This window comes from Streptomyces sp. NPDC051940, from assembly GCF_040680895.1.
In the GTDB taxonomy this organism is placed as follows: domain Bacteria; phylum Actinomycetota; class Actinomycetes; order Streptomycetales; family Streptomycetaceae; genus Streptomyces.
In genome coordinates this window covers 1-42240 of record NZ_JBFAXR010000079.1, presented here as the reverse complement: position 1 = coordinate 42240, position 42240 = coordinate 1, and the positions used below count along the sequence as shown (strand labels likewise).

The 42240-nt window shown below is 73.4% G+C and carries 37 protein-coding genes, 1 tRNA gene and 1 pseudogene; 25 read left to right on the top strand and 14 right to left on the bottom strand.

The genetic code is table 11. The features are described from left to right. The 9 genes and pseudogenes from AB0M28_RS26480 to AB0M28_RS26440 all read left to right on the top strand — a co-directional run. Positions 1-1324, top strand: a 1324-nt coding sequence (locus tag AB0M28_RS26480; RefSeq protein ID WP_365409896.1) for a sodium/proton-translocating pyrophosphatase, incomplete at its 5' end; no start/stop codon positions are given. A gap of 213 nt (positions 1325-1537) precedes the next feature. Then, positions 1538-2107 carry a small secreted protein gene (locus tag AB0M28_RS26475; RefSeq protein WP_365409893.1) on the top strand — a complete coding sequence of 190 codons (570 nt, stop codon included), beginning with the start codon at positions 1538-1540 and terminating at the stop codon, positions 2105-2107. Positions 2108-2255: 148 nt separating this feature from the next. Next, on the top strand, positions 2256-3797 hold the full coding sequence (locus AB0M28_RS26470) for a methyltransferase (protein WP_365409891.1): 1542 nt from the start codon (positions 2256-2258) through the stop codon (positions 3795-3797). A 146-nt stretch (positions 3798-3943) separates the two neighbouring features. After that, positions 3944-4303 (top strand): annotated as a pseudogene (locus AB0M28_RS26465) (DUF805 domain-containing protein); the annotation flags it as partial. A gap of 544 nt (positions 4304-4847) precedes the next feature. Continuing rightward, a complete protein-coding gene (gene topA / locus AB0M28_RS26460) occupies positions 4848-7694 on the top strand; it encodes a type I DNA topoisomerase (protein ID WP_365409888.1) in 2847 nt (948 codons plus the stop codon). Positions 7695-7840: 146 nt separating this feature from the next. Continuing rightward, on the top strand, positions 7841-10954 hold the full coding sequence (gene tmk, locus AB0M28_RS26455) for a dTMP kinase (protein ID WP_365409885.1): 3114 nt from the start codon (positions 7841-7843) through the stop codon (positions 10952-10954). A gap of 966 nt (positions 10955-11920) precedes the next feature. Continuing rightward, positions 11921-13126 (top strand): DNA polymerase III subunit delta', encoded by a 1206-nt coding sequence (locus AB0M28_RS26450; RefSeq protein WP_365409882.1) that lies wholly within the window; start codon positions 11921-11923, stop codon positions 13124-13126. Between the two features lie 106 nt (positions 13127-13232). Next, the gene (locus tag AB0M28_RS26445) at positions 13233-14810 is read left to right on the top strand and encodes an alpha/beta hydrolase (protein WP_365409905.1); all 1578 of its coding nucleotides are present in this window, start codon (positions 13233-13235) and stop codon (positions 14808-14810) included. Positions 14811-14912: 102 nt separating this feature from the next. Continuing rightward, a tRNA-Thr gene (locus tag AB0M28_RS26440) sits at positions 14913-14989 on the top strand. Positions 14990-15058: 69 nt separating this feature from the next. Here AB0M28_RS26440 and AB0M28_RS26435 read toward each other — a convergent pair. Next, positions 15059-15448 carry a RidA family protein gene (locus AB0M28_RS26435; protein WP_365409879.1) on the bottom strand — a complete coding sequence of 130 codons (390 nt, stop codon included), beginning with the start codon at positions 15446-15448 and terminating at the stop codon, positions 15059-15061. Between the two features lie 68 nt (positions 15449-15516). Here AB0M28_RS26435 and AB0M28_RS26430 point away from each other — a divergent pair, with 68 nt between their 5' ends. Continuing rightward, entirely contained in the window at positions 15517-16125 is a 609-nt protein-coding gene (locus AB0M28_RS26430; RefSeq protein ID WP_365409876.1) for a CGNR zinc finger domain-containing protein, read from the top strand. Between the two features lie 66 nt (positions 16126-16191). Here AB0M28_RS26430 and AB0M28_RS26425 read toward each other — a convergent pair whose 3' ends face one another. From AB0M28_RS26425 to AB0M28_RS26405, 5 genes are read right to left on the bottom strand one after another with little or no spacing between them, the layout of a single operon-like run. Then, a complete protein-coding gene (locus AB0M28_RS26425) occupies positions 16192-16860 on the bottom strand; it encodes a potassium-transporting ATPase subunit C (protein WP_365409873.1) in 669 nt (222 codons plus the stop codon). 5 nt (positions 16861-16865) lie between these two features. Continuing rightward, complete coding sequence (gene kdpB, locus AB0M28_RS26420; protein WP_365409870.1) at positions 16866-19004, bottom strand: potassium-transporting ATPase subunit KdpB; 2139 nt, start codon at positions 19002-19004, stop codon at positions 16866-16868. Continuing rightward, entirely contained in the window at positions 19005-20666 is a 1662-nt protein-coding gene (gene kdpA / locus AB0M28_RS26415; protein ID WP_365409867.1) for a potassium-transporting ATPase subunit KdpA, read from the bottom strand. Positions 20667-20674: 8 nt separating this feature from the next. Further along, positions 20675-20764, bottom strand: a complete 90-nt coding sequence (gene kdpF, locus AB0M28_RS26410) for a K(+)-transporting ATPase subunit F (RefSeq protein WP_365409864.1) — start codon at positions 20762-20764, stop codon at positions 20675-20677. Then, positions 20761-20883, bottom strand: coding sequence for a hypothetical protein (locus tag AB0M28_RS26405; RefSeq protein ID WP_365409861.1), 123 nt, complete (start codon positions 20881-20883; stop codon positions 20761-20763). The genes kdpF and AB0M28_RS26405 overlap by 4 nt, the downstream gene beginning before the upstream one ends. Positions 20884-21120: 237 nt before the next feature. Here AB0M28_RS26405 and AB0M28_RS26400 point away from each other — a divergent pair, with 237 nt between their 5' ends. After that, entirely contained in the window at positions 21121-23664 is a 2544-nt protein-coding gene (locus tag AB0M28_RS26400) for a sensor histidine kinase KdpD (protein WP_365409858.1), read from the top strand. Here AB0M28_RS26400 and AB0M28_RS26395 read toward each other — a convergent pair. Both AB0M28_RS26395 and AB0M28_RS26390 read right to left on the bottom strand, forming a co-directional pair. Further along, entirely contained in the window at positions 23654-24208 is a 555-nt protein-coding gene (locus AB0M28_RS26395; protein WP_365409855.1) for a DUF1062 domain-containing protein, read from the bottom strand. The genes AB0M28_RS26400 and AB0M28_RS26395 overlap by 11 nt on opposite strands. 208 nt (positions 24209-24416) lie before the next feature. Beyond that, positions 24417-25688: a glycosyltransferase family 4 protein gene (locus AB0M28_RS26390; RefSeq protein WP_365409852.1), complete on the bottom strand. Its 1272-nt coding sequence runs from the start codon at positions 25686-25688 to the stop codon at positions 24417-24419. Between the two features lie 346 nt (positions 25689-26034). Here AB0M28_RS26390 and AB0M28_RS26385 point away from each other — a divergent pair, with 346 nt between their 5' ends. After that, positions 26035-26649, top strand: a complete 615-nt coding sequence (locus AB0M28_RS26385) for a 1,4-alpha-glucan branching protein (protein WP_365409849.1) — start codon at positions 26035-26037, stop codon at positions 26647-26649. Positions 26650-26685: 36 nt separating this feature from the next. Here AB0M28_RS26385 and AB0M28_RS26380 read toward each other — a convergent pair whose 3' ends face one another. Then, positions 26686-27504 (bottom strand): alpha/beta hydrolase, encoded by an 819-nt coding sequence (locus tag AB0M28_RS26380; protein WP_365409846.1) that lies wholly within the window; start codon positions 27502-27504, stop codon positions 26686-26688. A gap of 90 nt (positions 27505-27594) precedes the next feature. Here AB0M28_RS26380 and AB0M28_RS26375 point away from each other — a divergent pair, with 90 nt between their 5' ends. Both AB0M28_RS26375 and AB0M28_RS26370 read left to right on the top strand, forming a co-directional pair. Continuing rightward, entirely contained in the window at positions 27595-28422 is an 828-nt protein-coding gene (locus AB0M28_RS26375) for an inositol monophosphatase (protein ID WP_365409843.1), read from the top strand. 10 nt (positions 28423-28432) lie between these two features. Further along, positions 28433-29215: an alpha/beta fold hydrolase gene (locus tag AB0M28_RS26370; protein ID WP_365409841.1), complete on the top strand. Its 783-nt coding sequence runs from the start codon at positions 28433-28435 to the stop codon at positions 29213-29215. 22 nt (positions 29216-29237) lie between these two features. Here AB0M28_RS26370 and AB0M28_RS26365 read toward each other — a convergent pair whose 3' ends face one another. Beyond that, positions 29238-30122, bottom strand: a complete 885-nt coding sequence (locus tag AB0M28_RS26365) for an MOSC N-terminal beta barrel domain-containing protein (protein WP_365409838.1) — start codon at positions 30120-30122, stop codon at positions 29238-29240. A 43-nt stretch (positions 30123-30165) separates the two neighbouring features. On the opposite strand from AB0M28_RS26365, the gene AB0M28_RS26360 reads away from it, so the two are divergent. The 5 genes from AB0M28_RS26360 to AB0M28_RS26340 all read left to right on the top strand — a co-directional run bounded on the left by AB0M28_RS26360 (position 30166) and on the right by AB0M28_RS26340 (position 34198). Continuing rightward, the gene (locus tag AB0M28_RS26360; RefSeq protein ID WP_365409902.1) at positions 30166-30897 is read left to right on the top strand and encodes a uracil-DNA glycosylase; all 732 of its coding nucleotides are present in this window, start codon (positions 30166-30168) and stop codon (positions 30895-30897) included. A 69-nt stretch (positions 30898-30966) separates the two neighbouring features. Then, complete coding sequence (locus tag AB0M28_RS26355) at positions 30967-31155, top strand: hypothetical protein (protein ID WP_365409835.1); 189 nt, start codon at positions 30967-30969, stop codon at positions 31153-31155. Positions 31156-31242: 87 nt separating this feature from the next. Then, entirely contained in the window at positions 31243-32130 is an 888-nt protein-coding gene (locus tag AB0M28_RS26350) for a BadF/BadG/BcrA/BcrD ATPase family protein (RefSeq protein ID WP_365409832.1), read from the top strand. Next, on the top strand, positions 32130-32837 hold the full coding sequence (locus AB0M28_RS26345; RefSeq protein ID WP_365409829.1) for a putative N-acetylmannosamine-6-phosphate 2-epimerase: 708 nt from the start codon (positions 32130-32132) through the stop codon (positions 32835-32837). Before AB0M28_RS26350 ends, AB0M28_RS26345 begins: the two co-directional genes overlap by 1 nt. Further along, entirely contained in the window at positions 32834-34198 is a 1365-nt protein-coding gene (locus AB0M28_RS26340) for a hypothetical protein (RefSeq protein ID WP_365409826.1), read from the top strand. Before AB0M28_RS26345 ends, AB0M28_RS26340 begins: the two co-directional genes overlap by 4 nt. On the opposite strand, the gene AB0M28_RS26335 is transcribed toward AB0M28_RS26340, so the two are convergent. Further along, on the bottom strand, positions 34173-34814 hold the full coding sequence (locus AB0M28_RS26335; protein ID WP_365409824.1) for an HAD-IA family hydrolase: 642 nt from the start codon (positions 34812-34814) through the stop codon (positions 34173-34175). The two genes, AB0M28_RS26340 and AB0M28_RS26335, sit on opposite strands and share 26 nt — an antisense overlap. 56 nt (positions 34815-34870) lie before the next feature. Between AB0M28_RS26335 and AB0M28_RS26330 the strand changes: the two genes are divergently transcribed. The 4 genes from AB0M28_RS26330 (at position 34871) to AB0M28_RS26315 (ending at position 37687) form a co-directional block, all read left to right on the top strand. Then, positions 34871-35347 (top strand): GNAT family N-acetyltransferase, encoded by a 477-nt coding sequence (locus AB0M28_RS26330; protein WP_365409899.1) that lies wholly within the window; start codon positions 34871-34873, stop codon positions 35345-35347. Positions 35348-35420: 73 nt separating this feature from the next. Continuing rightward, positions 35421-35630: a DUF2277 domain-containing protein gene (locus AB0M28_RS26325; protein ID WP_365409822.1), complete on the top strand. Its 210-nt coding sequence runs from the start codon at positions 35421-35423 to the stop codon at positions 35628-35630. A 138-nt stretch (positions 35631-35768) separates the two neighbouring features. Then, positions 35769-36278 (top strand): SigE family RNA polymerase sigma factor, encoded by a 510-nt coding sequence (locus AB0M28_RS26320; protein WP_365409819.1) that lies wholly within the window; start codon positions 35769-35771, stop codon positions 36276-36278. A 74-nt stretch (positions 36279-36352) separates the two neighbouring features. Next, complete coding sequence (locus AB0M28_RS26315) at positions 36353-37687, top strand: hypothetical protein (protein ID WP_365409816.1); 1335 nt, start codon at positions 36353-36355, stop codon at positions 37685-37687. A gap of 31 nt (positions 37688-37718) precedes the next feature. Here the strand turns inward: AB0M28_RS26315 and AB0M28_RS26310 are convergent, their stop codons facing one another. Continuing rightward, entirely contained in the window at positions 37719-39104 is a 1386-nt protein-coding gene (locus AB0M28_RS26310; RefSeq protein ID WP_365409813.1) for a hypothetical protein, read from the bottom strand. Positions 39105-39218: 114 nt separating this feature from the next. Between AB0M28_RS26310 and AB0M28_RS26305 the strand changes: the two genes are divergently transcribed. Both AB0M28_RS26305 and AB0M28_RS26300 read left to right on the top strand, forming a co-directional pair. After that, positions 39219-40529: a molybdopterin-dependent oxidoreductase gene (locus AB0M28_RS26305; protein ID WP_365409810.1), complete on the top strand. Its 1311-nt coding sequence runs from the start codon at positions 39219-39221 to the stop codon at positions 40527-40529. After that, a complete protein-coding gene (locus AB0M28_RS26300; RefSeq protein ID WP_365409807.1) occupies positions 40493-41017 on the top strand; it encodes a hypothetical protein in 525 nt (174 codons plus the stop codon). Before AB0M28_RS26305 ends, AB0M28_RS26300 begins: the two co-directional genes overlap by 37 nt. Here AB0M28_RS26300 and AB0M28_RS26295 read toward each other — a convergent pair. Both AB0M28_RS26295 and AB0M28_RS26290 read right to left on the bottom strand, forming a co-directional pair. Beyond that, complete coding sequence (locus AB0M28_RS26295) at positions 40947-41627, bottom strand: class I SAM-dependent methyltransferase (protein ID WP_365409804.1); 681 nt, start codon at positions 41625-41627, stop codon at positions 40947-40949. The two genes, AB0M28_RS26300 and AB0M28_RS26295, sit on opposite strands and share 71 nt — an antisense overlap. Beyond that, the coding region (locus AB0M28_RS26290; RefSeq protein ID WP_365409801.1) for a DUF2064 domain-containing protein at positions 41624-42240 on the bottom strand (617 nt) is incomplete at its 5' end. The genes AB0M28_RS26290 and AB0M28_RS26295, both read right to left, overlap by 4 nt.

Here is a 42240-nt window from a genome sequence, read left to right as displayed (position 1 = left end):
CGACGGCGACCCGCGCATCCTCGCGCTGGTGGCCGTGGTCATCGGCATCGTGCTGGCCGCGCTCATCCAGCAGCTGACGGGCTACTTCACCGAGACCACCCGGCGCCCGGTCCGCGACATCGGCAAGACGTCGCTGACCGGCCCCGCCACGGTGGTCCTCGCCGGTATCTCCATCGGCCTGGAGTCCGCCGTCTACACCGCGCTGCTCATCGGGCTCGGCGTGTACGGCGCGTTCCTGCTGGGCGGTACGTCGATCACCCTCGCGCTGTTCGCGGTGGCGCTGGCCGGTACGGGCCTGCTCACCACGGTCGGCGTCATCGTCGCGATGGACACCTTCGGTCCGGTCTCCGACAACGCGCAGGGCATCGCCGAGATGTCCGGCGACGTCGAGGGCGCGGGCGCCCAGGTCCTCACCGACCTGGACGCGGTGGGCAACACCACCAAGGCCATCACCAAGGGCATCGCCATCGCCACGGCGGTGCTCGCGGCGTCCGCGCTGTTCGGCTCGTACCAGGACGCGATCTACGACGCGGTCCGCGACGCGGGCACCACGGTGGACGCGCACCTCGGGCTGAACCTGGACATCGGCCAGCCGAACAACCTGGTCGGCCTGATGCTGGGCGCCGCGGTGGTGTTCCTCTTCTCCGGTCTCGCGATCAACGCGGTGTCCCGTTCGGCGGGCGCGGTGGTCTTCGAGGTGCGCCGGCAGTTCCGGGAGAAGCCCGGGATCATGGACTACACGGAGAAGCCGGAGTACGGCAAGGTCGTCGACATCTGTACCCAGGACGCCCTGCGCGAGCTGCGTACGCCCGGTCTGCTGGCCGTGATGGCCCCGATCGCCGTCGGCTTCAGCCTCGGCGTCGGTGCGCTGGCCTCGTTCCTGGCGGGCGCCATCGGCTGCGGCACGCTGATGGCCGTGTTCCTGGCGAACTCGGGCGGCGCCTGGGACAACGCCAAGAAGCTGGTCGAGGACGGCCACCACGGCGGCAAGGGCTCCGAGGCCCACGCCGCCACGGTGATCGGCGACACGGTCGGCGACCCGTTCAAGGACACGGCCGGGCCGGCGATCAACCCGCTGCTGAAGGTGATGAACCTGGTGGCGCTGCTGATCGCTCCCGCGGTCGTGCAGTTCTCCTACGGCGACGACGCCAGCGCGGGTGTCCGCGCCGGTATCGCCGGCCTGGCGATGGCCGTGATCATCGGCGCCGTGTACACGTCGAAGCGGCGCGGTATCGCGGTCGGCGACGAGGGCGAGGAGAGCGCGGAGGAGAACCCCGGGAAAGTGACCAAGCAGGCCGCGGACCCGGCGGTCGTCAACTCCTGACGGCCGGGGGACATCCCCTGACCGTCGGTGCGTGAGAGCGGGGCGGGGCCTTGTCGAGGCTCCGCCCCGTTCGCGTGTCCGGTGTCACCCGTGCGGACCCCGCCCGGTTCGTACAGACGGGCTTCCCACCGGCGTGCGAACAGCGAGATTCGTCCCCGGGGCGGGGTGGACGTGTATCTTCCGGGGCCGAGGAGCCATCGAAAGGACCCCCCGGTGATCAAGAAGATCAGCGCCGTGCTGATCGGCGCCACTGCCGTGGTGCTGGTCGCGAGCGGCTGCAGCAATGCGGACGGCGAGCGCGAGAAGAAGGTCGACGCCTGGGCCGCCGGCGTCTGCGACACGCTGCGCGAGCAGCTGAAGAACCGCGACGCGGCCACGATGGAGATGGCCAAGGCGACGGACGAGACCGAGCCGGCCAAGGCGAAGGCGGCGTACGTCGCGGCCTTCGACAAGTCCGCCAAGGCGTACGAGGCGATGGCCACGTCGTTCCGGGAGCTCGGTGTGCCGCCCGTCGACGACGGCAAGAACGTCCAGTCCAAGACCGTGGCGTACCTCACGGACAAGGCCGACGCGTACGCCGCGCTCAAGGCGTCCGCGGAGAAGCTGGAGATCAAGGACCAGGGCGATTACGCCAAGGGCCTCCAGGAACTCGCGGACCAGGTGCACAAGATCAGCCCCGAGGACGACGACCTGAAGGCGATGTCCGAGGGCGAGCTGGAGAAGGCGATGTCGGAGCAGGACGGCTGCCAGCGCACGGAGACGAAGCCCGACACGGAGGCGTAACCGCTGCGCGGTCCCGCCCGCCCGGGGCCCCGGGAGCCCCGGGCGGGGCCGTTCGCGCCGGGCTTGGTGGGCGGGCCCCGCGCCCGGCGCCCCGATCCCCCCTGCGCGGGAGCGCGTGGGGGAGGGGGCGGGCGCGTAGGGTGCTGGGGTGATCAGTCTTCCCACGGGCGAGGGCGCCGGCGCACTGCGTGCCGCCGCGCTGCGGGCCGGATTCACCGTCGACGGGCTGCTGGAGCTGCTGGGCGCGCCCGCGTACGCCGCGCTGGCGCGGGGGGAGATCGTGCCCGCCGAGCGGGCCACCCGGGGCGTGGCCGAGCCCGTCGCCCTGCTCACCCGGCTCTTCCTGCTGCAGCAGGCCGTGCCCGCCGACGCCGCGGCCGGCGTACTGCCCCTGGACGGCGGCTGGGTCCGTACGACCGAGGACGGGCGCGTCGAGGCGACCGTCGACGTGCGGCCGTACGCCGGGCCCGACGGTCAGGACTGGTACGTCGTCTCCGACCTGGGCTGCGCCGTCGGCGGCGCGGCCGGCGCCAAGGGCCGGCGCGAGGACCTCGTCCTCGGCGTCGGCGGGGCGTCCACCACACTCGCCGGCATCACCGTCCGCACACCCGTCGGCTCCGCGCTGGACCTGGGCACCGGTTCCGGGATCCAGGCGCTGCACGCCTCGGCCCACGCCGGACGGGTGACCGCCACGGACCTCAACCCCCGCGCGCTCGCCTTCACCCGGCTCACCCTCGCGCTCAGCGGCGCGGGCGAGGCGGACCTGCGGGAAGGGTCGCTGTACGAACCCGTGAAGGGCGAGACGTACGACCTGATCGTCTCCAATCCCCCGTTCGTCATCTCCCCCGGCCACCGCCTCACCTACCGGGACGGCGGAATGGACGGCGACCGGCTCTGCCGTGACCTGGTCGGCGGCGCCGCCGACCACCTCAACGACGGCGGCTACTGCCAGCTGCTCGCCAACTGGGAGCACCTGGACGGCCAGGACTGGCGCGAGCGCCTCGCCTCCTGGGTGCCGCGCGGCTGCGACGCGTGGATCGTGCAGCGCGAGGTGCAGGACCCCACCGAGTACGCCGAGTTGTGGCTGCGCGACGCGGGCGACCACCGCGACGTACCGGGGGAGTACGAGCGCCGTTACGACGAGTGGCTGGCCGAATTCGAGCGGCGCGGCGTGCGCGGCGTCGGGTTCGGCTGGATCACGGTCCGCAAGACGGGCGCCGCGGCCCCGTCCCTGACGGTCGAGGAGTGGCCGCACGCCGTCGAGCAGCCCCTCGGGCCCGCGGTGGACGCCCACTTCGCCCGCGCCGGGCGGCTGCGCGGCCTGACCGACGACTCGCTCCTCGCCGGTCACTACGTACTCGCCGACGAGGTCGTGCAGGAGCAGCTCGGGCGCCCCGGCGCGGAGGACCCGGAGTACGTCGTCCTGCGCAGCAACCGCGGTATGCGCCGGGCGACGCGGATGGACACCGTGGGCGCGGGCCTGGTCGGCGCCTGCGACGGCACGCTCAGCGCGGGCCGGATCCTCGACGCGATCGCTCAGCTGATCGGCGCGGACCCCGCGGGTCTGCGGGAGTCGTTCCCGCCCCGGCTGCGGGAGCTGGTCGCCGAGGGCTTCCTGGAGCCGGTATCCGCGGGCGGCGACGTCCGCGGTCCGGCGGCGATGCGGGCGGGGCACCGGCCGCAGGGGTGAAACGCGCGGGTTCGCACCTTGTTCGCGAGGCGGATCCAAATCGTGACCGGACAGGTATTGGCCCGATATGGACAAGGCGATAACTTCTCCCCCTGTTGCATGAGGCGTCCCTCCGCTCGGGGCGTCCGGGGAGGATAGAGACGACCATGAGCTGGTACCTCGCAGTACTGAAGAACTATGCGGGCTTCAGCGGCCGTGCGCGCCGCAAGGAATACTGGATGTTCGCGCTGTTCAACTTCCTAGCCGTCCTGGTTCTGGCTGCGGTCTTCGGGGGCCTCGCGGTCGCCTCGGAGACGCCGGCCCTGTTCGCTCTGATCGGCCTCTACGTGCTGGCCGTCTTCATCCCCGGCCTGGCCGTGACGGTGCGCCGGCTGCACGACGTCGGCAAGTCCGGTGGCTGGATCTTCATCCAGCTCATCCCGTTCGGCATCGGCGCCATCTGGATGCTGGTGCTCACCTGCACGGACAGCCAGCCCGGTCCGAACCAGTACGGCCCGAACCCCAAGTACCCGGACGCCGGCTACGGCCAGGGCGGCTACCCGCAGCAGCCCGGTTACGCGCAGCCCGGTTACCCGCAGCAGGGCGGCTACGCCCAGCCCGGTTACCCGCAGCAGCAGGCGTACGGCCAGCAGCCGGGCTACCCGCAGCAGCAGCCCGGCTACCCCCAGCAGGGCGGCTACCCGCAGCAGGGCGGCTACGGCCAGGGCCAGAACCCGTACGGCGGCTGAGCGTTTTTCGGCCACAGGGGCCGTTCCGCATCCGTGCGGGACGGCCTCCCGCGTTTCCGGACTGTGACGATGGGCATAGCGCGGGGGCCGGCGGCGGCCTCCCGGCCCCCGGCCACCTGCCCCGCGACCTGCGGCGACATTGCCCGGTTTCCCCCCTGTGCGGCGGGAATGGCAAGACTCGGGTTACCGTTCGAGTGACGCCCGGGGCTTTTGCCGCTTGACACGGGGGCGGTATGTACCGTCACACTCCGCAGCAATGCACCGGACGCGAGAGCAGATGCCAGTACCGAACTGAGCCTGACCGGAGAAGAGAGCGAAGAAGTTGTCCTCGACCAGCCAGACCCGCCGACTCGTCATCGTCGAGTCGCCCGCCAAGGCGAAGACGATCAAGGGCTATCTCGGCCCCGGCTACGAGGTCGAGTCGAGCGTCGGACACATCCGTGATCTCCCCAACGGCGCGGCCGAGGTCCCGGCGAAGTACAAGGGCGAGCCCTGGGCTCGGCTCGGCGTGAACGTGGACGCGGACTTCCAGCCGCTCTACGTCGTCAATGCCGATAAGAAGCAGCAGGTCAGCAAGCTCAAGCAGCTGCTCGCGGACTCCGACGAGCTCTTCCTCGCGACCGATGAGGACCGCGAGGGCGAGGCCATCGCCTGGCATCTCCTCGAGGTGCTCAAGCCCAAGGTGCCCGTCCACCGGATGGTCTTCCACGAGATCACCAAGGACGCCATCCAGCAGGCGGTGAACAACCCCCGCACGCTGAACCAGAAGCTGGTCGACGCCCAGGAGACCCGCCGTATCCTCGACCGGCTCTACGGCTACGAGGTCTCCCCCGTGCTGTGGAAGAAGGTCATGCCGCGGCTGTCCGCCGGCCGCGTGCAGTCCGTCGCGACCCGGCTGGTCGTGGAGCGGGAGCGGGAGCGGATCGCGTTCCGTTCGGCGGAGTACTGGGACCTCACCGGCACCTTCTCCACCGGCCGCGCGGGTGACGCCTCCGACCCGTCGTCCTTCGCCGCCCGGCTGAACACGGTCGACGGCAAGCGCGTCGCGCAGGGCCGCGACTTCGGCGCCGACGGCCGGCTGAAGTCCGACACGCTGCACCTGGACGAGGCGAACGCCCGGGCCCTCGCGGCCGCGCTGGAGCAGACGTCCTTCGCGGTGCGCGGTGTCGAGTCCAAGCCGTACCGCCGCTCCCCGTACGCCCCGTTCCGTACGACCACCCTCCAGCAGGAGGCGTCGCGCAAGCTCGGGTTCGGTGCGAAGGCGACCATGCAGGTGGCGCAGAAGCTGTACGAGAACGGCTTCATCACCTATATGCGTACGGACTCCACCACCCTCTCCGAGACGGCGATCGCCGCCGCCCGGGCCCAGGTCACCCAGCTGTACGGCGCCGACTACCTGCCGGACAAGCCGCGGACCTACGCCTCCAAGGTCAAGAACGCCCAGGAGGCGCACGAGGCGATCCGCCCCTCCGGCGACCGCTTCCGCACCCCGGCGGAGACGGGCCTGACCGGCGACCAGTTCCGGCTGTACGAGCTGATCTGGAAGCGCACCGTCGCCTCCCAGATGAAGGACGCCGCGGGCCAGTCCGTGACGGTCCGCGTCGGCGGCCGGGCCGCCGACGGCCGGGACTGCGAGTTCACGGCCTCCGGCAAGATCATCACGTTCCACGGCTTCATGAAGGCGTACGTCGAGGGCGCCGACGACCCGAACGCCGAGCTGGACTCCGCCGAGCGCCGGCTGCCGCAGGTGGCCGAGGGCGATGCCCTCACCGCCACCGAGATGACGGTGGACGGCCACGCCACCAAGCCGCCGGCCCGCTACACCGAGGCCACGCTGGTCAAGGAGCTGGAGGAGCGGGAGATCGGCCGCCCCTCGACGTACGCCTCGATCATCGGCACCATCCTGGACCGCGGCTACGTCTTCAAGAAGGGCACGGCGCTCGTCCCGTCGTTCCTCTCCTTCGCCGTCATCCGGCTGCTGGAGCAGCACTTCGGGCGGCTCGTCGACTACTCCTTCACCGCCAAGATGGAGGACGACCTCGACCGCATCGCGCGTGGTGAGGCGCAGGCCGTGCCGTGGCTGCGGCGGTTCTACTTCGGTGAGGACGGCGTGGAGACGCCGGCCGAGGTGCGGGACGGCGCGGACCACCTCGCGGGGCTCAAGGAGCTCGTGACCGACCTGAGCGCCATCGACGCCCGCGAGGTCTCCTCCTTCCCCGTCGGCGGCGGCGTCGTGCTGCGGGTCGGCAAGTTCGGGCCGTACGTCGAGCGCCCCTCGGAGGTCGAGGGCGAGCCCGGGAAGCGGGCGGACGTGCCGGACGACCTGGCACCCGACGAGCTGACGCAGGAGTACGCCGAGGAGCTGCTGGCGAAGCCCAGCGGCGACTTCGAGCTGGGCACGGACCCGCAGTCGGGCCACGCGATCGTCGCGAAGGACGGCCGCTACGGCCCGTACGTCACCGAGGTCCTCCCCGAGGGCACCCCGAAGACCGGCAAGAACGCGGTGAAGCCGCGTACGGCCTCGCTCTTCAAGTCGATGTCCGTCGACACGGTCACGCTCGACGACGCCCTGCTCCTGATGTCGCTGCCGCGCGTCGTCGGCACGGACGCCGAGGGCGTGGAGATCACCGCGCAGAACGGCCGCTACGGGCCGTATCTGAAGAAGGGCACCGACTCGCGTTCGCTCACGTCCGAGGACCAGATCTTCACGATCACCCTCGACGAGGCGCTCGCGATCTACGCCCAGCCCAAGCAGCGCGGCCGGGCGGCCGCGAAGCCGCCGCTGAAGGAGCTGGGTGTGGACCCGGTCTCCGAGAAGCCGGTGGTCGTGAAGGACGGCCGCTTCGGCCCGTACGTCACGGACGGCGAGACGAACGCCACCCTGCGGCGGGACGACGACGTCGAGACGATCACGCCGGAGCGCGGCTACGAGCTCCTCGCGGAGAAGCGCGCGAAGGGCCCGGCGAAGAAGACCGCCAAGAAGGCGCCGGCGAAGAAGACGGCCGCGAAGAAGACGACGGCCAAGAAGACCGCCGCCAAGAAGACGGCCACCGCGAAGACGGCTGCCGCGAAGAAGACGACGGCGAAGAAGACGGCCACCGCGAAGACGTCGGCGGCGGCGAAGACGGCCGCCAAGCGCACCGCGACGGTCGAGGTGGACGAGGACTGACGGCCGGCGGGACGACCCGGCGGAGGACTGAGAGCCGCCGGTCGTCCCCCCGGGGGTCCGGACGGCGAAGCGCGTAAGCCCGGAGTAATCCGCACATACGTGCAGCCGTTCGGACCGGGCGTCCGCCGCCCGATACCCTTGACCCCATGAATCGCGCCGAGCAGACCCCCGTCGTGACCGACACCACGGACGGCCTCGCCGCAGACTCACGCGAGCGCGCCGTGAAGGCCCTCCTGCGCTATCCGCCGTTGCGCCGACTCTGGGGCGCCCAGCTGATCGACGGCATCGGCGACGCCCTGGCGCTCCTGGTGCTGACGCTGCTCACGGTGCAGGCGGCCGCGGTCCAGAACGCGTTCGGCGGCGACTACCGCGGCATCGCGCTCGCCGTCACGGCCGTCTTCGCCGTACGGATCCTCGCGACGCTCCTCTTCGGCGCCGTGCTGCTCGGTCCGCTGACGCAGCTGACCAGTGCGAGCGGCCCGCTCGACAAGCGCTGGACGATGATCGTCGCCGACTTCGTCCGCGTCGGCCTGCTGCTCGTCGCCCCGCTGTGGATCGACTGGACGCCGGACCGGGCGCTGACCTGGCTGCTGATCACCGTCTTCGTGGCGGGTGTGACCGAGCGCTTCTGGACGGTCGCCAAGGACGGCGCGGCCCCCGCGCTGCTGCCCGCCGCGCCCGTGGAAGGGGCGGCGATAAGGCCGCTGCCCGACCACCAGGACGCCCTGCGGCGCCTGTCGCTGCGCACCGCCTACCTCGCGCTGCCGGCCGCGGCGGCGGGGCTCCTCGGCATCACCCTGATCAGCAATCTGCTCGGCTCGGGGATCGCGTGGTTCGACGAGCACCAGGCGGCGCTCGGCTCGTATCTCGCGGCCGGTCTCTTCGCCGCCTCGATCACCGTCCTGTACTTCGTGGAGTTGCCGGACGGCTCGCAGCGTCCCCGCTCGCCGCTGGAGGGCCTGCGCCGCCCGAAGACGGCGGAGGGCGAGCTGGAGCGCGGTCGTACGGGCGCCGTGCCCGTGCTGGTGCTGACGGGCGCCGCCATCGCCGGCGCCGTCGCGGCGGCCGTCTCGCTCGCCGTACTGCAGGCGTTCGACCTCGGCGGGGGGCCGGTGACGTTCGCGCTGCTGGTGCTGGCGTTCACCGGCGGGCCCGCGCTCGGTATCCGCTCCGCGTCGCGGCTGCTGCCCGCGCTCTCGCGGCGGCGGCTGCTGGGCCTCGCCACCGCCGTGTGCGGGCTGGCGCTGCTGGCGACCGGTCTGATCGGCGACACCGCGACCGCGCTGGCCGTCGCGCTGCTGGCCGGTTACACGGCCGGGGTGGCCGCGGCGACCGTCCACACGCTGCTGGAGCAGGAGACGGAGGACGCGCGCCGCCCCCGCCTTGTCGCCCATCTGCACGCCGTCGTCCGGCTGGCCATCGCGCTGGCCGCCCTCGCGGGCCCGCTGCTGGCCGCCGTGATCGGCGAGCACCGGGTGGTGCGCGGCGACTTCGTCTTCGACCACGGCGGCTCCGCCTACGCGTACCTCCTCGTCGGCGCGCTGCTGCTGCCCGTCGCGGCGCTCGTCCTCGCCAAGACGGACGACCGGCAGGGCGTGCCGCTGCGGCGCGATCTGTGGAACGCGGTGCGGCGCGGCGCGGAGCCGGTGGAGGCGCCCTCGGCGACCGGGTTCTTCATCGCCGTCGAGGGCGGCGACGGGGCGGGCAAGTCCACGCAGGTGGAGGCGCTCGCCGAGTGGATCCGCGGCAAGGGGCACGACGTCGTCGTCACCCGCGAGCCGGGCGCCACCTCGATCGGCCAGCGGCTGCGGTCGATACTGCTCGACGTGTCGTCGGCCGGTATCTCGCACCGCGCGGAGGCCCTGCTGTACGCGGCGGACCGGGCGGAGCACGTCGACTCCGTCGTACGGCCGGCGCTGGAGCGGGGCGCGGTCGTCATCACCGACCGGTACATCGACTCCTCCGTCGCGTACCAGGGCGCGGGGCGCGATCTGTCCCCGACGGAGATCGCCCGTATCTCGCGCTGGGCGACGGACGGGCTCGTACCGCATCTGACCGTCCTGCTGGACATCGCGCCGGAGGCCGCCCGCGAGCGCTTCACGGAGGCGCCGGACCGGCTGGAGTCGGAGCCGGCGGAGTTCCACGCGCGCGTGCGCAGCGGCTTCCTCACCCTCGCCGCCGCGAACCCGGCGCGCTACCTCGTCGTCAACGCCGCGCAGGAGCCGGAGGCGGTCGCCACCGTCGTACGCCACCGGCTCGACCAGATGCTGCCGCTCTCCGAGGCCGAGGTCCGCGCCCAGGAGGAGGCCCGCCGCAAGGCGGAGGAGGAAGCCCGGCTGCGCGCCGAGGCGGAGGCCGCCCGCAAGGCGGAGGAGGAGCGCCTGGAGCGCGAGCGCCAGGAGCAGCTCGCCCGGCTGCGCGCCGAGGAGGAGGAGCGCCAGCGGCGCGAGATCGAGGAGGCCAAGCGGCTCGAGGCCGAACGCGAGGCGGAGTTCGCGCGCCTGCGCGCGGAGGAGGCCCGGCAGCAGGCCGAGGAGGAGCGCACGCGCCGCGAGGCGGAGGAGGCCGCGTACCAGGCGGAGCAGGAGCGTCTGCGGCGGCTGGCCGCGGAGCAGGCGCGGCTGCGCGCGGAGGCGGAGGAGAAGCGCCTCGAGAAGCAGCGGCGGGCGGAGGAGGCGCTGCTGCGCGCGGAGGAGGCGCGGCTGGCGTCGGAGAGCGAGGACGCGACGCGGCCGCTCCCGGTCCAGCCCGCGGAGCCTCCGGCCGGCCGGGCCGATCCGGACGCGGTGGTGACGCAGGAGATCCCGCAGGCGCCGGATCCCGACGCGCAGGAGACGGCGGAGCTGGACCGGCCGCGGGCGGCTCGGGAGGCGGATGAGACGGCCGTCATGCCGCCGGTCGTCGACCGGGGGGCGGATGAGACGGCGGTCATCCCGCCGGTTGTCGACCGGGGTGTGGATGAGACGGCGGTCATGCCGCGGGTCGGCGATCCGGACGCGCAGGAGACGCAGCGTATGCCGCAGCCTCCGAGCGCGGAGGAGCGTCCCGAGGACCGTGTGCCGGAGAGCTACTTCCGGTCGGGTGAGTCTGGTGGGTCCGGTGGGTCCGGTGGGTCCGGTGCCTCCGGTACGGGCTCGACGCGTTCGGGCCGCCCGCGGCCGGACTGGGCGGAGGAGACGCCGCTGGACGACCTCCCCTCCCTGGCGGACGAACTCCTGGGCCGGCAGCCGGACGACGAGGAAGGCCGCGGCCACCGCTGACCGCTGCGGCGGGCGCGGCCTCGCGCGCGGCCTCAGGGTGGCCCGGCGCCGCCCCGCGCCTTCGGCGCGGGGATTGCCCCCACCCACACACCACCCGTGACTGTCCGCCGGGGTCACCGCCGGCGCCTACGGGGGAGGGGCGGATGGTGGGCGACGCGCGCGGGGGCGCGAGCGCGGACGCGCGATGGCGAGGGGTGAGGCCGAGAGCCGCCGCCCCGGCCTGCCGGGCGCCGGAGGAAGAGAACCACAACGCCTCACACCGATGCCAGGCACAGGGAAGGGCCCAGCCCCAGCCCGTCCGGCCCGCGATCGCCCACAGCGAGGACGAGGCCCGCAACGCCAACAGCGCGATCACAGGCAGAACGACCCAAGCCCGCCCGGCGCTTGAAGACGAGGCGCGGCGCCGATACGTCGATCACCAGACGCCGGGGTGGAGGGCTCAACCCCAGCCGGTCCGGCGTTTGAGGACTCCGGCCGAAGGCCGGATGTGCGTCAGCCGGCGTAACGCGACGTGAAGCCCGTCCGGCGTTTGAGGACTCCGGCCGAAGGCCGGATGTGCGTCAGCCGGCGTAACGCGACGCGAAGCCCGTCCGGCGTTTGAGGACGAGGCGCGCAGCGCCGACCGTGCGGTCACGAGGCATTGGGGTGGTGGGGGCGATCCCAGCCGGTCCGGCGTTTGAGGACTCCGGCTGGAGGCCGGATGTGCGTCAGCTGGCGTAACGCGACGCGAAGCCCGTCCGGCGTTTGAGGACGAGGCGCGCAGCGCCGATGCGCCGGTGACCGGGTGTCAGGGCGGAGGGCCTGAGACCAGCCCGTCCGGCGTTTGAGGACGGGCGCCGTCCAGGCGCGACGCGGCCGCAGGCCGCAGCGGGGGACCGGGGGCGGAGCCCCCGCAGCGGGGCCGGGGCGGGCGGGGTGTCAGTGCGATGCCGCACAATGGAGCGCGGTCACAAGAGGGAGGCAATCGTGGCGGTCTGGGACGACCTGGTGGGCCAGGAGCGGGTCAGCGCTCAGCTGACTGCCGCCGCCCGCGCCGCCGCGGCACTCGTCGACGGCACCCCCGCCGAAGGCGGGACCGCGTCGTCCATGACGCACGCCTGGCTCTTCACCGGCCCCCCGGGCGCGGGCAGGGCAACCGCCGCCAGGGCGTTCGCGGCGGCACTGCAGTGCGTGAGCCCGGACCGCACCCTGGGCGCCGCCCCCGGCTGCGGCTTCTGCGAGGGCTGCCACACCGCCCTCGTGGGGACGCACGCGGACGTCGAGGTCGTAGCGACCGACCTGCTGACGATCGGCGTGAAGGAGACCCGCGAGCTGGTCCGCCGCGCGAACCTCTCCCCCGCCGGCGGCCGCTGGCAGGTGATCGTGCTCGAGGACGCCGACCGCCTCACGGAGGGCGCCGCCAACGTCCTGCTGAAGGCCGTCGAGGAGCCCGCCCCCCGCACCGTGTGGCTGCTGTGCGCCCCCTCCCTGGAGGACGTGCTGCCGACGATCCGCAGCCGCTGCCGCACCCTCACCCTCCGCACCCCGCCGGTCGAGGCTGTGGCGGACCTCCTGGTCCGCCGCGACGGCATCGAGCCGCAGACCGCGGCCGGCGCCGCCCGCGCCGCGTCCGGCCACATCGACCGGGCCCGCCGCCTGGCGACCGACGAGCGGGCGCGCGGCCACCGCCAGGCCGTGCTGCGGGTGCCGCTGCGCGTCGAGGACATCGGCGGCTGTCTGCGTTCCGCCCAGGAGCTCGTGGACACGGCGACGGAGGCGGCGAAGCAGCGCGCGGAGGAGACGGACGCCCAGGAGACGGAGGACATGCGCACCGCGCTGGGCGCGGCCCCGGGCGGCGCGGGCCGGATGCCGCGCGGCACGGCGGGCGCGATGAAGGACCTCGCGGACCGGCAGAAGCGCCGCGCGACGCGTACCCAGCGCGACAGCCTCGACCTGGCCCTGCACGACCTCACGGGCTTCTACCGCGACGTGCTGGCGCTCCAGCTCGGCTCCCCGGCCCAGCTGGCCAACGAGGACGTACGGGACGACCTGGACCGGGTGGCCCGCGCGTCGGCCCCCGAGGCCACCCTCCGCCGGATCGAGGCGATCCTGGCCTGCCGGGACGCCCTGGAGCGCAACGTCGCCCCGCTCCTGGCGATGGAAGCGATGACCCTGGCGCTGCGAGCCGGGTGAGCGGGGCGCCGCGCACCCCGTCGAACGGACGCGCCGCCGTCACCCGTACGGGCAGCTCGCCCACCAGGAGGTTGCACGGCCCTGCGGTTACGCTCGGCGCATGCGCATGCGCCCGCTCACCGCGGCATCGGCCGCCGCCCTGCTCTCCACGGCCCTGCTGCTGACGTCCTGCTCCGGTTCGGACTCCGCCGACTCACCCGACCGGGCCCGGGACGGCGGCTCGAGCGGCAGGGTGGTGCGCACCCTCGCCCCCCTGCCCGCGGCCGTCCCCGCGGACCTCGCGTCGTACTACGGGCAGAAGCCCGCCTGGAAGCCCTGCGCGGACGCCCCCGGCTTCGACTGCGCCACGCTCCGCGTCCCGCTGGACTACGCGCAGCCGCGCACCGGGCGCGACGTGAAGCTCGCGGTGTCGCGCATCAAGGCGACGGGCAAGCGCCAGGGCTCGCTGCAGGTGAACCCGGGCGGCCCGGGTGCCTCGGCGATCGAGTTCCTGCACGGCTGGGCGGGCATCGGCTACCCGGCCGAGGTGCGCGCCGCGTACGACATCGTGGCGATGGACCCGCGCGGCGTGGGCGGCAGCCAGCCCGTGCGCTGTCTGACGGACACCGAGATGGAGGCGCACACCCAGGTCGACCAGACGCCGGACGACAAGGCGGAGGTGGAGCGGCTGACGGCGGCCTTCGACAAGTTCGCGGCGGGCTGCAAGAAGCGGACCGGCGCCCTCCTGGGCCACGTCTCCACGACCGAGGCGGCGCGCGACATGGACGTCGTCCGCGCCGTGCTGGGCGACGAGAAGCTGACGTACGTCGGCGCCTCGTACGGCACGCTGCTGGGCGCGACGTACGCGGGCCTGTTCCCGTCCCGCGCGGGCCGGCTGGTGCTGGACGGGGCGATGGACCCGTCGCTCTCCTCCCTCAAGCTGAACCTCGACCAGAACGCGGGCTTCACGGTGGCGTTCAACGCCTTCGCCGAGGACTGCGTCAAGCGCGCGGACTGCCCGCTGGGCACGAAGTCCCCGCAGGACGCGGGCCGGCGGCTGCGCGCGCTGCTGGACTCGCTGGACGCGCGGCCGCTGCGTACCGACGACCCGAAGCGGGAGCTGAGCGAGCCGCTGGCCACGATGGGCGTGCTGCAGGCGATGTACCTGGAGGACTTCTGGCCGATGCTGCGGGACGCGCTGGACGAGGTCCAGAAGGACAAGAACGGCACGGGGCTGCTGGACCTCTCGGACCAGTACTACGAGCGCCATCCGGACGGCAGCTACGGCAACATGATGTACGCGTTCGCCGCGGTGAACTGCCTCGACCAGCCCGCGCCCTTCCGCAAGCCGCGGGACGTGCAGAAGTACGTCCCGCGCTTCGAGCGGACGTCCCCGGTCTTCGGCCGCGACTTCGCCTGGGCGGCGCTGAACTGCGGCGACTGGCCGGTGACCCCCACCGGCAACGCCAACCGGATCGAGGCGAAGGGCGCCGGCCCCATCCTGGTCGTGGGCACGACGAGGGACCCGGCGACCCCGTACCCCTGGGCCCGTGCGCTGGCGGCGCAGCTCTCCTCGGGCGTGCTGCTGACGTACGAGGGCGACGGCCACACGGCGTACGTCCGGGGCAGCGCATGCGTGGACACCGCGGTGAACCGCTACCTCCTGACGGGCGAGCCCCCGAAGGACGGCACCCGCTGCCAGTGACCCGGGGAGTGTGATCCAGACCCCTGGACGGCGGTTCGGATCACCCCCGGAAACCCTGTAGACTTACCGACGCTGCGGCCGCCACACTGGCGTACGCCGCACGCCGCCTTAGCTCAGTCGGCCAGAGCGACGCACTCGTAATGCGTAGGTCAAGGGTTCGATTCCCTTAGGCGGCTCCAGATTGAAGGGCCAGGTCGTAGCTTTCGACCTGGCCCTTTGTCGTCTTCTTGATCGCTACGTGGTGTGAATCAGACGACGGCGATGGCGTCGATCTCGACGAGGAACCCGGGGCCCAGGCCGGCGACGACGTGGACCGTGATGGCCGGGGGCGGGTCGGCCCGGTTCCACACCTTCTGGAACGCGGCCACACCCTCGTCGAACGTGTGGCCGTCCACCACGGCGATGGTCCAGTGCACGATGTTCGCCAGGCTCGCCCCCTCGCTCTCCAGGATGGTCGCGAGGTTGCGGAACGCCTGGCCGGCCTGCTCCCCGACTGTGGGGCCGACGACCTTGCCGTCGGCGTCGACGCCGTTCTGCCCGCCGATGTAGATCGTCTTCGCCGGCTGTTCGACCACGACGGCCTGGCTGAAGGCCGGACTGCGGTGGAGTCCTTCGGGGTTGATGTGCCGTGTGCTCATGTGCTGCCTCCGCTGACGATGACACCGGTAATAGCGGTGTCGTATGTGACACCGGTTATAGTGGGTTCATGCGAGTGAGCGCAACTGGACGGGTGCTGCACGACCCGAAGGGAGGGTCGTTCCGGTTCGACGCCGGTGCTGTCTGCCTGGACTTCGCCCACGCGGGCGGCGAGGGCCGATATGCGGTGTTCGAGATCCTCCATGAGCCTGCCGACCTGGGCGAATGGCTGGCCCAACCGCCGCTGGACGCGGTCATGACGGTCCCCGTAACGGCCCGTGAACTGGCAGCGGCCAAGGCCCTGCGCCAGGCGATCTGGGACGCGGCGCACGCCCGGGCGGCGCGTCGCCCGCTGCCCGCCGAGGCGGTAGCCACCATCAACCGGGCCGCGGCCGAGGCGCCGTTGGTTCCCGAGTTGGCCACCGCCGGCACGGCCGCGGGGTGGGCGACGCCGGTGCGGGCGACGCAGGCGCTGTCGACCCTGGCGCGGGAGATGATCGAGCTGCTGTCCGGGCCGCTCTCCGAACGCATCCGCGAATGCGCGAGCGACAACTGCCCGCTGGTGTTCGTCGATTCCTCCCGCCCCGGCGCCCGGCGCTGGTGCGCGATGGAGCGGTGCGGCAACCGCCACAAGCTTCGCGCTCTCCGCGCCCGGCGGGCCACGGACCCTGAGGCGTGAGCGGGGGACGGGGCGCGCATTGAGCGCCGGGCGGCCGATCTGCCGATCGGCCGCCCGGGGTGTGGGTTACTTGCTGAGCAGTTCCCTGAGCGCGATGTTGAGTTCGAGGACGTTCACCGTGGGCTCGCCCATGAAGCCCAGGAGGCGGCCGTCGGTGTGGGCGTCGACCAGCTTCTGCACCTGCTCCACGCTGAGGTGGTTGCGCGCGGCCACGCGGTGCACCTGCAGTTCCGCGTACTGCGGGGAGATGTCCGGGTCCAGGCCCGAGCCGGAGGAGGTGACGGCGTCGGGCGGCACGTCCGAGGGCTTGACCGTGTAGTCGGCGGTGGAGTTGTCCTTGACCACGGTGGCCTTGGCGTCCTTGACCCACTGGATGAGTTCTTCGTTGTCGGCGGAGCGGTTGGTCGCGCCGGAGAGGATCAGTGCGTACTGGGTGTTGACGCTGTTGGTGCCGAGGCCGTTGGAGGGCCGGGGCTGGAACCACTTCAGGTTCGGCGTGGGGGTCTCCTCGCCGTCCTTGAGTGGCAGGTTGTAGGTCTGGCCGATGAGGGAGGAGCCGACGGTCTTGCCGGTGTGGTCCTTGATTTCGGAGCCGTTGGCCTTGTCGTGGAATGCGGCCTGGGCGATCCCCGTGACCAGCAGCGGGTAGAGCACGCCGGTGACCACGGACAGTACGAGCAGGGCGCGCAGGCCGGCCATCAGGAGCCGGGTCGTGTTCGCTACGGAGGTGTTCATGAGGGTCAGCCGATCCCGGGGATGGTGGAGATGAGGAGGTCGATGAGCTTGATGCCGATGAACGGGGCGATCAGGCCGCCGAGTCCGTAGATCCCGAGGTTGCGGCGGAGCATCTTGTCGGCGCTGGTGGGCTTGTAGCGCACGCCCTTCAGGGCGAGCGGGACGAGGGCGATGATGATCAGCGCGTTGAAGACGACCGCGGAGAGGATTGCGGACTCCGGGCTGTCGAGCTTCATGATGTTGAGCTTGTCCAGGCCCGGGTAGACCACGGCGAACATGGCCGGGATGATCGCGAAGTACTTGGCGACGTCGTTGGCGATGGAGAAGGTGGTCAGGGCGCCGCGGGTGATGAGCAGTTGCTTGCCGATCTCGACGATCTCGATCAGTTTGGTGGGGTTGGAGTCCAGGTCCACCATGTTCCCGGCTTCTTTGGCGGCCGAGGTGCCGGTGTTCATGGCCACGCCGACGTCGGCCTGGGCCAGGGCGGGGGCGTCGTTGGTGCCGTCGCCGGTCATCGCGACGAGCTTGCCGCCGGCCTGTTCCCGCTTGATGAGGGCCATCTTGTCCTCGGGGGTGGCCTCGGCGAGGTAGTCGTCGACGCCGGCCTCGGCCGCGATGGCCTTCGCGGTGAGCGGGTTGTCGCCGGTGATCATGACGGTTTTGATGCCCATGCGGCGCAGTTCCTCGAACCGCTCGCGCATGCCGTCCTTGACCACGTCCTTGAGGTGGATGACGCCCAGCACCCGGGCGCCCTGCCCGTCCTTGACCGCGACCAGCAGCGGGGTGCCGCCGGCCTGGGAGATCCGGTCGGTCAGGGACCGCGCGTCCTCGGCCACGTCGCCGCCGTGCTCCTCGACCCAGGCGATGACCGAACCGCTCGCGCCCTTGCGGACCGAGCGGCCGTCGAGGTCGACGCCGGACATCCGGGTCTGCGCGGTGAACGGCACCCAGTCGGCGCCGGACAGCTCGCCCTGGTGGCGTTCGCGCAGCCCGTACTTCGACTTGGCGAGGACGGCGATGGAGCGGCCTTCGGGTGTCTCGTCGGCGAGCGAGGACAGTTGGGCGGCGTCTGCCAGTTCGGCGGCGGTGGTGCCGCGTACCGGTAGGAAGGCGTCGGCCTGGCGGTTGCCGAGGGTGATGGTGCCGGTCTTGTCCAGCAGCAGGGTCGAGACGTCGCCGGCGGCTTCGACGGCGCGGCCGGACATGGCCAGGACGTTGCGTTGGACGAGGCGGTCCATGCCGGCGATGCCGATGGCGGAGAGCAGCGCGCCGATGGTGGTGGGGATCAGGCAGACCAGCAGCGCGGTCAGCACGATCATCGACTGCTTCCCGCCGGCGTAGATCGCGAAGGGTTGCAGGGTGACGACGGCGAGGAGGAAGACGATGGTGAGCGAGGCGAGCAGGATGTTCAGCGCGATCTCGTTCGGGGTCTTCTGTCGGGAGGCGCCCTCGACCAGGTTGATCATGCGGTCGATGAACGTCTCGCCGGGCTTCGTCGTGATCTTGATGACGATGCGGTCGGAGAGGACCTTCGTACCGCCGGTGACGGCCGAGCGGTCGCCGCCCGACTCGCGGATGACCGGGGCCGATTCACCGGTGATGGCTGATTCGTCGACCGACGCGACGCCCTCGACGACGTCGCCGTCGCCGGGGATGATGTCGCCGGCCTCGCAGACCACCAGGTCACCGATCTTCAGGTCGGTGCCCGGCACCCGTTCCTCGCGGCCCTGGACGAGCCGGCGGGCGACGGTGTCGGTCTTGGCCCTGCGCAGGGTGTCGGCCTGCGCCTTGCCGCGGCCCTCGGCGACGGCCTCCGCCAGGTTGGCGAAGACCACCGTCAGCCACAGCCAGGCGGCGATCGCCCAGCCGAACCAGTCGGTCGGGTCCTTCAGCGCGAAGAGCGTGGTCAGCACGGACCCGATCAGCACCACGAACATCACGGGCGACTTGACCATGACCCGCGGGTCGAGCTTGCGCAGCGCGTCCGGCAGGGACCTGAGCAGCTGGCCGGGGTCGAAGAGCCCGCCGCCGACGCGGCCGGAGTCCGGCTTGTGGCCGGTGGGTACGTCGCTGTGCGGGGCGCGGGTCGGGGTGGCAGTGGACATGGAGCCGTGCTCCTCAGGCTTCTTTATCTCGGTGGTCATTTACGCCAGTCCCTCGGCCAGCGGGCCCAGGGCCAGGGCGGGGAAGTAGGTCAGACCGGTGATGATGAGGATGGCGCCGACGAGGAGGCCGGTGAACAGCGGCTTCTCGGTGCGCAGGGTGCCCGCGGTGGCCGGGACGGGCTTCTGCTCGGCGAGCGAGCCGGCCAGTGCGAGGACGAACACCATCGGCAGGAAGCGGCCGAGCAGCATCGCGATGCCGATGGTGGTGTTGAACCACTGGGTGTCGGCGTTCAGCCCGGCGAACGCCGAGCCGTTGTTGTTGGCGCCGGAGGTGTAGGCGTACAGGATCTCGGAGAAGCCGTGGGCGCCGGAGTTGGTCATCGAGTTCGCCGGGGTGTCCAGGGCCATCGCCGCGGCGGTGAAGCCGAGGACCAGCGCCGGGGTGACGAGGATGTAGCAGGCGGCGAACTTGATCTCCCGCGTGCCGATCTTCTTGCCCAGGTACTCCGGGGTCCGGCCGACCATCAGCCCCGCGATGAACACCGCGATGACCGCCATGATCAGCATGCCGTACAGGCCGGAACCCACCCCACCGGGCGCGATCTCGCCCAGCATCATGCCCAGCAGGTTGATCCCGCCGCCGAAGGCGGTGTTGGAGGAGTGGAAGGAGTTGACCGCGCCGGTCGAGGTGAGTGTGGTGGAGACGGAGAAGAGCGCCGAGGCGCCGATCCCGAAGCGGGTCTCCTTGCCCTCCATCGCGCCGCCCGCGATCTCGAACGCCGGGCCGCCGTGGTGGTACTCCGTCCACATCATCAGGGCGACGAAGCCCAGCCAGATCGTCGCCATCGTGGCGAGGATCGCGTAACCCTGCCGCACGCTGCCGACCATCCGGCCGAAGGTGCGCGTGAGCGCGAAGGGGATGAGCAGGATCAGGAAGACCTCGAAGAGGTTGGAGAAGGCGCCCGGGTTTTCGAAGGGGTGGGCGGAGTTGGCGTTGAAGTAGCCGCCGCCGTTGGTGCCGAGTTCCTTGATGACCTCCTGGGAGGCGACCGCGCCGCCGTTCCACTCCTGGCTGCCGCCCGTGAACTGGCCGACCTCGTGGATGCCGGCGAAGTTCTGGATGGCGCCGCAGGCGACCAGGATCACCGCGCCGGCCACGGACAGGGGCAGCAGGATGCGGATGGTGCCGCGGACCAGGTCGGCCCAGAAGTTGCCCAGCTCACCCGTGCGGGACCGGGCGAACCCGCGTACCAGCGCCACCGCGACGGCGATGCCGACCGCGGCCGAGACGAAGTTCTGCACCGCCAGACCGCCGGTCTGTACGACGTGGCCCATGGCCTGCTCGCCGTAGTACGACTGCCAGTTGGTGTTCGCCACGAACGAGGCGGCGGTGTTGAACGCCTGGTCCGGGTCGATCGAGGAGAAGCCGAGCGAGCCGGGCAGGCCGCCCTGCACCCGCTGCAGCAGATAGAGGAAGAGGACGCCGACCGCGGAGAAGGCGAGCACGCCGCGCAGGTACGCGGTCCAGCGCATCTCGGTGTCGGGGTTCGCGCCGATGGAGCGGTAGATCCACTTCTCGACCCGCAGATGCCTGGTCGAGCTGTAGACCTTGGCCATGTAGTCGCCGAGCGGGCGGTACGCGAGGGCCAGGGCGCCGATCAGCGCCACGAGCTGGAGTATCCCAGCGAGGACGGGACTCATGGCGGGCGTCAGAACCTCTCCGGGTACACGAGGGCGAGGATCAGGTAGCCCAGGAGGGCGACGGCCACGACCAGGCCGACGATGTTCTCGGCGGTCACAGCTTGGTCACTCCCTTGGCGATGAAGGCCACCAGCGCGAAGACCGCGATCGTGGTGACGACGAAGGCCAGGTCGGCCATCGGTGCTCCTAGATGAGGTTCCGGTTGATCGGTCCTCACGAGGAAACCGCGTCCGGAGGCCGCCGAGTCCGTCGTTGACGTGGCTCATACGGGGGGCGGCGGTTCTTTGACGCATCTCTGACGGGGGGGCGCCGTTCACGTCGTACGGCCTCTGCGCTCGGGCGTCAGGGAAGTGTCAAAGCTCTCCCCGGGACCCACTGCCCGCCCCTTTTGTCCGGTGTGGTGGCCGTACCCTCGACGCTGCGCAGGTATCCGGACGAGACGGACAACGAACGCATGGATGGCGAAGCGAAACGCGGCAAGCTGCGGATATATCTCGGTTCCGCGCCGGGGGTCGGCAAGACGTACGCGATGCTCTCCGAGGGGCATCGGCGCCTGGAGCGCGGTACGGACGTCGTCGTGGGCTTCGTCGAGCACCACGGGCGCCCGCGCACCGAGGTGATGCTGCACGGGCTGGAGCAGATACGGCGGCAGGAACTCGGGTACCGCGGCCGGACCTTCACCGAGATGGACCTCGACGCCGTACTGGCCCGCCGCCCCACGGTCGCCCTCGTGGACGAGCTGGCGCACACCAACGTGCCCGGCTCGCGGAACGAGAAGCGCTGGCAGGACGTCGAGGAGCTGCTGGCCGCGGGCATCGACGTGATCTCCACCGTCAACATCCAGCACCTGGAGTCCCTCGGCGACGTGGTGGAGAACATCACCGGGGTACGCCAGCGCGAGACCGTCCCGGACGAGGTGGTGCGCCGGGCCGGCCAGGTGGAGCTGGTCGACATGTCCCCGCAGGCGCTGCGCCGCCGGATGGCGCACGGCAACATCTACGCCCCGGACCGGATCGACGCCGCCCTGTCCAACTACTTCCGCCCCGGCAACCTCACCGCGCTGCGCGAGCTGGCGCTGCTGTGGGTCGCCGACCGGGTCGACGAGTACCTGCGCGAGTACCGCAGCGAGCACGGCATCCGCACCACCTGGCAGGCCCGCGAACGCATCGTCGTCGGACTGACCGGCGGCCCCGAGGGCCGTACCCTGATCCGCCGCGCCGCCCGGCTCGCCACCAAGGGCGCGGGCGGGGAGATCATGGCCGTGTACATCTCCCGCAGCGACGGGCTCACGTCCGCCTCGCCGAAGGAGCTGGCCGTCCAGCGCACCCTGGTCGAGGACCTGGGCGGCACCTTCCACCACGTCATCGGCGACGACGTCCCGCACGCCCTGCTGGAGTTCGCCCGCGGGGTCAACGCCACGCAGATAGTCCTCGGCTCCAGCCGCCGCAAGCCGTGGCAGTACGTGTTCGGGCCGGGCGTCGGCGCCACGGTGGCCCGGGACTCCGGCCCCGATCTCGACGTACACATCGTCACCCACGACGAGGTGGCCAAGGGCCGCGGACTGCCCGTCGCCCGGGGCGCCAGGCTCGGCCGCGGCCGGCAGGCGGCCGGCTGGCTGACGGGGCTCGGCGGTCCCGTCCTGCTCACCGCGCTGCTGACCGCCGCCGGCAGCGGCTTCGGCTTCGCCAACACCGTGCTGCTGTTCCTCTTCGTCACCGTGCTGGCCGCCCTGCTCGGCGGCATGCTGCCGGCGCTGACCTCGGCGGCCGTGGGCTCACTGCTGCTGAACTACTACTTCATCGAGCCCGTCCACACCCTCACCATCTCCGACCCGCAGAACATCGTCGCCATCGCGATCTTCTTCGCGGTGGCCGCCTCCGTGGCCTCGGTGGTCAACCTCGCCGCCCGCCGTACCCAGCAGGCCGCCCGGCTGCGCGCCGAGTCCGAGGTGCTGTCCCTGCTGGCCGGCAGCGTGCTGCGCGGGGAGACCTCCCTCGAGGCGCTGCTGCAGCGGGTCCGGGAGACCTTCGCGATGCAGTCCGTGGCGCTGCTGGAGCGGACCGGCGAGACGGAGCCGTGGACCTGCGCGGGCAGCGCCGGCACCGGCTCGGTCCCCGGCTGCCCGGAGAACGCCGACGTCGACATGCCGGTCGGCGAGCACATGGCCCTGGCGCTGACCGGCCGCAAGCTCCCCGCCGAGGACCGCCGCGTCCTCGCGGCGTTCGCCGCCCAGGCCGCCACCGTGCTGGAGCGCCAGCGCCTGGTCGGCCAGGCCGAGCGGGCCGAGGCGCTGGCCGAGGGCAACCGCATCCGCACCGCGCTGCTCGCCGCGGTCAGCCACGATCTGCGCACCCCGCTCGCCGCCATCAAGGCGTCCGTCACCTCGCTGCGCTCGGACGACGTGGAGTGGTCCCCCGAGGACCGGACGGAGCTGCTGGCCGGTATCGACGAGGGCGCCGACCGGCTCGACCATCTGGTCGGCAACCTCCTGGACATGTCCCGGGTGCAGACCGGCACCGTCACCCCGCTGCTGCGCGAGGTCGATCTGGACGAGGTGGTGCCCATGGCGCTCGCCGGGGTGTCCGAGCGCGGCGTGGAGCTGGACATCCCCGAGACCCTGCCGATGATCAGCGTCGACCCGGGGCTGCTGGAGCGGTCCGTGGCGAACGTGGTGGAGAACGCGGTGAAGTACAGCCCGCCGGACCGCCCGGTGGTCGTCAAGGCGAGCGCCCTGGGAGACCGGGTGGAGCTGCGCGTCATCGACCGCGGCCCCGGCGTCCCCGACGCCGCCAAGGACACGATCTTCGAACCCTTCCAGCGGTACGGCGACGCCCCGCGCGGTGCCGGCGTGGGCCTCGGCCTCGCCGTGGCCCGGGGCTTCGCCGAGGCGATCGGCGGCAGCCTGACGGCCGAGGACACCCCCGGCGGCGGGCTGACCATGGTCCTCACCCTCAAGGCGGTGGCCGAGCCTGCGGTCACGGCCGGGGTCACCGCTTGACCGTGAAGGAGAACTCCCCTGTCAGCTTCCCCCGCAGGCGGTCCGCCGAGACGATCCGGCCCTCGTCCAGCATGGTTTCGACGCGGGTCCGGGTCAGGCCCAGACCCTCGGCGATCAGGCGTACGGGGCGGACCGGGATCCGTGCCGTGTTGCGGACGGTGACCTCCACCGCTTCGTCCCGCGAGGCGTCCCGGGCCGCGGGGTCCGCGTCCAGGCGCCAGGCCCCCGTCCAGTCCAGGGCGATGTTGTTCCGGTGCCGCAGGGCCGGGTCGAGGAGGAGCTCGGCGGTGAGGGCGAGGTCGTTGTCGTGCAGGCGCGTCAGCAGGTCCGGGGGGATGCGGCGCACCGACGTGCGCTCCATCACCGTGAACTTGACGGTCTCCCCGCACTCCGCGCAGAGGGCGAGCAGCCAGACGTCCAGCAGCTTGTGGTTGGCGTTGACACGGAACCGTCCGCTCGGCCGGTAGCGCCCGGAGGGGCAGGTGTAGCAGCGGCGGATGACGGCAGGCAGGGAGGAGGGCACGACGGCCCAGGTGGATGACACAGAGATGCACCAGTTCCGGTGAGATGACCGCAGCGAGAAGGGGCGCGTCGCGGCAGCGCGACGCGCGACGGATCAGCCGCGCCGCAGCAGTGCGGTACGCGACGGATCAGCGCTCGGGGTGTCTCACACGGTGTACAACGGCACGTCCTTCTCCGGGTGACAGGTGCGGCTGCACGCTAACCGTGAACCGCCCGGCCACGCCACCGAATTACCCCGCCGGCCCGCGAACTCCGCGCACCACCCGCCCTGCCGTGCGGCGCGCCCCCGACCGCAGGCGTACGGAGGACTCCCGCACCCAGGCGGCCGCGGCACCCCGGCCGCGGGCGCGGGCGCGTTCCGCGCGGGTGGCGGCGAGGCGGGCGAAGAGGTCGTCGTAGCGCGGGACGATCGTCTCCGGGGTGAAGCGCGCGGCCTTGCGCAGGGCGGCCGCCGCCATGGCGTGGCGGGACGGCTCGTCCTCGATGAGGGCGGTCAGGGCGGCCGCCAGCGCCGTCGCGTCGCCGACCGGGAAGAGGCGGCCGTCCACGCCGTCGTCGATGATCTCGCCGGGCCCCAGCGGGCAGTCGGCGCTCACCACCGGTACGCCGCAGCTCATCGCCTCCACGATCGTCATCCCGAACGACTCCGCCTCGGACGAGACGGCGACGACCGACGCCTTCGCGAACTCCGGCTCGATCGGGGTGGCCACGCCCATCAGCCGGGCCGAGTCCGTGAGCCCGAGGCCGTCGATCCGGGCCTGCAGCGCGGCGCGTTCGGGGCCGGTGCCGTAGATCCGCAGGGACCAGTCCGGGTGCCGGGACGCCACCTGGGCGAAGGCGTCGACGAGCACGTCGTACCGCTTGCCCCGGGCCAGCCGGCCCGCCGCGGCGATCACCTTCTCCGTGCCGGGCGACGGGGCGGCGTCCGGCTTCGGCACGCTGTTCGGTACGGCGAGGACCTCGACGCCCGGCAGCGGCATCCTGCGGCGGTAGACGCGCGCGTCGGCCTCCGTCGTGGTGACCAGGGCGTCCAGCCGGCGGTAGAGCGGGGCCAGTTGTCCGCGCAGCCGCGGGCTGTGGGCGTCGTGGCTGAGGTGCTCCTGGCCGATGCGCAGCGCCGTCGGGGAGGCGAAGCGGGCCAGGTACGCGTTCGCGCCGGGGCGGGTGCCGATGAGGACGTCGGCGTCGCTGCCGCGCAGATACGCCTCCACGCGGGCGTCGGCGAGGCGGCTGTACTGGTGGTGGCGGATCTCCGCGGACGGGAACGCCGTCGACGGCTCGGCGGAGCGCGGGTCGCGCGCGTCGGCGCTGTCCTTACGGGCGTCCACCAGGTTCACCAGTGACACCCTCGGGTCGAGGGCGAAGTACGGGTCGCGGCGGTGCCGGCGCATCGAGACGATCTCCACCTGGTGGCGGTCGGCGAGCGCCGCGGCGAGGTTGAGCGTGGTGCGGTTGGTCCCGCCGATGCCGTAGACGTCGTGCAGCAGGAACGCGATCTTCACGTCGTGCCTTTCTGCCGGGCGTCCGGTGGGGGGTCCGGCGGATGCCGGGCGGAAGCACTGGTGAGGGCAGCGGCACGCGTACACCCCCGTGTAACTGGCACTCGGCTTGCCCCCCGTCGCCGACTGCCGGATGTCGCGCGGGCGCAATGGTGCGCAGAATAGGAGGACATCGGGAAGACTTATGAAGAAATCTCCTAAACCGGATGACTTCACTCCATCGAGCGTGCGTTCGCGTGCGAACGGCCGCCCGTGCGCCGGCGCGCCCCGCGGGCCGGGTCCGGTGAGCGGTGTCGGTGGCGGGTGAGAGGGTGGGCGGGTCGTCGTTGGTTCGCGGGAGGACGCTCGTATGGCCAGGATCCACAACACCACCGTCACGCCGACCAAGTTGGAGCTGCTCGCCGCGTGGCTGCCCCGGCAGCCCTGGCACGAGGGGGACGGCTCCGGGCTGCGGCGCGCCGGCGGGTTCCGGCTGGAGGACCCCGAGGGGGAGGTCGGGATCGAGTTCATGGTCGTCGGGAGCGGGGACGGGCACTACCTCGTCCCGATGAGCTATCGCGGAGCGCCGCTCGACGGCGCGGACGACGCGCTGATCGGCACGTCCGAGCACGGGGTGCTCGGCAAGCGGTGGGTGTACGACGCGGTGCGCGACCCGGTGGCGGTGGCCCAGCTCGTCGCCTTCATGCGGGGCGAGGCGCCCGCGCACTCGCAGCACCTGGACGGCGAGCTGGACCCCTCCGTGCACGGGAAGCTGGCGGCCGGCGCCCCCGTGGCGGACTTCCGCGCCGTGGACGGTCCCACCGGGACCGAGGTGACCGTGGAGCCCGGGGGCCCGACGCTGCGCGTCCACCGGCGGATCGCGCCCGGGACGGTCGACGAGGACGCCGTGGGACACGTGACGGCCGTCGTGGTGCGCGGTGAGGGGGAGCCGGGACGGGGCGTGTACGTGACGGCTCGCGCCTGAGCCGGAGCGGCAGCCCCGCAGCGGCGGCCGGCCGCCCTACCCGGCCGCCGTCAGCCGCTCCACGGCCCAGTCCAGCGCACCCGCCCCGTGTTCCAGGACGGAGATGTGCCCCTCCCCGGGGTGCAGCCGCAGCTCCGCCCCGGGGACGCGGGCCGCGAGCCACTCGGCGTGCGCCGACGGGATCACGCAGTCCGCGTCGCCGTGCACCAGCAGCACCGGCGCCTTCACCCCCGCCGGGTCGAAGCCCCAGGGCGACACGAACGCCAGATCGTCGTCGACCACCGGGCCCGGGCCCGACTCCACGGCCGGGCGCACCACCTTCTCGAACCACGACCACGTCCCCGCCAGCGCCGCGTGGTCCTCCGGCGTGAACATCCCCGGCTCGTACGCGGCCGTCGCCTCGTGCGCCTCCTTCGCCGCGCGCCCCGCCACCGCCGCCCGCAGCGACCCCTCGATCGACGGAGCCATCCCGCCGAACCAGTCCAGCCCCCGGGCCCCGTACGGCGCACCCCCCGACACGCTCACCGCCGCCGCCACCAGCTCCGGCAGCAGTGCCGCGCAGGCCAGGGCGTGCGGCCCGCCCCCGGAGTGCCCCATCACCGCGAAGCGCTCCAGCCCCAGGGCCTCGGCCACGGCGGCGGTGTCGGCGGCGGCCGAGGCGATGTCCCGTCCCGGACGCGGTGTCGAGCCGCCGTAACCGGGACGGTCGTACGACACCCAGCGCACGCCCTCGCGGAACAGGGGCTCCGGGGGCAGGCCGGTGTTCGGCGTGCCGTGATGCCAGAAGACGGTCAGCGGGCCGCCGCCCGTGTCGTACACCCGCAGTCGTCGTCCATCGTCCAGCCGGAGATCCATGCCCGGGACCGTAACGCCCGGCCCCGCCCATGGCCAGAGGCGACCGGGGCTCGACCTGAGCCGGAAACACACCCCGGATAGCCTGGCCGCATGCATCTGGACGACGTGACCGACATCCTCCGCGAAGCCGCGGACGCCGCCGTCACCCCGCGCTTCCGGGCCCTGGCCGCGGGTGACGTGGACGAGAAGGCGCCCGGCGAGGTCGTCACCGTCGCCGACCGGGAGGCCGAGGAGCTGATCGGCCGCCGGCTGCGCGCCCTGCTCGACGCGCCCGTCGTCGGCGAGGAGGCCGCGGCCGCCGACCCCTCCCTCGTACGGGCGCTGCGCGAGGCGGACGCCGCCTGGCTCGTCGACCCGCTCGACGGCACCGCCAACTTCGTGGCCGGCAGCCCGGAGCACGCCGTGATGGCCGCCCTCGTACGGCACGGCGAGACCGTCGCCGCCTGGATCGTGCAGCCCGCCACCGGCCGCGCGTACACCGCCGAACGCGGTGCCGGGGCCTGGTGCGACGGCGTGCGCCTGCGTCGCGCGCCCGGCGCGGCGGAGAAGCTGCGCGGCGACGCCCTCACCCGCTTCCTCGACCCGGACACCCGCGCGCACGTCGAGGCGGCCGCGCCGCACTTCGCGGAGCTCGGCGCGGGCAGCAAGTGCGCCGGCTTCGACTACCCGCGGCTGGCGGAGGGCGAGCGCGACTTCGTCCTCTTCCACCGCACGCTGCCCTGGGACCACGCTCCCGGCGCCCTGCTGCTGGCGGAGGCCGGCGGCGTCGTACGCCGGCCCGACGGCAGCGTGTACGGACCGGCCGACGACCGCACCGGGCTGCTGGCGGCGGCGGACGCGGAGAGCTGGCGGACCGTACGGGACCGGCTGCTGCCGGGGTCCCCGAGCGCCGCACCGGCCACGACGACGGCACGATAGGGGTCCCCGCGTGCCCTTCGCGACGAGCGCCGACGGCGTACGACTGCACTACGAGGTCCACGGCCACGGCGAGCCGCTGCTCCTGCTCGCCGGCCAGGCGAACAACCTGCACTGGTGGGACGCCGTCCGCGAGGAGTTCGACGACGGGTTCACCACGGTCGTCCTCGACTGGCGGGGCACCGGCCGCAGCGACCGCCCCGACACCGACTCGTACAGCACGCGCGGCTTCGCCGCCGACGCGGTGGCGGTGCTGGACCAGGCCGGCATCGGCCGCGCCCACGTCTACGGCACGTCGATGGGCGGCCGCGTCGCCCAGTGGCTGGCCGCCGACCATCCGGAGCGGGTCGGGCGGCTGGTGCTGGGCTGCACCTCGCCGGGCGCGCCGCACGGCGTGGAGCGGAGCAACGAGGTGCGGCAGTCGCTCGTCCAGCGGGACCAGACGGCGGCCATGCGGGCGCTCAAGGAGCTGATGTACACCCCGCGCTGGCTGGCGGAACACCCCGGCCACCACTTCCGCACCCTCGGCGACCCCACGATGGAGCCGTACGCGCGGCGCCGGCATCTGCTGGCCAGCGGCCGGCACGACGCCTGGGACGCGCTGCCGCTCATCACGGCCGAGACGCTGGTGGTGCACGGCACGGACGACGAGTTCAACCCGACGGCCAACGCGCCGCTGCTCGCCGGGCGGATCCCCGGCGCGCGGCTGCGGCTGGTCGAGGGCGCGCGGCACGCGTACTTCGAGGAGTTCGCGCAGGAGGCGACGCCGCTGGTGCTGAAGTTCCTGCAGGGCTGAAGTTCCGGCAGGACCCGGCCTGTTACGAACCGTTCCGGGCGTACGCCGGCTTCTCCGCCAGCCCCGACTCCGACTCGCCCCACGCCGTGACCTCGGCCGCGTCACCCACCGCGATCCGGCCGCCGCGCAGGACGGCGGCCTTCATGCCGAAGCTGACGCCGTTGTCGTACGCCGGCTCGCGGCGGTAGGTGGCCAGGGTGCGGACCGGCTCGGGGCCGGCGCGGCGGCCGGTGGCCTGGTCGACGAGGGGGACGCTGCAGCGGACCGCGATGACCGCGTACGCCAGCTCCGTGCCGCCGACCGTCAGCCGCCGGATCCGGTCCTCGACGTGCGGTTCGGCGGAGCCGGTGAGGACGATGTTCGGGCGGAAGCGGTCCATGGGGACGGGGGCCGCGTCGCCGCGCTCGGCGATCCGCGCGTTGAGGTGGGCGAGGGACGCGGTCGTGGTGACGAGGAGGGCGTGCGCGTCGCCGAAGTTGACCTTGCCGGGGGTCTCGCCCCAGCCGTCGCGGTCGAAGCCGGGCCGCACCCGCACCAGCCGGGACTTCGCGCCCAGCGCCTGCGAGAACCACTCCGCGGCCTCGTCGCCCTGGTCGACCGCCTCGCCCATGGCGCGCTTGAAGAGGGTCACCTCGCGCCGCTGTCCGTCGTACGCCACGGGGACCGTCACGGATCCCGCGCCGGGAGCGGACAGCCGCAGCGCGGCGCCGTCGTCCAGCACCTCGGCGGTGACGGCGGCCATCGCGGGCAGCCGGCGCTGGCTGCGGAAGGAGTCGTCGGCGGCGTCCACGACCATGAACGTCCGGTCGTGGGCCAGCCCCGCCACGCCCAGCTCCGCCGTCTCGACCCGTACGCCGCGGCAGCCCTTGACCGGGTAGTACGTCAGCTCCTGCACTGTCATCGTCATGACAGCCATCGTAGGGAACCCGCGGCTGGGCCATGATCGGTGCATGGCCTCCCCGGAGCAGCGCGCCCGTACCGCCCGCAGCCTCGCCGTGCTCGACGAACGCCTCACGCACTGCCGCGCGTGCCCGCGCCTGGTCGCCTGGCGGGAGGAGACGGCCCGCGTGAAGCGCCGCGCGTACGCCGACTGGGACTACTGGGGCCGCCCCGTCCCGGGCTTCGGTCCGCCGGACGCGGCGCTCGCGATCATCGGCCTGGCGCCGGCGGCGCACGGGGCGAACCGGACCGGGCGGATGTTCACCGGCGACCGCTCGGGGGACGTGCTGTACGCCGCGCTGCACGCGGAGGGCCTGGCCTCGCAGCCCACCTCGACGCACCGGGGCGACGGGCTGGAGCTGTACGGCGTACGGATCACCGCGCCCGTGCACTGCGCCCCGCCGGCCAACAGGCCCACCCCGCAGGAGCGCGACACCTGCCGTGCCTGGCTGACCGGCGAACTGCGGCTGCTGCGGCCCACGCTGCGGGCGGCGGTGGTGCTCGGCGCGTTCGGCTGGCAGGCGGCGCTCCCGGCACTGGCGGAGGCGGGCTGGGAGATCCCGCGCCCGCGGCCGGTGTTCGGCCACGGGGCGCACACGGTGCTCCCGGCGGCCGAGGGCCCGGACCTTCACCTGTTCGGGTGCTACCACGTCAGCCAGCAGAACACCTTCACCGGCCGCCTCACCCCCGCGATGCTGCGGGCCGTCCTGCGCGACGCGGCACGGGCCGCCGGCCTGCGCTGATGTCGTTCGGCCGGGTGACGGGCCACGCGTCGCGGCGGAATTGTCAGTGCCGGCCGGGACAATCGCGGCATGGACGAGGAGCTGTTCGAGGTGTACGGCGCGGTGGCGGGCCTGCTGCCGGCCGACGGCGTCTGGGAAGTGGTCGACCTGGACCGGAAGTTCTGGTCGACGCGGGCGGCCCGGGCCGCACAGCGGGAGGCGGACAGACGGGAGGTCGCGGCGATCGCCCGGGTGAGCGGGATGGCGGAGGGGCCGTAGCACTGATCGCACACGGCCCGCTCCCGCCCCTTTACGGGCCTCACGTCGCTCGGCCAAGGTGGATCTACGGATCTGGCGGGAGGCGGCGTGACGTCCTGGATCGGGATCGACGGTGGGCAGTCGGGGACTCGGCTGGTCACCTCCGACGGCCGTAGCGGGTGTGGGCGGGGGTTCGTGCACGGTGGGGATCCCGTCGGGGTCAATCTCGGGCTGATCCGGGAGGCACTCGGGGACGCGGGGGTGGGCGGGCCGTTCGAGACCGCCTGTCTCGGGCTCACCGGGATGCCCGGGGATCCCGTGCTGCGCGACGAGCTGGCCGCGGCGGTCGTCGAGCTGCTGGGGGTGCGGGAGTTGCGGCTGTCCGGCGACTGCGTCACCGCGCACGCCGGGGCGCTGCCCGGGGGGTACGGGGTGGTCGTCGCCGCCGGGACGGGGATGATCGCGTTCGCGCTGGGGGACCGCGTGTCGCACGTGGTGGACGGCGCCGGGTACCTCTTCGGGGACGACGGCGGCTGCTTCTCCATCGGCCGCGCCGCCGTGGCCGCGGCCGTCCGGGCCGCCGACGGCCGCGGTCCGGCCACCAAGCTCGAGGTCCCGGACCTCGCCGGCCTCTACACCTCGCCCGCGGCCGTGGCCGAGGTCGCCGCGCTGACCCCGCACGTCTTCGCCGTCGCCGCCGAGGGGGACGCCGTGGCCCGGTCGATCGTCGACTGGGCGGTCGACCAGCTCGCGCACACGATCACCATCGCCGTACGCACCCTGCCGGCCGGCGAGGTCCCCGTGGCGTACACCGGCGGGCTGTTCCGGGCGGGGGAGCAGCTGCTCGCCCCGCTGCGCGCCGCCGTCGCCGTACGCGCCCCGCAGGCCCGGCTCCTCCCGGCGGCGGGCCCGCCGCTGGCCGGCGCGGCACGGCTCGCCTCGGGTCCGCTCGGGCCGTACGAGAACGCGGTGCAGGTATACGGGAGGGGGCGCTGATGACCGTTCCCCCCGCCGGCCTCCTGCCCCCGCACGCGCTGATCGTCTCCTGCCAGGCCCGCCCCGGACACCCCCTGCACGGTCCCGGACCCATGGCGCTGATGGCCCGCGCCGCCGCCGCGGGCGGGGCCGCCGCGATCCGGGCCGAGGGGGCCGCCGACATCCGCGCCATCCGGGCGGAGACCGCGCTGCCTCTCGTCGGGCTGCGCAAACAGGGCGATCCGTCAGGGGTGTTCATCACGCCCACCTTCGAGACCGCCGCCGAGGTCGTACGAGCCGGGGCGACCCTCGTCGCCCTCGACGCGACGGACCGGCCCCGGCCTGGCGGCGTCACGCCCGCCGGCCTCATCCGCCGGATCCGGAGCGAACTCGGCGTCCCCGTCGTCGCGGACGTCGACTCCCTCGCGGCCGGCCGGGCCGCCGCCGGCGCCGGCGCCGACTACGTGGCCACCACGCTCTCCGGCTACACCGGCGGCGGCCCCGCCCCCGACGGACCCGACCTGGAGCTGGTCGGCCGCCTCGCCGCGACCACCGGCCGCCCCGTGATCGCCGAGGGCCGCTACCGCACCCCCGACGACGTACGCCGGGCGCGCGAGGCGGGGGCGTACGCGGTGGTCGTGGGGCAGGCGATCACGGACCCGATGGCGATGACCGGGCGGCTGGCGGCGGCGCTCGGGACGACGACCGACGAGAGGCCGGGCACATGACCCTGTACGCGGCGGCCGTGACGGCCGACATCACGCCCCCGCCCGGGCATCTGCTGGGCGGTTACGTCGCGCGGACCGGGCCCGCGACCGGCACGGCCGACCCCCTGCGGGCCACGCTCGTCTGGCTGTCCGGCGACGCGGACCCGGGGGTGCTGTGGCTCACCGTGGACGCGGTCGCCGTCGACACCGGGCTGGCCGCCCGCCTGGCGGTGGCCGCGGCCCGCGCCGCCGCGATCCCCGCCGAGCGGGTCCTGGTGTGCGCCTCGCACACGCACGCCGCGCCGGTGGGCTGGGCGGGCGAGATCTCCCCCAGCGTCCCCGGGGTGCGGGAGCCGGAGCTGGAGACAGCGCTGGCGGACGCCGTGGCGTACGCGGCAGCCGCGCTGCCCGCGGCCCGCGTCCCGGCGCGGCTGACGTGGACGGTCGTCGACGCCCCCGGCGTGGGCGCGAACCGGCACCGGGCGGACGGCCCGCACGACACCACCACCGGCGTGCTGGCGGTGTACGCGGCGGAGGGACCGGCCTCCGACGCGGCGGAGGGACCCGCCCCCGACCCGGCACAGGCACCCGCCCCCGACGCGGCCGAAGCACCCACCCCCGACCGCCCCCTCGCCCTCCTCCTCGACCACGCCAGCCACCCCACCGTCCTCGGCCCCGACAACCTCCGCTACTCCGCCGACTGGCCCGGCGCCGCCCGCCGGGCGCTCGCCGCGGCGCTCGGCGGCTGTCACGTCGCGTTCCTCCAGGGCGCGGCGGGCGACGCCAGCCCCCGCTTCGTCCGCCGCGGGCGCGACGCCGCCGAGCTGGACCGGATCGGCGGACTGCTCGCCGCCCCCGTGCTGCACGCGCTGCGCGCCGCCCGCCCGCTGCCGGACGCCGTCCCCGCGCTGCGCCGCTCGACGGCCGCCGTCCCCGTACGCCGCCTCCCCGAACCGGCCGAGGCCGCGCGGACGGTGGCCCGGGCCCGTACCGACCTGGCCGCCGTCGCGGACGCCGACTCCCCCGGGGCGCGCCTGGCACGTACGACGCTGGAGGGCGCCGAGACCGTCGAGCGGCTGCGCGCCGCCGCCCTCCCCGCCGAACTGACGCTCCCGGTCGGCGTGGTGACGCTCGCGGGCGGGCCGTCCTGGCTCCACCTCCCGGTCGAGCTGTTCGCGTCCCTGGGCCTGCGGCTGCGCGGCGGCGACCCGCACACCCGCGTGATCGGCTATACGGACGGCTACTTCGGCTACGTCGCGGACGCGGACGGCGTTACGGCCGGCTGCTACGAGTCGCTGACCAGCTACTTCGACACGGCGGGCGCCGAGGCCCTGCTCGGCGCGGCGGACGACGCCCTCACGGCCGCCCGGAGCCGCCGCTAGCGACCAGCCCCGGCACCTCGCGCGGATGCCCCGCGCGCGCGTGCCCGGGGACGTGCGGCACCTCCGCGTCCCATGCGGCGTGCACCGGGCGGGCGCCCGCGGCGGTGGCACAGTCGAGGTCGGCGACCGTGTCCCCGACGTACGCCGTGCGTTCCGCGGGGACGCCGAGGGCGGCGCACGCCTGGTGCAGTCCGTCGGCGGCGGGCTTCTGGCGGGGGACGTCGTCACCGGTGACGACCACGGGGAAGTACGCGTCGAGGCCGGTCATCCCCAGCGACCGCCGCGCGCCGACCCGGGACGCGCCGGTGTAGACGGCGAGCGGCAGACCGCCCGCCCGCAGGGTGTCCAGCATGGCGACGACGCCGGGGAAGGGCTCGACCGCCGTCGCCCGCGACCGGAACTCCGCCCGGTGCCGCTCCAGCTCCTCCGGCGTGATCGCTCGGCCCAGGAAGTGGGCCAGCACCGCGGGGGCGGTACCCAGCCGGAACGCGCCCTGGATCTGCTCCCGGGTGACCTCGGGCCCGCCGAGTCCGCGCAGCGTCGCCGCGTAGGTGCTGAGCACCAGCGGCATCGTGTCGACGAGCGTCCCATCCATGTCGAACACCACGGCCTTCATGTACCGGACGCTAACAGGAGACGGAATTGTCAGTGCCGGGTGGCAAGCTGCGGGACATGGGAAACGAGGCGCTGCGGGTGCAGGAGACGGTTCGGCTGCGGGACGTCGAGGAGGCGGATCTGGAGTTCTTCTACGCGCACGAGCACGACCCGGAGAACGTGCGGCGGTCGAAGTTCCAGCCGCGCGGGCGCGAGCAGTTCATGACGCACTGGCGGACGAGGATCCTGGGCGACCCCGCGGTCTTCGTGCAGACGGCGCTGGTCGACGGGGCGGTCGCGGGCGGCGCGGTCGCCTGGTGGGAGGGCGAGCGGCGGTTCATCGGCTATGTCTTCGGCCGCGAGTTCTGGGGGCGCGGCATCGGCACGAAGGTGCTGCGGCAGTTCCTGCTGCTGGAGCAGACACGGCCGCTGTACGCCGATCCGTACGCGGGGAACACCGGCTCGTGCCGGCTGCTGGAGAAGATGGGCTTCAAGCGGGGCGAGACGGTGCTGCACGGGGACAACGCGCACCTGATGTACACGCTGCGGTCCTGACCGCCCGCGTCCGGTCGGTCACCCGCAGACAGACCGGACGCGGATGTCACAGGCGCCCAGTACCGTCGTAGACATGTGCCGGAGTATCAAGACCCTGCGCCCCCCGTTCGAGGAGTCCGTCACCGAGGACGACATGCGGGCGGCCGCGCTGCAGTACGTGCGGAAGATCTCGGGCTTCCGCCGACCCGCCGCGCACAACGCGGACGCCTTCGACGAGGCCGTCGAGGAGGTCGCGGCCGCCACGGAGAAGCTGCTGGCCGCGCTGGTGGTGCGGGGGCAGTAGCAGGCCCCTCGGTCTTCACCGGCCCGGGCCGCCGGTGACGCGGCTTCGTACGCCGTCGGAAAGAATCCCCTCCCCGCTGTAACGCAACCGCGCACCCGTCGCGTCAACGGGATAGAGCGGCGACAGAGGGGAGCATTGATGGGGGCGGCACAGGAACAGGAGTATCTGGAGTTCGCGTCGGCACGCGCCGGGCAGCTCTACAGATCTGCCTGTCTGCTCACCGGAGGCGACACCCACCGGGCGGAGGACCTGGTCCAGGAGACGCTGGGCCGGATGTTCGTCAACTGGCGAAAGATCAGCCGCGGGGTCGACAACCCCGCCGGCTACGCGCAGACCGTGCTGGTACGCACCTTCCTCACCCAGCAGCGGCGGCGCAGCAGCACGGAGCGGCCGACGGGGGAGTTCCCCGATCTGCCGGAGGCCCGGGCGGGCGACCCCTCGCTCCGGATCACCCTGCTCGGTGCGCTCGCCGGGCTCGCGCCCAAGGACCGCGCGGTGCTCGTGCTGCGGTACTGGGAGGACCGGAGCGTCGCGGAGACGGCCGGAGCGATGCAGGTGAGCGAGAACGCGGTCCGCACCCGGTGTGTGCGAGCGCTGGAGAAGCTGCGCTCCTCACTCGGCGGGAACCTCGCGGAGTACGCGGCCTGACGGCCGAAGACCCAGCCCCCGGGCCTTGTTGAGCGCGCCCGGACCCGAGACCAGAAGTGGAAGTGAGACCAGCCATGTCCCAGTCGGAACTGGAAGACGAGTTCGCGGCCGGCCTCCGGCAGACAGTGACGCAGGTGGTGCCCGGCCAGGCACCGCCCGACCTGGTGGGCCGGGGCCTCAAGCGCGGCAAGCAGCTGCGCCGGCGCCGCAATGCGGGGATCGCCGTGGTCGCGGCCCTCGCGGTCGGCGGGGTGGGGATGACCACCCAGCTGCTGCTCGGCGGCGCGGACGGCGGTACCGCGTCCCCCGCGGCGGGCGGCAAGCCGTCCGGCGGGAGCAAGACCAAGACCACGCCCAGCACCGGGGACAACCCGGTTCAGGGCAACACGATCAGCGCGGAGAAGTTCGTGGCCCTGGCCACGGCGCAGCTCCGCTCGGTGGACAAGCTCGGGGCCGACGTCGAGGTCACGGCGCCGTTCTCGCGCGGCACGGAGACGGACGAACAGGGCCTCGCCGGAGCCCCGTTTGCGAACCTGGTGTACGACGACGGCGGCGGCAAGGCGATGGTCTCCTTCAGCATCGGCGCCGCCGGCGGGCCGGGCGAGATGCAGTGCCCCGACAAGGCGCTGAACAGGTTCGACTCCTGCGACGTCAGCAAGGTGCCCGGCGGCGACCTCATGCTCTTCAAGGGCTACGAATATCCGGACCAGCGCCCCGGCCCCCGGGTCTGGTACGCCAACCTCATCACCAAGGACGGGGCGAACGTGATGATCTCGGCGTACAACTCGCCTGAGGAGAAGGGCGCCGAGAACACCCGCGACGAACCCTCGCTGACCCTCTCCCAGCTCAAGACCCTGGCCCTGTCCAGCGCCTGGGACTCGGTGATCGCGGACGTGCAGGCCGGGCAGACGGACACGGCCGGCAAGCCGGGCGCGGTGACCGAGGAGGAGACGGGCGTCCGGCAGTCCGCGATGCTCAAGGCGTTCGTCCCGCTGCTCCCGGAGGGCATGAACATCATCCGGGCGGGCCAGGGCCAGCCGGGCTATGTCCCCATCAAGCTCGACGACGGCCACGGCGTCTCCCTCGTCGAGATCAACGTCCAGCAGATCGAGAAGTCGACCGCGGGCAAGGACGAGGAGCACCCCACGGACGGCGGCAAGGACCGCTACGCGGACGCCCAGGTCCTCGACGACGGCACCAAGGTCCTGATCGAGCAGGGTCCCGCCGAGAAGGGCGGCGACGGCGTGCAGCGCTGGGTCGTGGACGTCCTGCACCCGGACGGCCGCCGTATCGTCCTGGCGATGTCCAACACCGACGCGGTGTACAAGGACGCCACCCGTGACGACATGCCGCTGACCATCGACCAGCTGAAGGAGATCGCGCTCAGCGGCAGCTGGCTCAAGCTGTAGCCCCGCCGCCCCGCGTCCGACAGCCTGTGGATCACCACCCGGTGATCCACAGGCTGTTGACGGTGAACGCGACCACGCCCTGCACCGCCAGCCACCACCGCGACCCCGCGCGCGGCAGCAGCGCGCACGCCGGCAGCAGCCACAGCGTGAACGGCAGCCAGATGCGCTCCGTCTCCGCCTTGCTCATCCCGGACAGATCGGCGACCAGGATCGCGAGTACGGCGGAGAGCACCACCGCGACCACCGCGTCCGGGGGCCGGCGCAGACCGCCCGCCCCCGCCCGTACGACGGCGACCACCGCCCGCCGCACGCCCGCGAGCGAGGCGAGCCCCGCACTGGCCACCACGCACGCGAGGTTGGCCCACACGAAGTAGCCGTACGGGCGGTAGCCCGCCGCCCCCGCGTAGTACCGCTCGTGCAGCACCCGGTAGCCCTCCACCCACCAGAACCCGCCCGCCGTGAAACCCGCCACGACCACGGCCGCCCCCGCGAGCACCCACCCCACCGGCCGCAGCGTCCCCGCCGCCCACAGCACCCCGAGCGCGGGCAGGGCCAGCAGCGCCAGCCCGTACGACAGGTACAGGCACCACCCCAGCAGCAGCCCCGCCCCCAGCCCCGCGAGCCACGGCCACCGCACCGCCCGCCCCGCGGCGAGGGCGAGCAGCGCCAGCGCCCAGGCCCCGGCGGCCGCGAAGTAGCCGTCCGCCGAGACGCCCGCCCACACCGCCCACGGCGCGAGGACCACGAAGGGCGCCGCCCGCCGTGCGAGGGCCTCGGCGCCCAGCGCCCGCAGCGCCACCAGCACCGCGACCGCCGCCGACCCGGCCGCCGTCAGCACGAACACCACCGCCCACAGACCGCCGCCGAGCCCGATCCGGTCCAGGGCGACGAGCGTGAGCATCATGCCCGGCGGATGTCCTGCGATGTGGACGGGCCAGTTGTCGGGGGCGGAGTCGAAGGGGATGTAGTCGGTGAAGGTGCGCAGGGCGGCGCCCACGTCCTGCCAGCGTCCGAGCCCGTCGCTCAGATACTCGCTGCCGGTGGTGAGCTGGCCGGCCACACCCCTGTCCCAGCCGTCGATCAGCGCCAGCGACCACAGCCAGGCCAGGGACGCGGCCCACACCGCGGCCAGCAGCGCCCGCCAGCCCAGCCGCGCGGCCGGCGCGGGCCCGTAGACGACCACGGCGAAGCCGACCAGCGCCGCGGCCGCGGTGCCCGGCCCGGTGTGCGGGGACCACCGGGCGAGCAGCGGCGGCCAGTCCAGCAGCAGCGGGTGTACGCCGTCCCCGCCGGCCATGAGGGCCGCGCCGACGACGGCGGCCAGCGCGAAGAGGGCGAGGCCGGCGAGCGCGGTCAGTACGTCGGCGCGGGTGCCGGACCGGACGGCAGCCCGGTTCGTCCGGTTTGCGGTGAGCACGTGCCCACACTAGGCCGACTGGATCACCTGGGACGGCGCCGCCGGGCTGACGTCACGCTTTCGTCAGGTGTCACGCCGCCGGCGAGGGGGCCGCCCGGGCCTACCGTCGCAGTCATGGACGAAGCGAAGCCGCGCACCGGAGCCGTCAGGGATGCCGCGTCGCGGGTCGCGGCGCGGGTCGCGGCGCGTGTCGCAGTGCTCACCAGGCGGCCGCCCCCGGGCCCGTTCCGGCCGGAGTTCTGGCGCAGTCCGCTGCGCGGACCCCGGTTCACCGCGCTGATGGGGCTGGTCCTGCTGGTGGGGATGCCGCTGCTGTTCGTCACCGGGCTGCTGTCGTACGCCGCCTACAACCCGGATCTCGGCGGGGGCAACGACCACACGCCCGACAAGGGCCTGCTGGGCTTCTGGCTGTTCCCCTGGCCGACCGGCCCGTCCTGGCTCTACCAGGTCAACCAGGGGGTGCACGTCATCGGCGGCTTCGTGCTGGTCCCGGTGGTGCTGGCCAAGCTCTGGTCGGTGATCCCGAAGCTGTTCGAGTGGCCGCCGGCGAAGTCGGTGCTGCACGCGCTGGACCGGGTCTCGCTGCTCCTGCTCGTCGGCAGCACCCTCTTCCAGTTCGCCACCGGTGTGCTGGACACGCAGCTGGCGTACCTCTTCCCCGGCAGCTTCTACCGGCTCCACTTCTACGGCGCCTGGGTGTTCTTCGCGGCGCTCGTCGTCCATGTCACCACCCGTTTCGCCAAGATGCGCCGGGGGCTGCACGGCGAGGGGGGCGAGGACCTGAAGGCGCGGAACCCCGCTCCCCCCACCATCTCCCGGCGCGGTGCGGTCGCCCTGGTCGGCGCCGGATCGCTCACCCTGTTCGCCCTCACCGTCGGCCAGGTCATCGGCGGCCCGCTGCGGCGCACGGCCCTGCTCGCGCCGCGCGGCGGGGCCGATCCGGGGCCTGGAGAGAACGGCTTCCAGGTCAACAAGCCCGCCTCCCTGCGCGGGATCACCGCCGAGGAGACCGGCGAGAGGTGGCGGCTGCGGATCCTCGGCCCGGGCGGCCGCGAGGCGAGCCTGAGCCGGGACGAGCTGCTCGCCCTGCCGCAGACCCGCGCGCGGCTGGCCATCGACTGCGTCGAGGGCTGGTCCACCGGGGACCAGGACTGGAGCGGGGTGCGGCTCGCGGAGCTGGCGCGGCTGGTGGACGCGGAACCCGACGACATGTTCGTCGAGTCCCTGCAGCGGTCCGGCGCCTTCCGCGCCGTGTACCTGCGCGCCAACCAGGTGCGCGATCCGCTCTCCCTGCTCGCGCTGAACGTGAACGGCGCGCCGCTCTCCGCCGACCACGGCTATCCGGCGCGCGTCGTCGTACCGAACAACCCCGGTGTGCACCAGACGAAATGGGTGGCACGGCTGACGCTCGGGAGGCCGGCGTGAGGTACGTACTCCTGCTCGCGTCCTTCGCCCTGACCGGGTACGCGGGCGTCCGGCTGCTGGAGGACGACTGGTTCGCCGTCGCGCTGTGGTTCGTGGGCGCGGCGGTGCTCCACGACCTGGTCCTGCTGCCGCTGTACACCGCCCTCGACCGGGGCGCGCAGCAGGCGCTGGGGCCGGGACGCGTCAACTACGTGCGGGTGCCGGCGGTGCTGTCCGGGCTGCTGCTGCTCGTCTTCTTCCCGCTGGTGCTGCGGGTGAGCGACTACTACGAACGGGCCACGCTGCACGACATCGATGTCTATCTGGCCCGCTGGCTGTGGATCACGGCGGCGCTGTTCGCGCTGTCGGCCGTGGTGTTCGCGGTACGGAGGACCGGGCGCCGGCCCTTCCGCCACCGGCCCTTCCGCCACCGGCCGTTCAGCCGCCGTCCCGCCGCAGCCCGACGAAGCTCCGCGCCCCGCTCGTCCAGCTCCACCCCGCCGGACTGACCCACCCGGCCTCGACGGCGTACCGCACCAGCGCGGCCGCCCCCACCCGCGCCCAGGGGAACGACGGCCCCCGGGCGTCGGCCCCCGACCCGTCCGACACGTGCACCCGCACCCGCTCGTCCACGTCGTACGACAGCACCTCGACCAGACACCGCCCGCCCGGTCCGACCAGTCCGGCCGCCCGCGCCAGCAGGGCGGCCGGGTCGCCGCCGATGCCGATGTTGCCGTCCATCAGCAGCGTCGTCCCCCAACGCCCCTCGCCCGGCAGCGGGTCGAAGACCGACCGCCGCAGCGCACTCGCGCCCGTCGCCTGGGTGCGGGCCACCGCGACGGCGCTCACGTCGATGCCCAGCGCCGGGCGTCCCAGCTGGGCCAGCGCGGCGACCAGCCGTCCCGGCCCGCAGCCGATGTCGAGGACCGAGCCCGCGCAGCGGCTGAGCACCGACCAGTCGGCGGCGTCCGGCAGCCCGCACCAGCGCTCCACGTCCAGCGGCAGCAGCCAGCCGTCCGCGCGCCGCAGGAACAGCGGTCCGCGTCCGGTGCGCAGCGCCTCGGCGTACGGCTGCGCGGTGTCGCTCCAGGGCGCCGAGTCGGCCGGCGCGGGCGTCATACCCGGCTCCCGGAGCGCCGCGCGGCGCCCAGTTCGCGTGCGGCGGCGGCGAACGCGCCCTCCGGCGGGGCGGACGCGGCGACGAGCGGCACGTCCGGCGGGGTGTCCACGTCGCGCAGCGGGGCCAGATCGGCGATCCGCAGGCCCGCGTCGGCCAGCCGCCGCCGCTGGACGGCCCCGGTGTGGGAGACGGACATCGGCACGCCGAGCAGCAGCGCGGGATCGGGCGCCGCCAGCCCCAGCGCCCAGAAGCCGCCGTCGAGCGCCGGCCCGAAGTACGCGTCCGCCCGCGCCCAGGCGCCGGGCCCGGTCGCGGGGGCCAGCAGCTCGGGGCGAACCTGCGGGGTGTCCATGCCGATGAGCAGCGCGGGCCCGTCGGCCGCGGCGAACGCCGCCGCCAGCCGTACGTCCAGCGCGCCGTCGCACTGCGGTACGACGTCGTACCCGGGCGGCAGCCAGTCGCCGGGGCACCCGTCCAGCACCAGCACCCGGCGCCGGGCCGGTACGGCGAGACCCGCCGCCAGGGTGTCGGCGAGCGCGGCGCGGGCGAGGGCGGCGGCCTCCTCGGGGGAGTAGGCGGGGGTCAGCCGGGTCTTGACGCGGCCGGGGCGGG

Bases quoted from the DNA above. Each gene is read 5' to 3' on its own strand.
- tmk (WP_365409885.1), top strand. From the start codon at position 7,841: ATGAATCGCGCCGAGCAGACCCCCGTCGTGACCGACACCACGGACGGC.
- AB0M28_RS26445 (WP_365409905.1), top strand. From the start codon at position 13,233: ATGCGCCCGCTCACCGCGGCATCGGCCGCCGCCCTGCTCTCCACGGCC.
- AB0M28_RS26435 (WP_365409879.1), bottom strand. From the start codon at position 15,448: ATGAGCACACGGCACATCAACCCCGAAGGACTCCACCGCAGTCCGGCC.
- AB0M28_RS26430 (WP_365409876.1), top strand. From the start codon at position 15,517: ATGCGAGTGAGCGCAACTGGACGGGTGCTGCACGACCCGAAGGGAGGG.
- AB0M28_RS26425 (WP_365409873.1), bottom strand. From the start codon at position 16,860: ATGAACACCTCCGTAGCGAACACGACCCGGCTCCTGATGGCCGGCCTG.
- kdpB (WP_365409870.1), bottom strand. From the start codon at position 19,004: ATGACCACCGAGATAAAGAAGCCTGAGGAGCACGGCTCCATGTCCACT.
- kdpA (WP_365409867.1), bottom strand. From the start codon at position 20,666: ATGAGTCCCGTCCTCGCTGGGATACTCCAGCTCGTGGCGCTGATCGGC.
- AB0M28_RS26400 (WP_365409858.1), top strand. From the start codon at position 21,121: ATGGATGGCGAAGCGAAACGCGGCAAGCTGCGGATATATCTCGGTTCC.
- AB0M28_RS26385 (WP_365409849.1), top strand. From the start codon at position 26,035: ATGGCCAGGATCCACAACACCACCGTCACGCCGACCAAGTTGGAGCTG.
- AB0M28_RS26380 (WP_365409846.1), bottom strand. From the start codon at position 27,504: ATGGATCTCCGGCTGGACGATGGACGACGACTGCGGGTGTACGACACG.
- AB0M28_RS26375 (WP_365409843.1), top strand. From the start codon at position 27,595: ATGCATCTGGACGACGTGACCGACATCCTCCGCGAAGCCGCGGACGCC.
- AB0M28_RS26365 (WP_365409838.1), bottom strand. From the start codon at position 30,122: ATGACGATGACAGTGCAGGAGCTGACGTACTACCCGGTCAAGGGCTGC.
- AB0M28_RS26360 (WP_365409902.1), top strand. From the start codon at position 30,166: ATGGCCTCCCCGGAGCAGCGCGCCCGTACCGCCCGCAGCCTCGCCGTG.
- AB0M28_RS26355 (WP_365409835.1), top strand. From the start codon at position 30,967: ATGGACGAGGAGCTGTTCGAGGTGTACGGCGCGGTGGCGGGCCTGCTG.
- AB0M28_RS26345 (WP_365409829.1), top strand. From the start codon at position 32,130: ATGACCGTTCCCCCCGCCGGCCTCCTGCCCCCGCACGCGCTGATCGTC.
- AB0M28_RS26340 (WP_365409826.1), top strand. From the start codon at position 32,834: ATGACCCTGTACGCGGCGGCCGTGACGGCCGACATCACGCCCCCGCCC.
- AB0M28_RS26335 (WP_365409824.1), bottom strand. From the start codon at position 34,814: ATGAAGGCCGTGGTGTTCGACATGGATGGGACGCTCGTCGACACGATG.
- AB0M28_RS26330 (WP_365409899.1), top strand. From the start codon at position 34,871: ATGGGAAACGAGGCGCTGCGGGTGCAGGAGACGGTTCGGCTGCGGGAC.
- AB0M28_RS26325 (WP_365409822.1), top strand. From the start codon at position 35,421: ATGTGCCGGAGTATCAAGACCCTGCGCCCCCCGTTCGAGGAGTCCGTC.
- AB0M28_RS26320 (WP_365409819.1), top strand. From the start codon at position 35,769: ATGGGGGCGGCACAGGAACAGGAGTATCTGGAGTTCGCGTCGGCACGC.
- AB0M28_RS26315 (WP_365409816.1), top strand. From the start codon at position 36,353: ATGTCCCAGTCGGAACTGGAAGACGAGTTCGCGGCCGGCCTCCGGCAG.
- AB0M28_RS26305 (WP_365409810.1), top strand. From the start codon at position 39,219: ATGGACGAAGCGAAGCCGCGCACCGGAGCCGTCAGGGATGCCGCGTCG.
- AB0M28_RS26300 (WP_365409807.1), top strand. From the start codon at position 40,493: ATGGGTGGCACGGCTGACGCTCGGGAGGCCGGCGTGAGGTACGTACTC.
- AB0M28_RS26295 (WP_365409804.1), bottom strand. From the start codon at position 41,627: ATGACGCCCGCGCCGGCCGACTCGGCGCCCTGGAGCGACACCGCGCAG.